The 57,671-nt window shown below is 70.7% G+C and carries 50 protein-coding genes (1 of these 50 running past the window's edge); 28 read left to right on the top strand and 22 right to left on the bottom strand.

Annotation, left to right across the window (positions count from 1 at the left end; translation table 11 throughout):
- The 3 genes from H489_RS34400 to H489_RS38395 form a co-directional block, all read left to right on the top strand.
- Positions 1-1,134: the 3' portion of a glycoside hydrolase family 13 protein gene (locus tag H489_RS34400; protein WP_031260399.1), read on the top strand. The gene continues 525 nt to the left of window position 1, outside the view; only the last 1,134 of its 1,659 coding nucleotides appear in the window; the start codon falls outside the window, past its left edge; its stop codon occupies positions 1,132-1,134.
- 125 nt (positions 1,135-1,259) lie between these two features.
- The gene (locus tag H489_RS34395; RefSeq protein ID WP_017888417.1) at positions 1,260-2,195 is read left to right on the top strand and encodes an ABC transporter ATP-binding protein; all 936 of its coding nucleotides are present in this window, start codon (positions 1,260-1,262) and stop codon (positions 2,193-2,195) included.
- On the top strand, positions 2,192-3,412 hold the full coding sequence (locus tag H489_RS38395) for an ABC transporter permease (RefSeq protein ID WP_017888416.1): 1,221 nt from the start codon (positions 2,192-2,194) through the stop codon (positions 3,410-3,412). Before H489_RS34395 ends, H489_RS38395 begins: the two co-directional genes overlap by 4 nt.
- 69 nt (positions 3,413-3,481) lie before the next feature.
- Here the strand turns inward: H489_RS38395 and H489_RS34385 are convergent, their stop codons facing one another.
- The 4 genes from H489_RS34385 to pnuC all read right to left on the bottom strand — a co-directional run bounded on the left by H489_RS34385 (position 3,482) and on the right by pnuC (position 5,689).
- On the bottom strand, positions 3,482-3,790 hold the full coding sequence (locus H489_RS34385) for a winged helix-turn-helix domain-containing protein (protein ID WP_017888415.1): 309 nt from the start codon (positions 3,788-3,790) through the stop codon (positions 3,482-3,484).
- On the bottom strand, positions 3,787-4,221 hold the full coding sequence (locus tag H489_RS34380; protein WP_017888414.1) for a hypothetical protein: 435 nt from the start codon (positions 4,219-4,221) through the stop codon (positions 3,787-3,789). The genes H489_RS34385 and H489_RS34380 overlap by 4 nt, the downstream gene beginning before the upstream one ends.
- A 103-nt stretch (positions 4,222-4,324) precedes the next feature.
- Positions 4,325-4,957, bottom strand: coding sequence for a TetR/AcrR family transcriptional regulator (locus H489_RS34375; protein ID WP_017888413.1), 633 nt, complete (start codon positions 4,955-4,957; stop codon positions 4,325-4,327).
- A gap of 66 nt (positions 4,958-5,023) precedes the next feature.
- On the bottom strand, positions 5,024-5,689 hold the full coding sequence (pnuC, locus tag H489_RS34370) for a nicotinamide riboside transporter PnuC (RefSeq protein ID WP_017888412.1): 666 nt from the start codon (positions 5,687-5,689) through the stop codon (positions 5,024-5,026).
- Between the two features lie 395 nt (positions 5,690-6,084).
- Between pnuC and H489_RS34365 the strand changes: the two genes are divergently transcribed.
- The 6 genes from H489_RS34365 to H489_RS34335 all read left to right on the top strand — a co-directional run bounded on the left by H489_RS34365 (position 6,085) and on the right by H489_RS34335 (position 11,666).
- Positions 6,085-6,639 (top strand): alternate-type signal peptide domain-containing protein, encoded by a 555-nt coding sequence (locus H489_RS34365; RefSeq protein WP_017888411.1) that lies wholly within the window; start codon positions 6,085-6,087, stop codon positions 6,637-6,639.
- Positions 6,640-6,688: 49 nt separating this feature from the next.
- Positions 6,689-7,267 carry a TasA family protein gene (locus tag H489_RS34360; protein ID WP_031260397.1) on the top strand — a complete coding sequence of 193 codons (579 nt, stop codon included), beginning with the start codon at positions 6,689-6,691 and terminating at the stop codon, positions 7,265-7,267.
- Positions 7,264-8,160, top strand: a complete 897-nt coding sequence (locus H489_RS34355; protein ID WP_020381115.1) for a hypothetical protein — start codon at positions 7,264-7,266, stop codon at positions 8,158-8,160. Before H489_RS34360 ends, H489_RS34355 begins: the two co-directional genes overlap by 4 nt.
- Entirely contained in the window at positions 8,157-8,930 is a 774-nt protein-coding gene (locus H489_RS37095) for a signal peptidase I (protein ID WP_167578326.1), read from the top strand. Before H489_RS34355 ends, H489_RS37095 begins: the two co-directional genes overlap by 4 nt.
- Positions 8,931-9,882: 952 nt before the next feature.
- Positions 9,883-11,202 (top strand): GNAT family N-acetyltransferase, encoded by a 1,320-nt coding sequence (locus H489_RS34340; protein WP_017888407.1) that lies wholly within the window; start codon positions 9,883-9,885, stop codon positions 11,200-11,202.
- A complete protein-coding gene (locus H489_RS34335; RefSeq protein ID WP_017888406.1) occupies positions 11,202-11,666 on the top strand; it encodes a DUF2087 domain-containing protein in 465 nt (154 codons plus the stop codon). The genes H489_RS34340 and H489_RS34335 overlap by 1 nt, the downstream gene beginning before the upstream one ends.
- Before the next feature lie 210 nt (positions 11,667-11,876).
- Here the strand turns inward: H489_RS34335 and H489_RS34330 are convergent, their stop codons facing one another.
- The 10 genes from H489_RS34330 to H489_RS34285 all read right to left on the bottom strand — a co-directional run bounded on the left by H489_RS34330 (position 11,877) and on the right by H489_RS34285 (position 25,654).
- Positions 11,877-12,881 carry an ABC transporter permease gene (locus H489_RS34330; RefSeq protein ID WP_017888405.1) on the bottom strand — a complete coding sequence of 335 codons (1,005 nt, stop codon included), beginning with the start codon at positions 12,879-12,881 and terminating at the stop codon, positions 11,877-11,879.
- Positions 12,878-13,813: an ABC transporter permease gene (locus H489_RS34325; RefSeq protein ID WP_017888404.1), complete on the bottom strand. Its 936-nt coding sequence runs from the start codon at positions 13,811-13,813 to the stop codon at positions 12,878-12,880. The genes H489_RS34330 and H489_RS34325 overlap by 4 nt, the downstream gene beginning before the upstream one ends.
- Positions 13,810-15,612 (bottom strand): dipeptide ABC transporter ATP-binding protein, encoded by a 1,803-nt coding sequence (locus H489_RS34320; protein ID WP_017888403.1) that lies wholly within the window; start codon positions 15,610-15,612, stop codon positions 13,810-13,812. Before H489_RS34320 ends, H489_RS34325 begins: the two co-directional genes overlap by 4 nt.
- A complete protein-coding gene (locus H489_RS34315; protein WP_031260394.1) occupies positions 15,609-17,276 on the bottom strand; it encodes an ABC transporter substrate-binding protein in 1,668 nt (555 codons plus the stop codon). The genes H489_RS34320 and H489_RS34315 overlap by 4 nt, the downstream gene beginning before the upstream one ends.
- A gap of 203 nt (positions 17,277-17,479) precedes the next feature.
- Positions 17,480-18,424, bottom strand: a complete 945-nt coding sequence (locus H489_RS38535) for a hypothetical protein (protein WP_017888401.1) — start codon at positions 18,422-18,424, stop codon at positions 17,480-17,482.
- 511 nt (positions 18,425-18,935) lie between these two features.
- Entirely contained in the window at positions 18,936-20,210 is a 1,275-nt protein-coding gene (locus H489_RS34305; RefSeq protein WP_017888399.1) for a D-arabinono-1,4-lactone oxidase, read from the bottom strand.
- 17 nt (positions 20,211-20,227) lie between these two features.
- A complete protein-coding gene (araA, locus tag H489_RS34300; RefSeq protein ID WP_017888398.1) occupies positions 20,228-21,763 on the bottom strand; it encodes an L-arabinose isomerase in 1,536 nt (511 codons plus the stop codon).
- Positions 21,760-22,470: an L-ribulose-5-phosphate 4-epimerase gene (locus H489_RS34295; RefSeq protein WP_017888397.1), complete on the bottom strand. Its 711-nt coding sequence runs from the start codon at positions 22,468-22,470 to the stop codon at positions 21,760-21,762. Before H489_RS34295 ends, araA begins: the two co-directional genes overlap by 4 nt.
- Positions 22,467-24,170, bottom strand: coding sequence for a xylulokinase (locus H489_RS34290; protein WP_017888396.1), 1,704 nt, complete (start codon positions 24,168-24,170; stop codon positions 22,467-22,469). The genes H489_RS34295 and H489_RS34290 overlap by 4 nt, the downstream gene beginning before the upstream one ends.
- Before the next feature lie 485 nt (positions 24,171-24,655).
- Positions 24,656-25,654 (bottom strand): LacI family DNA-binding transcriptional regulator, encoded by a 999-nt coding sequence (locus H489_RS34285; RefSeq protein ID WP_017888395.1) that lies wholly within the window; start codon positions 25,652-25,654, stop codon positions 24,656-24,658.
- Positions 25,655-25,816: 162 nt separating this feature from the next.
- Between H489_RS34285 and H489_RS34280 the strand changes: the two genes are divergently transcribed.
- From H489_RS34280 to H489_RS34265, 4 genes are all read left to right on the top strand, one after another.
- Positions 25,817-27,826, top strand: coding sequence for a glycoside hydrolase family 127 protein (locus H489_RS34280; RefSeq protein WP_017888394.1), 2,010 nt, complete (start codon positions 25,817-25,819; stop codon positions 27,824-27,826).
- Complete coding sequence (locus tag H489_RS34275; protein WP_235045697.1) at positions 27,823-29,139, top strand: ABC transporter substrate-binding protein; 1,317 nt, start codon at positions 27,823-27,825, stop codon at positions 29,137-29,139. The genes H489_RS34280 and H489_RS34275 overlap by 4 nt, the downstream gene beginning before the upstream one ends.
- A gap of 77 nt (positions 29,140-29,216) precedes the next feature.
- Positions 29,217-30,185 (top strand): carbohydrate ABC transporter permease, encoded by a 969-nt coding sequence (locus H489_RS34270; protein WP_017888392.1) that lies wholly within the window; start codon positions 29,217-29,219, stop codon positions 30,183-30,185.
- A gap of 4 nt (positions 30,186-30,189) precedes the next feature.
- Entirely contained in the window at positions 30,190-31,143 is a 954-nt protein-coding gene (locus tag H489_RS34265; RefSeq protein ID WP_017888391.1) for a carbohydrate ABC transporter permease, read from the top strand.
- 253 nt (positions 31,144-31,396) lie between these two features.
- Here the strand turns inward: H489_RS34265 and H489_RS0119830 are convergent, their stop codons facing one another.
- Positions 31,397-32,446 carry a substrate-binding domain-containing protein gene (locus H489_RS0119830; protein ID WP_017888390.1) on the bottom strand — a complete coding sequence of 350 codons (1,050 nt, stop codon included), beginning with the start codon at positions 32,444-32,446 and terminating at the stop codon, positions 31,397-31,399.
- A gap of 180 nt (positions 32,447-32,626) precedes the next feature.
- Here H489_RS0119830 and chvE point away from each other — a divergent pair, with 180 nt between their 5' ends.
- From chvE to mmsB, 3 genes are all read left to right on the top strand, one after another.
- Positions 32,627-33,754: a multiple monosaccharide ABC transporter substrate-binding protein gene (gene chvE / locus H489_RS34260; protein WP_017888389.1), complete on the top strand. Its 1,128-nt coding sequence runs from the start codon at positions 32,627-32,629 to the stop codon at positions 33,752-33,754.
- A gap of 106 nt (positions 33,755-33,860) precedes the next feature.
- Entirely contained in the window at positions 33,861-35,414 is a 1,554-nt protein-coding gene (gene mmsA / locus H489_RS0119825; protein WP_017888388.1) for a multiple monosaccharide ABC transporter ATP-binding protein, read from the top strand.
- A complete protein-coding gene (gene mmsB, locus H489_RS34255; RefSeq protein WP_017888387.1) occupies positions 35,401-36,582 on the top strand; it encodes a multiple monosaccharide ABC transporter permease in 1,182 nt (393 codons plus the stop codon). The genes mmsA and mmsB overlap by 14 nt, the downstream gene beginning before the upstream one ends.
- Before the next feature lie 60 nt (positions 36,583-36,642).
- On the opposite strand, the gene H489_RS34250 is transcribed toward mmsB, so the two are convergent.
- Positions 36,643-37,983 (bottom strand): alpha-amylase family glycosyl hydrolase, encoded by a 1,341-nt coding sequence (locus H489_RS34250; protein WP_017888386.1) that lies wholly within the window; start codon positions 37,981-37,983, stop codon positions 36,643-36,645.
- A 168-nt stretch (positions 37,984-38,151) separates the two neighbouring features.
- On the opposite strand from H489_RS34250, the gene H489_RS0119820 reads away from it, so the two are divergent.
- The 4 genes from H489_RS0119820 to H489_RS34240 all read left to right on the top strand — a co-directional run bounded on the left by H489_RS0119820 (position 38,152) and on the right by H489_RS34240 (position 40,375).
- A complete protein-coding gene (locus H489_RS0119820) occupies positions 38,152-38,463 on the top strand; it encodes a DUF3253 domain-containing protein (RefSeq protein WP_197068669.1) in 312 nt (103 codons plus the stop codon).
- A 37-nt stretch (positions 38,464-38,500) separates the two neighbouring features.
- Positions 38,501-39,601, top strand: coding sequence for an SDR family oxidoreductase (locus H489_RS34245; RefSeq protein WP_017888384.1), 1,101 nt, complete (start codon positions 38,501-38,503; stop codon positions 39,599-39,601).
- A gap of 107 nt (positions 39,602-39,708) precedes the next feature.
- Positions 39,709-39,885, top strand: a complete 177-nt coding sequence (locus tag H489_RS37435; protein WP_017888383.1) for a CsbD family protein — start codon at positions 39,709-39,711, stop codon at positions 39,883-39,885.
- A gap of 184 nt (positions 39,886-40,069) precedes the next feature.
- Positions 40,070-40,375, top strand: a complete 306-nt coding sequence (locus H489_RS34240) for a hypothetical protein (RefSeq protein WP_017888382.1) — start codon at positions 40,070-40,072, stop codon at positions 40,373-40,375.
- Positions 40,376-40,492: 117 nt separating this feature from the next.
- Here the strand turns inward: H489_RS34240 and H489_RS34235 are convergent, their stop codons facing one another.
- From H489_RS34235 to H489_RS34220, 4 genes are all read right to left on the bottom strand, one after another.
- On the bottom strand, positions 40,493-42,322 hold the full coding sequence (locus tag H489_RS34235; RefSeq protein WP_017888381.1) for a glycoside hydrolase family 35 protein: 1,830 nt from the start codon (positions 42,320-42,322) through the stop codon (positions 40,493-40,495).
- A gap of 87 nt (positions 42,323-42,409) precedes the next feature.
- A complete protein-coding gene (locus tag H489_RS34230) occupies positions 42,410-43,744 on the bottom strand; it encodes an ABC transporter substrate-binding protein (RefSeq protein WP_017888380.1) in 1,335 nt (444 codons plus the stop codon).
- Positions 43,745-43,841: 97 nt separating this feature from the next.
- Positions 43,842-44,813 (bottom strand): carbohydrate ABC transporter permease, encoded by a 972-nt coding sequence (locus H489_RS34225; protein ID WP_017888379.1) that lies wholly within the window; start codon positions 44,811-44,813, stop codon positions 43,842-43,844.
- Complete coding sequence (locus H489_RS34220; protein WP_017888378.1) at positions 44,810-45,754, bottom strand: carbohydrate ABC transporter permease; 945 nt, start codon at positions 45,752-45,754, stop codon at positions 44,810-44,812. Before H489_RS34220 ends, H489_RS34225 begins: the two co-directional genes overlap by 4 nt.
- Positions 45,755-45,950: 196 nt before the next feature.
- On the opposite strand from H489_RS34220, the gene H489_RS34215 reads away from it, so the two are divergent.
- On the top strand, positions 45,951-46,976 hold the full coding sequence (locus H489_RS34215) for a LacI family DNA-binding transcriptional regulator (RefSeq protein WP_031260382.1): 1,026 nt from the start codon (positions 45,951-45,953) through the stop codon (positions 46,974-46,976).
- A gap of 357 nt (positions 46,977-47,333) precedes the next feature.
- Here the strand turns inward: H489_RS34215 and H489_RS34210 are convergent, their stop codons facing one another.
- Positions 47,334-48,839 (bottom strand): alpha-N-arabinofuranosidase, encoded by a 1,506-nt coding sequence (locus H489_RS34210; RefSeq protein ID WP_017888376.1) that lies wholly within the window; start codon positions 48,837-48,839, stop codon positions 47,334-47,336.
- A gap of 294 nt (positions 48,840-49,133) precedes the next feature.
- On the opposite strand from H489_RS34210, the gene H489_RS34205 reads away from it, so the two are divergent.
- The 3 genes from H489_RS34205 to H489_RS34195 are packed head-to-tail and all read left to right on the top strand — an operon-like array spanning position 49,134 to position 52,419.
- Positions 49,134-50,486 (top strand): extracellular solute-binding protein, encoded by a 1,353-nt coding sequence (locus H489_RS34205; protein ID WP_017888375.1) that lies wholly within the window; start codon positions 49,134-49,136, stop codon positions 50,484-50,486.
- Between the two features lie 54 nt (positions 50,487-50,540).
- Complete coding sequence (locus H489_RS34200) at positions 50,541-51,506, top strand: carbohydrate ABC transporter permease (protein ID WP_017888374.1); 966 nt, start codon at positions 50,541-50,543, stop codon at positions 51,504-51,506.
- A gap of 1 nt (position 51,507) precedes the next feature.
- Positions 51,508-52,419, top strand: coding sequence for a carbohydrate ABC transporter permease (locus H489_RS34195; protein ID WP_017888373.1), 912 nt, complete (start codon positions 51,508-51,510; stop codon positions 52,417-52,419).
- 144 nt (positions 52,420-52,563) lie between these two features.
- Here H489_RS34195 and H489_RS34190 read toward each other — a convergent pair whose 3' ends face one another.
- On the bottom strand, positions 52,564-53,394 hold the full coding sequence (locus tag H489_RS34190) for a siderophore-interacting protein (RefSeq protein WP_017888372.1): 831 nt from the start codon (positions 53,392-53,394) through the stop codon (positions 52,564-52,566).
- 28 nt (positions 53,395-53,422) lie between these two features.
- Between H489_RS34190 and H489_RS34185 the strand changes: the two genes are divergently transcribed.
- The 4 genes from H489_RS34185 to H489_RS34170 are packed head-to-tail and all read left to right on the top strand — an operon-like array spanning position 53,423 to position 57,640.
- Complete coding sequence (locus H489_RS34185; protein WP_231564117.1) at positions 53,423-54,526, top strand: FecCD family ABC transporter permease; 1,104 nt, start codon at positions 53,423-53,425, stop codon at positions 54,524-54,526.
- An 11-nt stretch (positions 54,527-54,537) separates the two neighbouring features.
- On the top strand, positions 54,538-55,674 hold the full coding sequence (locus H489_RS34180) for a FecCD family ABC transporter permease (RefSeq protein ID WP_017888370.1): 1,137 nt from the start codon (positions 54,538-54,540) through the stop codon (positions 55,672-55,674).
- Entirely contained in the window at positions 55,671-56,609 is a 939-nt protein-coding gene (locus H489_RS34175; protein ID WP_017888369.1) for an ABC transporter ATP-binding protein, read from the top strand. The genes H489_RS34180 and H489_RS34175 overlap by 4 nt, the downstream gene beginning before the upstream one ends.
- 59 nt (positions 56,610-56,668) lie before the next feature.
- Positions 56,669-57,640, top strand: a complete 972-nt coding sequence (locus H489_RS34170; protein WP_152427339.1) for an ABC transporter substrate-binding protein — start codon at positions 56,669-56,671, stop codon at positions 57,638-57,640.
- Positions 57,641-57,671 lie beyond the last annotated feature (31 nt).

Here is a 57,671-nt window from a genome sequence, read left to right as displayed (position 1 = left end):
CACAGCTTCGCGAAGGAGCAGCCCGATCTGAACTGGGCGAACCGCGAGGTCCGCGACGACTTCCTGCACACCCTGCGTTTCTGGTCCGACCGCGGCGTCGACGGGTTCCGCATCGACGTGGCTCACGGCCTGGCGAAGGACCTGGGCGAGACCCTGCCCACCTGGGCCGAGCTCGCCGAGATGCCGAAGGACGGCACGCACCCGCTCTGGGACCGCGACGACGTGCACGAGATCTACGCCGAGTGGCGGACGGTCTTCAACGAGTACACGCCGGCCCGCACCGCGGTCGCCGAGGCCTGGGTCCCCGCCCACCGCCGTGCCCGCTACGCCAGCGCCGAGGGGCTCGGTCAGGCGTTCAACTTCGACCTGCTCGAGGCCGACTTCGACGCCGGGCAGTTCCGCACGATCATCGAGTTCAACCTCGGCCTCGCCGAGCAGTCCGGCTCGTCGACCACGTGGGTGTTCTCCAACCACGACGTCGTCCGGCACGCCACCCGCTACGCCCTGCCGCCGCGCGCCGGCGGCACCGACAAGCAGGGCAGCGCCTGGCTGCTCGCCGGCGGCTCGCAGGACGCGCTCGACCGGTCGCTCGGCCTGCGCCGCGCACAGGCCGCCACACTGCTCGAACTCGCCCTGCCCGGCTCCGCCTACCTGTACCAGGGCGAGGAGCTCGGCCTGCACGAGGTCGGCGACATCCCGGACGCCGACCGCCAGGACCCGGCGTTCTTCCGCAACCCGGGCGTCGACGTCGGCCGTGACGGCTGCCGCGTGCCGATCCCGTGGACGCGCACCGGCTCGTCGTTCGGCTTCGGTCCGGACGGCTCGCACCTGCCACAGCCGGCGTGGTTCGCCGACTCCAGCGTCGAGGCCGAGGACGCCGACCCCGACTCCACCCTGCACCTGTACCGGAAGGCGCTCGGCCTGCGCGGCCAGCTGCAGTCCGAGGAACAGCTCGAGTGGATCGAGACCCGCCGCGACGACGTGCTCGCGTTCCGTCGGCCGAACGGATGGACGAGCGTGACGGTCTTCGGCGACGAGCCCTTCGCGCTGCCGGCCGGGGAACTGCTGCTCGCCTCGGCCCCGGTGGTCGACGGCGACCTGTCGGGCGTGGGGACGGCCTGGTTGCGTTCCTGACGGAACCAGGTGGCGGACGGGAGGCGCGGTGCAGGCAGGCACCGTGCCTCCCGTCCGCCGTGGGGTCACCATCTCGGGCCGCGACCGGCATCCGAGACGTCAGCCGCTGCCGGTAGGGTCGCCGCATGAGCGGGGCGAGCATCGGCGTGCAGGACTTCGTGATGCGGTTCGGGGATCGCACCGTGGTCGACGGGCTGTCGTTCGACGTCGCCCCCGGTGAGACGTTCGGGTTGCTCGGCAGCAACGGCTCCGGCAAGACCACGACGATCCGTGCGCTGCTCGGCATCACCACGCCGACGGCGGGGACGCTGACGATCGACGGTCGCCCCTACCGGCCGGCCACGGGCGGAATCGGCTACCTGCCCGAAGAGCGCGGGCTGTACCGCAAGGAATCCGTCATCGACGTGATGACCTACTTCGGGCGTCTGCGCGGGCTGCGCGGCGCCGAAGCGACCGCGTGGAGCATGGACTACCTGGCGCGCGTCGGGCTGGCCGACCGTGCGAAGCTGCGCGTCGACAAGCTGTCCGGCGGGCAGCAGCAGAAGGTGCAGCTCGGCATCACGATCATGGACCAGCCGCGGCTGCTCATCCTCGACGAACCGACCAAGGGGCTCGACCCGGTGAACCGGCGGCTCCTGCTCGACCTGGTCGACGAACGGAAGGCCGACGGCGCGACCGTAGTCCTCGTGACCCACCACATGGACGAGGTCGAGCGGCTCTGCGACCGCATCCTGCTGCTCAAGGACGGCCGGGCCGCCGCCTACGGATCCGTGCCCGACGTGCAGGACGCCTTCGGCGGCGCGGTCGCCCGCGTCGGGCTCGACGGCCCGGTGCCGAAGTCGCCGCTGTACCGGCTCGCCCGGCACGAAGGGCACGTCGCCTACCTCGTCCCCACGCAGGCCGCCGCCCCGGACGGTGCGGACGTCCTGGCGGAACTCGTCGCGGCCGGGGTGCACGTCACCGCGTTCGAGATGCGCCGGATCCCGCTCGACGAGATCTTCGTGCAGGTGTACGGGCACGACGCCCTGGCCTTGACGTCGACCGACGGGGCAGCGGCATGAGCAACCTCGGTACGGTCGTCCGGTTCGAGTTCGTCCGTGCGGTCAAGAAGCCCGCGTTCTGGATCGGCACGCTCGCGCTGCCGGTCGTCATCGTGGTGGTCTCGCTGCTCGTCGGCATCGGACAGGCCGCCGGCACGGACTCGGTGGTTTCCGGGTCGTCGGCCACGAAGACACCGTTCCACTACGTCGACGATTCCGGCCTGGTGTCCGAGTCCGTCGCCGCGAAGTGGGGCGGGACACCGTCCACCAGCGCCGCCGCAGACCGCGCCGCCGTGCGGTCCGGCGACCTCGACGCCTTCATCGTGTTCCCGTCGTCACCGTCCACCACCGCGATCCGGGTCGACGCGGCCGACCGCGGGCTCTTCGCCAACGGCGTGTACTCGTCGCTCGCCCAGCGGGTGCTCGAGCAGAGCGTCGCCGCGTCGGTCGACGACCCCGAGACCGTGCAGCTGCTCCGCAACCCGCCCGCCACCGACGTCACCACCTACGCCGACGGCCGGGTCGCGCCGGGCTGGTTGTCCGTCGTGCCGCCGTTCCTGTTCGTCGCCGCGTTCTTCGGGCTCGTCATCCTGCTCGCCGCCCGGATGGTCACCGTCGTGGTCGAGGAGAAGGAGAACCGGATCTCCGAGATGATCCTGACCACGGTGACCGCGGGCGACCTGATCCGCGGCAAGGTCATCGCGATGCTGCTCGTCGGCTTCGTGCAGGTCAGCGTGTTCGTCGTGCCCGGACTGGTCGGACTGCTCGTCGCCCTGCCGCTGCTGTCGTCGCAGCTCGGCGGGCTGACCATCGACCCGTGGCGGATGGTGACCGGGGCGCTGCTGCTCGTCGGCGGAGTGCTGCTCGCATCGGGGCTGTTCGTCGCCGTCGGGGCCGCGGTGCCGTCGATCAAGGACGCCTCGGCCCTGCAGTCGGCAGCGATCTTCGCGCTGATCATCCCCCTGTACGCGGCGTTCTTCGTGATGACGACGCCGACGTCGCCGGTGGCGCAGTTCTTCACGTACTTCCCGACCTTCACGCCGATCACCGCGATGGTGCGGAACGCCGTCGGGGCCCTGACCGTGACGGAGTCGGTGGTCTGCATCGTCGAGGTGTTCGTCGTCGCCGGGCTGCTGCTGTGGTTCGCCGAGTACCTGTTCCGGCACTCGGTCGCGCAGTACGGGTCGAAGGTGACGGTGCGGCAGGTGCTGTCGTGGCGGCGGGGGCGGCGGGGCTGAGCGGGGCGGTGCTCGGCCCCGTCGGCCCGCGGTGCTCGCGTCGCCGGCCCGCGGAGCTCGCGTCGCTGGTCAGCCGGCGGCGATGCGGCGGAGCGCGTCCAGGTGGGCGGCCCAGACGGCCCGGCCCGAGGCGGTCAGGGTGATCGAAGTCCGGGGCGTCTTGCCCACGAAGCCCTTCCCCACCGACACGTAGCCGGCCGCCTCGAGCGCGGACACCTGCTTGCTCAGCACCGAGTCACTGACCTCGACCGCGTCCCGCACCTCGCGGAACCCCAGCGTGCCGGCGCGGGTCAGGGCGGCGATCACCGAGAAGCGCACCGGGTGCTGCAGCAGGTCGTCGAGCTCGTGCCGCGGGTGCGTCCGTTCCGTGGTGCTCACGAGCGGGCCTCACGAGCCGCACAGACGAGCGCGACCAGCAGGACGAGCCCCGAGGTGATGCCCGACCAGAGCACCGAGCCGTGCACCCACCCGACCACGGCGATCGCCGCCAGGTAGGTGACCGCCCAGCTGGCGATGTAGACGGTCCAGCGGCGGCTCCGGGCGAAGGCCGAGCGGCCGCGGATGCTCACCATGAAGAACACCACCAGGGCGAACAGCGCGACGAGGGTGCCGACGTAGACCGCGGCGAACGCGTCCCCCGTCGTGAGTCCCATGCCGAGCGTGCCGAGCGACGTCGCGACGCCGAGCGCGGTGATGAACGTGACGTACGGCCAGCGGACGGCGTCGTGCGCGCGTCGGCCGATCCGGTCCGCCTGGTCGAGCAGTCGGGCCGCCTCGGCGGGTCCGGGTCGTGCGGTGGTGTGGTCCATGGTGTCCCCTCTTGTTGACACCAGTATGGCAACTACTTTCCAACTTGGCAAGCACTTTCCTGATACACGAGTCGCGTTCGCGGTGCGCTCGCGCTCGCGGCCCTCAGACGCGGACAGGCGTCTCGTTGAGGTCCCACGAGGGAACGGCATGCCGCTTCCACCCCTGACGCAGGGTGTCGGCCGCACGATCGAACTCGACCAGGACGTCGATGTGCGGGCGGACGAGCATCTGGATCTGCAGCCCCTCGTACATCGCGAGCAGCTGCGTCGCCGCCTGGTACGCGGGGATCCCGGCCTCTTCGGCGCCCTTGTCGAAGTCGCGCTGCAGCCCGACGGTCAGCTGCTCGGCGTACTCCTCGAACCGCTTGCGGAACAGTTCGGCGAACCCGGACTCCGAGCTGGCCACGGTGATCAGTCCGGCGAGGACCCGGACGAGGCCCGGATCGGCGACGTCCTCGGCGAGGGTCTGGCGGACGTGCTCGATCATGCACGTCGGCGGGGGCTTCCGTCGGGTCCCGCGCAGCCGCACCCACCGGTCGTAGGTGACCAGCAGCAGGGCGTGCCAGGTCGGGAACAGCCGCTCGACCGTCTCGAGCGGAACGCCGGCGACGTCGGCGATGACCGCGGCGTCGACGTCGTCGAACGGGTGCAACCGGTACGCGCGGATGGCTGCGCGCACGGTGCGCTCTGCGAGGGACTCGTCGTCCTCGACGCGTTCGCCGTGCAGGGGTTCCATCCGACCATTGCAGCGCATCGCGGGCCGTTTGTCTCGTCCCAGAGCGGGGGCCGTGCCCCCGGGCCGTCAGCCGACGGTGATCGGCGCCGCCGGCGGGCGGACCCGCTGGCGCATCCACACGAAGAACCCGGTCAGGGTGAAGACGCCGTAGAAGACGTACATCAGCCCCGATGCGTAGTACCCGGCGGAGAACAGCAGCGGCACGCCGACCAGGTCGACCGCCACCCAGATGAGCCAGAACTCGACCCACCCCTTGGCCATGCCGTAGGTGGCGAGCAGCGAGCCGACGAAGATCCAGGCGTCGCTCCACACCGGTTCGTAGGATCCGAGCGCGCGGAAGACGGGGGTCAGCAGGGCGGTGCCGCCGACCAGGCCGACGACGAGCAGCAGGCGGGACCGCCAGGAGGCCCAGTGCGGGTCGATCACGGTCGTCGCGTCCTCGGGGCGGTGCGTCCACCGGTACCAGCCGTAGACGCTCACGATGATGAACATGACCTGACGGCCCGCCTGGCCGAGCAGGTTGACGGGGTTGGGGGTGTCGAACAGCGCACCCATGAAGACGGTGAAGAGCAGGGCGTTGCCGACCAGTCCGACCGGCCAGGCCCAGACCTTGCGACGCATGCCACCGAGGGCGCTGAGCAGCCCGAAGACGTTGCCGATCACCTCACGCCACAGCACCGTCTGGTCGCCGATGACGATCTGCGCGTCGAACAACCAACGCACGATGTCCATGGGCCCTCCTCGTTTCCGCCGGACGGTGCAACGACGCCACCCGTACCGGCATTCCTTCCGGGTTTCCCCTGTCCGCACGGAGTACACACCCAGAAACCGGGGTACAAAGCATGTCCTCCAACACGAGGACTCAAATGCCCCCCGTTCTGGGGTCCCGGTGAACGCTCGTTCTCGCTTGTCCGCACTTTGGGGGACAGCTAACGTCGTCCCCAGAGCGAGTCCAGCCCGCCCGAGCAGCAGTCCCTGCGCTCAGAGGCCCGGCGACCGTTCTCGGCACCGGTCAGCCGCGACCCCTTCCAACCACTGGGTCGATGACAACCTCCCCACCGGGCAGGACACCCGAACGTCCCCGGTGGGCTTCAGCGCGCCCAGGCACGCAGGAACGGAACCACTCCATGCACAAGATCGTCACCGGTGCCATCGCCGGCGCAGCAGGCGTCGCACTCCTCCTCGGCGGTGCCGGCACGTTCGCCCTCTGGAACGCCAGCGCCTCGAGCGCCGCGTCCGCGGTGAGCGCCGGCACCCTGACGCTCAGCGCCAACAACGACGGCGCCTGGACCGACATCACGAACGGTCGTTCCGCCGCGATCGACCCGACGAAGGCGCTGATGGTGCCGGGCAACACGTTCCAGTTCACGCAGACGCTGAACATCGGCGCGACCGGCCAGGACCTCAAGGCCAACCTGACCTACGCCAACCAGAGCATCACCGGTGACAGCGCGCTGATCGCCGCCACGACGAAGACGCTGGCCGTCACGTCGACGAGCGCCTCGGTCGTGCAGTCCTCGTCGAACGCGAACACCTTCGTCGTCTCGCCGTCGTCGTCCACCTCGACGGTCAAGGTCGTCTTCACCGTGACGCTGCCCGCCGCCGCGACCACCGGTCAGGGCGGATCGCTCAACCTCAGCGCGCTCGCCTTCACGCTGACCCAGACCGCGATCGGTTCCTGACCCACCGATCGCCCCCACCCCACCGACCACGACGACCAGGAGCAGGGACATGACCGCCACACCGCGGACGACGGGACGCCACCGCGCCTCCCGACGCCACCGCTGGGTGTGGCCGGTCGCGCTCGGCCTGGTCGTCGCGGTCGGCACGGCGCTCCTCGGCGTCGGCGGCACCTACGCACTCTGGAACGGCACGGCCAGCACGGCCGCCACCACCGTGCGCTCCGCGACGGCGACCATCACCGTCGGCGGCACGACGGCGATGAACACCGCGGTCCTCGGGCCGGGCACCAGCACCACCGGCACGTTCACCATGCGGAACACCGGGTCGATCCCGCTCTCCGTGCGCGTCACGACGACGTCCTCGAAGTCCTCCGTCGCGGCGGCGTCCGGTGAGCTGACGCTCCACCTCGCGATGGTGTCGTCGACCGCGAAGTGCGTGCCCGGGCTCACCGGCACGAGCGCGCGGCTCGCCACCTTCGACACGGGCTCCGGTGTCGTCACCCTGCCGGCCGGCAGCAGCGGGATCGCGTGCCTCGAGATGGCCCTCGACGCCGACGCCCCGCAGACCGTCGCCGGCGCCACCACCGACTTCACCCTCACCGTCACCGGAACGCAGGTCGCCGCGTGAACCGCCGCCTCCGACTCCTCGTCGCCGTGCTCCTCACCGCCGTGTTCGTCGGTGGCACCTCGAGTGCCGCGTGGGCCTTGTGGAGCGCCTCGGGCACCACCGCGGCGAGCACGACGGTCGGCACCGTCACGGCGTCGATCGGCGGCACGAGCGCACTCACCACCGCCTTCTCGGCGAGTGTCACCTCGACGACGAAGCCGATCACCCTGACCGACTCGGGCACCCTCGGCGGCACCGCCACCACCACGGTCTCGGTCGCCTCCGGCAGCTCGACTGCACTCGCCAAGGCCGTCACCGTCGTCGCCTGGCCGGTCGCCTCGACCACGGCCTGCACCACGAGCACGGCCGTCGGAACCGGATCCGTCAGCGGAACCTGGGCGTCGCTGCCGAGCATGAGCGCGAAGCTCGCCGCCGGGGCCTCCGCGATCTGGTGCACGCGCAGCACCCTGCAGTCGTCTGCCCCGGCCGGCGCGACCACCACGGTGAACGTCGGCCTCACCGTCACGAGCGGCACCTGGAGCTCGGGCGTCGTCACCGGCAGCTTCACGCTGACCACCCCGGCGGCGACCGTCGACACCACCCCGTCGCTGGTCTGCACCGACCACGGCGGCTGGTACGTCGAGGTGCGCTGGGACGCCGCGAACCGCCCGCAGGACACCTGGTACGGGGCCTTCGTCGGCTCGACCCCGGTCGGGAAGAAGGCGCAGGACTACTCCGCGTTCATCACGATCGCACCGCCGGACGTCCCCGCGAGCGCCGGCACCTCGGGCACGCTCACCGTCACCGTCAAGGTGCTCGACAGCGCCGGCAACCCCACCTCGACCGTCGCGGGCACCGGCAAGGTCACGCTCTTCACCCAGGACAACGGGGCGGCGATCCGATGCGGCGCATGAGCACCCCCGCCCCACGCACCGGGTGGCGAGCGGTCGTCCGCGCCGTCGCGTTCGGGCTCAGCACCGGGCTCCTGCTCATCGTGGCTGCGCTGGCCGTCGTGCTGATCGTCGTCCCGAAGGCCACGGGGTCGATGCCGCTCACCGTCCTGACGCAGTCGATGGAGCCGACACTCCCCCCGGGCACCCTGCTCGTGGTCCGGCCGACCCCGGTCGAGGACATCCAGGTCGGCGACGTCGTCACCTACCAGATCGTCTCCGGCCAGCCCGCGGTCATCAGCCACCGCGTGGTGTCGGTGTCCTCGTCGTCGGACGGCGGACGGACCTTCGTCCTCAAGGGCGACAACAACGCCGAGGCCGACCCCGCCCCCGTCACCGCCGTGCAGATCCGCGGAGTCCTCTGGTACAGCGTCCCGGACATCGGCCTGGTCAACCAGCTCGTCAACGGGTCGCGCAGCTGGCTCATCCCGCTGGTCGCCGGCGTGCTCCTGACGTACGGCGCGGTCATGATGACCGCCGGCTTCGTCAGCACCGCCCGTCGTCGTCGGGCGGGCACCGGCCGCGGGCGTCGCAGCGCAGCACACCACGTCGAACGGAGCACCACCGAGACCACGACCCCCACCCGGTCTAGGCTCGGTGGACGTGACGGACGGAGTGCAGCGGGCGCGGGAGCTCCTCGACGCAGCGGCCCGACGGCTCCGCGCCGCGGACGTCCCCGACGAAGCGCTCGGCGAGTACGTCCAGCCAAAGGCCGTCCTCGGGATCCGTCGTGACCCCACCATGCGGCCGCTCGGGCGGGTGTGGCGGGTCGGAGCGCTCCTGATCGGGTCGTCCCCCGAGACCGCCGGCGGTGTCTGGGCCACCGGGTCGATCACCCGGGTCACCGAACCCGGTCGTTCGCAGTACCAGTCGGTCTCCGCCGAGGTCCGTCGCGCCTACCGTGCCGCCGCCGCGAAGGGACACTTCGCCGCCGGTGAGACGGTCAACCACGGCGCCGTCCCGATCCCCGTCGACGAGACCCTGGTCGCCGCCGACGGTGTGCTCTTCGTCGCCGACGACGTGCCCTCCGTCCGGTGGTCCCCGACGGCCGGCGCCGCCGTCCCCCTCGCCGACTACCTGGCCGACCGCGTCGGCCTGCTCGTCGATCCCCCGCGGGGCGCGACCGACTGACGCGGCACCGCCCGTCGCACGGTGCGGGGTTCGTCGTGCGGTGCAGGTTTGTCGCGCCAGCGCACCGTGCAGTGCCGGAGACTCCGTGCGCGTTCCCGCTCCCGGTGCGAGCTCCTGCCGCAGAGCAGCAGAGCCGCACCGTGTCGGATCGCCCGACCCGTGCGAACTTGCCCGCCCCGTGCCCCGCCACAACCCCGCACCGAGCCGCCTCCACCGCCCCGGCCCACGAACCCCGCACCGTGCGGCTTCGGTCGAGCCCCCAGGACGCGACCACGGAACCGCACCGCGCCGGGTTCGTCGTGCGGTGCAGGGTTCGTCGTGCGGTGCAGGGTTCGTCGCGCGGTGCCGGTTCGTCGCGCCTGCGCACCGTGCCGGATCGCCCGACCCGTGCGAACTTGCCCGCCCCGTGCCCCGCCACAACCCCGCACCGAGCCACCTCCACCGCCCTGACCCACGAACCCCGCACCGTGCACCCCGACACCCAACTCCCGGCACGTGACCCCACGCAGACCACCCGGCTGTCGCGACGTCACCCGGTCCCGATAGTGTCGGAACGTGAGCAACGATGCATTCGACGACCGCTACGAGCTGCGCGAGTTCGCGCCCGGGACGGACGACAAGGGGGCACCGAACGCCGAGACGGCACCGTGGATGCAGGCCGTCGGGATGGGCTTCCACGAAGCCGACCCCGACGCCGAGGGCGCAGCCCGCATGGCGTCGCACTTCATCGCCGACGAAGAGACCTTCCTCGGCGTCTACGTGCGGAAGCCGTTCCCGGGGTCCGTCGACGAGACCTGGCCGGCCGGCACCTTCACCTGGTTCCGCAAGGCGCTGAGCTGGGGAGACGGGTCCTCCGTCGACACCCAGGCGATCTCCGCGGTCACCGTCCGTCCGACCGAACGCCGCCGCGGCATCCTGCGCCGGATGATGACGCACGCGCTCGAGCGGGGCGTCGCCGAGGGCTACGCCGTGGCGTCGCTGACCGCGTCCGAGGGCACCATCTACCGCCGCTTCGGCTTCGGCAGCGCCATCCGCGAGCGCGCGATCCACGTCCGCCGCGAACGCGCGCTCCCCCTGCTGGCGCCGACCTCCGGCACGGTGTCGGTCGTGACGCCGCAGTGGCTCGCCGACGGCCCGGGCAAGGCCGTCTTCGACCGCTTCCACGCCCGCACCCCCGGCTCCATGGTCCGCAACACCGGCACCTGGGACGTCGTCTTCGGCCTGCGTGGCCCCGACGGCCAGAAGGCGAAGGACGTCCGCGCTGCCGTGCACCGGCCCGACGGTTCGGACGACATCGACGGCTACGTCACCTGGCGCGTCAAGGAGACCAGCGGTTCCGACACCGCGCTCGAGATCGTCGACCTGGTCTACGCGGACGACCGGGCCTACACCGCCCTGTGGGAGTTCCTGCTGTCGGTCGACCTCAACGACGTCGTGAAGTACAACCGGTCCCGCCTCGACGACCCGATCGTCGCGGCGCTCGGCGACAACCGTGCGTACGACGTCGACCACGAGGAGGACCACGTCTGGCTGCGCGTGCTCGACGTGGCGGCGGTGCTCGAGTCGAGGCCGTTCGCCACCGACGGCTCGCTGACACTCGCGGTCACCGATGCGCTCGGCCACACGACCGGCACGTACCGGCTGGACGTCCAGGAGGCCCGTGGCACCGTCACGCGCGTCGCCGACGACGTCGACGTGGCCGGGTCTGACGTCCAGCTCGACGTCGCGGAGCTCGGTGCGGTGCTGATCGGCTCGGTCTCCCCCGTCACCCTGGCGGCCGCCGGCCTGGTCCGCGCTGCGGACCCGGCGTCGGTGGAGCTGCTCCGCGCGATGCTGTTGCCGCCGCGGACGCCGCACGGCATCACGTACTTCTGATGGACGTCGCCCGGGTGGTCGGCCGGGCGCGTCAGGTCGTCTCCGTCCTGGCGTCCCCGGCCCTCCGTGCGGCGGTGTTCGGCGGAGCCCCCGCCGACGACCGCACCCAGGCGGCGGTCGGCTCGTTCGACTGGGTCACCGACGACGGCCCCGACGCCGCGGTGCTCGGTCGGACGGCACGGGAACTCCAGCGGTTGCAGTCGCCGGCAGCGGTGCTCGAGTTCGACCGGATCGAGCGGATGCCGGTGAAGGACGTCGAACGACATGCGCTGTCCGTCCGGATCGTGGAGCTCGTGTTCGAGCGCCTCGGGTGTGACCGCGCCGTGCCGGAGGCCGTGCTGAACGCCGCGATCGGCATGCTGGCGGCCGACGTGTCCATCGTGCGCCGGGATGCGGTGGACCTCGGCGTGCTGACGCGCACCGACGACGGCTCGGTCTACCGGTTCGTGGGGCGCCCGGCCTGAGGCAGCCGGGCAGGCGGAGAGCCGGGGCAGGGCGGGGCGGGCAGCCGGCGCAGGGCGGGGCGAGCCGGGCCGGGCCGGGCGCAGACGCACGGTGCAGGGTTCGTCGGACCGTGACGGGCTACCCGCTCGGTGCGGCGCCGTAGTGCAGAACGGAGCGGGCAACCTCGCACGAACCAGCGCGCCCCGCACGGTGCGAGGCTCGACCGCGCCCTACGCCCGGCGCCGCACCCGCGGGTCGACGAACGCGTAGACGATGTCGACGATCACGTTCGCGGTCACGATCAGCAGCGCCGAGAACAGCGTGAAGCCGACGACCACCTGCAGGTCGAGCGTGTGCACCGCGTCGATCAGCAGCGCGCCGAGACCCTGCATCGAGAACACCTTCTCGGTGATGACTGCACCGCCGAGCAGCGACCCGAGGTCGAGCCCGAACAGCGTCACCACGGGCAGGATCGCCGTCCGGAGTCCGTGCCGCACGACGACCTGGCGTTCCCGCAGTCCCTTGGCCCGAGCGGTCCGGACGAAGTCCTGCGACATCGACTCGAGCATCTCGCCGCGGGTCAGCCGGGCGTAGATCGCAGCGCTGATGAAGGCCAGCACGCACCACGGCAGGATCAGGTGGGTGAACCAGCCGACCGGGTCGTCGCCGAAGGCCACGTAGCCGCTCGTCGGCAGGATCCCGAGCACGAACCCGAACAGCAGGATGCCGAGCAGTCCGACCAGGTACGCCGGCGACGAGACACCCGCGACCGCGACCGTCATCACGGCCCGGTCGACGAAGGTGCCGCGACGCAGCGCCGAGACGGTGCCCCCGAACACCCCGGCCACGAGCCACAGCACAGCGGCTCCGACGGCGATCGAGGCGGTGACGGGCAGGCGCGCGAGGATGAGCTCGGTGACGCTCTCGTGCAGCTGGAACGAGTACCCGAAGCACGGCGCCGCGCACTCGATGACGCTGTTGCCGCTGCCGAAGGTCCGGCCGGTGAAGATGCCGGCCAGGTAGGCGCCGAACTGTGCGAGCCAGGGCTTGTCGGTGCCCAGGAACGCCTGCACCTCGCGCAGTCGGTCCGGGGTGCAGGGCTTGTCGCAGATCGCCCGCGCCGGGTTGGTCGGCAGCAGCATGAAGAGCGCGTACGTGATGGCCGCGACGACGAGCAGCACGACCGCCGCACCGAGCAGGCGGATCGCGAGGAAGCGCAGGGTCGCGGCGTTCACGCGGTGCCCCCTCGCGGGTCGAGGGCGTCGCGCAGGGCGTCGCCGAGCACGTTGAAGGCGAGGGTGATGAGGAACAGTGCGGCTCCGGGGAACACGAGGTACATGGGGTCGGTCTGCACCCAGCCGATGGCGTCACCGATGCTGCGACCCCACGACGGCGTCGGCGGGTTGACCCCGACGGCGAGGAACGAGAGCGCGGCCTCGGCACCGATCATCGACGGGATCGAGATCGTCGCGTAGACGGTGATGGTCGCGGCGAGGTTCGGCAGCAGCTGCGTGCGGATGACGTGCCACCGGCCGGCACCCATCGCGGTGGAGGCCACGACGTAGTTCCGGCTGACGAGCGACAGCGTCTGTCCTCGCACGACACGGGCCACGGCCGGCCAGCCGAAGAACCCGATGACGAGCACGACGAGCACGGGCTTCGGGAACGACGACGGCACGATCGCGGTGAGGGCGATCATGAACACGAGCGACGGGAACCCGAAGATCACGTCGACGACCCGCGAGAGCACCCGGTCGTACCAGCCGCCGAAGAACCCGGTCGTGACGCCGACGAGCACGCCGATGACGATCGACACCAGGGTGGCGGCGAGTCCGATGCCGAGCGAGGTCCGCGCGCCGTACGTGACGATCGAGAACAGGTCGCGCCCGGTCAGGGGCTCGACGCCGAACCAGTGCTCGCCGCTGATGCCGCCGCCCGGACCGCGCGGAGCACCGAACGAGTTGAGCGCGTCGATGTCGTACGAGTACGGGTCCTGCCCGGACGCCTTCGCGATGAGCGGGGCCGCCACGGCGACCACCAGGAACACCGCGATGACGACGGCCGAGGCCACCGCCCAGCGGTCCTGCCGCACCCGCCGCACGACGGCCCGGAAGCCGGTCGTACGGCCGGACGGTGCGACCGGTCGGTCGACCACGTTGGCCGTCACGAGGCCACTCCTTCCCACGCGCGCCACGCCTCGCGGCGGGCGGCCTGTCGCACGGGATCGGCGACGGGCGCTGCGGCGAGGAGCATGCGCGTGTAGTCCTGTTGCGGGTCGTCGAGCACCGCGTCGGTACTCCCCCGTTCGACGATCCGGCCGTCGCGCAGCACGATCACCTTGTCGGCGAGCTGGCGGACGACGGCGAGGTCGTGGCTGATGAGCAGCATGCCGAAGCCGAACTCCTGCTGCAGGCCGGCGAGCAGGTCGAGCACGGCGGCCTGCACCGTCACGTCGAGTGCCGAGGTCGGTTCGTCGGCGATCACGAGTGCCGGCCGCAGCGCGAGCGCACGCGCGACGGCGACTCGCTGCCGCTGGCCGCCGGACAGCTGGTGCGGGAACCGCTCGGCCCACGTCGGGTCGAGCTGCACGGCGATCAGCAGTTCGCGGACACGCTCGGCGCGTTCGGCTGCGGAGTCGGTGCCGTGCACGAGCAGCGGTTCCGCGATGCTCCAGCCGATGGTCTGCCGCGGGTTGAGCGACGACGCCGGGTCCTGGAACACGATGCCGACCCGGCTGCGCAGTTCGCGCAGCCGGCGTCCGCGAGCGGTGCGCAGGTCGCTGCCGTCCACCTCGACCGAGCCGGCGACGACGGGCACCAGGCCCGCGAGCGCGCGCCCGATCGTCGACTTGCCGGAACCGGACTCGCCCACCAGGCCGACGGTCTCGCCAGCGTGCAGGTCGAGGTCGATACCGGACACGGTGGGTGCGCCTCGGCGCGAGTACCGCACGGCGACGTCGCGCAGGCGCGCCACGAGCGGACTGGGCCCACGCCGCCGGTTCTGGTCCGACGCGCCAGCGGCGGGCCGGCCGTGCCGGTGGGGAGAGGCGCGACTCGCGTCGTCGACGTCGGCCGGGGCCGAGGCGGTGCTCGCGTCTGCGGACAGATTGCGGCTTGCCGGAGCCGCGTCCGGTCCGGCAGGCCGAGTCTCGGTCGACGCGAGCGGCTCGGCGGAGCTTCCACGCGCCTCCAGGCTGGGGACGGCCGCGAGGAGCTCGCGCGTGTAGTCGGCGGTCGGGTGGTCGAAGACCTCGGCGACGGTCCCGTGCTCGACCGGGTCGCCGCGACGCAGCACCAGCAGGTCGTCCGCGACGTCCGCCACCACGCCCATGTCGTGGGTGATGAGCAACACGGCCAGGGAACGCTCGCGGCCGAGCCGCCGCAGCAGGTCGAGGATGCCGGCCTGCACGGTGACGTCGAGCGCGGTCGTGGGTTCGTCGGCGAAGAGCGCCACCGGATCGCCGGCCAGGGCCATCGCGATCATCGCACGCTGGAGCTGGCCGCCGGACAGTTCGTGCGGGTAGGCCTTCCGGATGCGCTCGGGGTCGGCGAGCCCGGCGTCGCGGAGCAACTCGTCGACGCGGGCCGTGACACCGGCACGGTCGAGTCCCGACGGGTGTACCCGGACGGCCTCGGCGATCTGGGTGCCGATCGACAGGACCGGTGTGAACGAGTTCATCGGCTCCTGGAACACCACGCCGATGCCCGTACCACGGACGGCGCGGACGGTCTCGGTGGCGGCACCGATGAGCTCTTCGCCGCGGAACCGGGCGCTGCCCGACACCGAGGCCTGCGGCGGCAGGAGCCCGAGCACGCTCATGGCGCTGACGGACTTGCCCGAGCCTGACTCCCCCACCAGGGCGAGGACCCGGCCGGGCGTCAGGTCGAAGGAGACGTCACGGACGACGGGCTCCGCGTCGCCGAACGCGACGCGGAGCCCCTCGACCTGCAGGATCGGATCGGTCACTGCTTGAGCGAGACCTTGAGGTAGTTCGGGTACGCGGGGAAGTCCGCGATCTGGAAGTTCTGCACGTTCGACCCGGCGAGGAACGACTGCTTCGCGTAGATCAGCGGCACGACCGGGGCGTCGGCCATGATCTTCTGGTCGGCCTGGGCCCAGAGCTTCTGCGCGGCGTCCTGGTCGACCGTCGAGCTCGCCTTCGCGATGAGGGCGTCGACCTCGGGGTTGCTGTACTTCGAGACGTTGTAGCCGCCGCCACCGATCTGCGACGAGGCGTAGAGCGGCTGGAGGTTGGCGTTCGCGCTCGGGAAGTCCGGCTGCCAGCTCGACAGCGACAGGTCGAAGTCGGTGCCGTTGGTGGTCGCCTGCGTGAAGGAGTCGTAGTCCAGGGGCTTGAGTGTCACCGTGATGCCGGCACGCTTCAGTCCGGACTGCAGCGCCTGCGCCTGGGCGAGGTACGTCGGGTCGTTCTGCGTGACGAGGGTCAGCTTCAGGCCCGAGACACCGGCCTCCTTGAGCAGCTGCTTCGCCTTGTCGACGTCGCCGGTGGCCTTCGTCTTGTACAGGTCGTAGTCCTGGCGCCCCGCGATGCCCGGGGTGATCAGGGTCGAGGCGTACGACCCGGCGATCGCGCCGCCTGCGGCGATCCGGAACGACTTGCGGTCGACGGCGTACTGCAGGGCCTGTCGGACCTTGAGGTCCTTGAGCGCACCGCGCTGCGTGTTGATCGCCATGTAGCTGATCGGGCCGGCCTTCGAGGTGGCGAGGCGGTCCTGGGCGGCCGGGTTGCTGCGCACCTGGTTCAGCTCCGCGGCACCGAGGTAGATCGCCCCGAAGGAGTTCTTGGCGTCGCCGTTGTCCGCGATCAGGGTCTGCGTGGCCGTGGACTGGTCCTGGCTCTCCTTGAACACGATCTTCGACGGGCCGGCCGTGCGGACCTCGTCGGTCTTCGCGCTCCAGTTCTTGTTGCGGACCAGCGTGACCTGCGAGCCCTGCGTGTTCGACTGCACCTGGTACGGGCCGGACGCGACCGGCTTCAGGTCGTAGGCGCCGGTGTCCTTGCCGTCGCCCTCGGGCACCGGGGTGAACGCCGGCATCGACGCGAGCCACGGCCAGTCGCCGTACGCGGCGTTGAGCTTGAAGACGATGGTCTTGTCGTTCGGGGTCTCGATGCTGTCGAGCGACTTGCCGTCGAACGGGCCCTTGTAGGAGTCACCACCGACCAGGAGCGACTTGTGGTAGCTCAGGCCACCGCTCAGCGTCGGCGCGAACGAGCGCTCGATGCCCCACTTGATGTCCTTCGTGGTGATCGGCGTGCCGTCCTGGAACTCGACGCCGTCCTTCAGCGTGTAGGTCCAGGTCTTGCCGTCGTCGCTCGAGACGCCGGTGTTGGTCGCCAGGTCGGGCACGACCTTCGCCGTCTTGCCCGGCTCGACGTCCCAGGTGGTGAGTCGACGCGCGACGAGCCCCATCGACGTGATGCCGAGACTCTGGCTGGTCGCCGGGTCGAGGTGGAACGAGGTCTGCGGCGTCAGGATGTTGAGCGTGCCGCCCTTGGCCGTGCCGTCGGCACCGTCGTCGGACGAGCCCCCACCCGAGCAGCCGGTCAGGACCAGGGCTGCTGCTGCGGCGACGGCCGCGGTGATCGTCAGGCGGTTGGGGCGTCTCATGACGGGGCTGCTCCTCGGGGAAGGGGGCGCGATCGCGGTGGCGGTCGCTGCGACGGCGGAACGGTCCACCCGCCGGGCGGCATCCATCCTGACACCGCGACGGTGGCCCGTCCGAATCTCGCGTGCGTCGGACGACGCACGACGAAACATTGCAAGCGCCGGACGCCGTCCCGCTATTCCCGATGCGTTCGCACCGTCGTGTGTCAGCGGTCGAAGAGCCCACCGAGGAAGTCGTTGCCGAGGTTCGACGCCTGCTCGCCGAGACCGGACGCCTGCTCACCGAAGCCCGCGGCCTGCTCACCGAAGCCACCGAGGAGCTGCTCACCCTGACCGGCGAGTCCATCGACGCCACCGCTGAGGTCACCGAGTCCGAGGTCACCCATGCCCGAGGCGATGCCCTCGAAGTCCACGCCGAGGTCGGCAGCCCCTGCCAGCACCGGACCGGCGGCGGCGCTCAGCACCGCTCCCCCGGCCACCGCGGCGGCGAGGCCACCGAACGCCATCGCGCCAGCGCCGACCGCTGCACCGCCGGCGAAGGCCCCGGCGCGGCCGCGACCGTTGCCGTTGGCGTTGCCCGAGCGGCCGGAACCCCCGAGGACCCGTCGGACCAGACCCGGACGCGACATCTCCCCGCGGGTCATCGCACGGGCCATGCCGCCCGCCGAGTCGTCGCGCAGGTGCTCGTGGGGCGGGAGCTCGGAGTTCAGGCGGTCGCGGACCTGCTGGCGCTGCCCGGAGGTGAGCCGCGCGAAGGCGTCGTGGTGGACCTGTTCGAGCTGCTCCGGCGACGAGGTGCGGAGCAGGTAGTCGTACTTCGCCAGGGCGACCTTGTCGGCGTCGGCCCCGTGCTGCGGCGTGCCTGCGTGCTGCTGCTGCTGGCCGTACTGCTGCGGCTGGCCGTACTGCTGCGGCTGGCCGTACTGCTGCGGCTGGCCGTACTGCTGCGGCTGGCCGTACTGCTGCGGCGGCTGCTGCTGTCCCCGGTCGTCACCGGTCAGCTTGTCCGCGGCGCTCCGCACGATGCCACGCCAGTCGGTTCCGCCCTGCTGCGATCCGGCGCCGGGCGCGGTTCCCCCCTGCCCACGCTTCTGGAGCTGCTTGTCGATGACCTTCGAGGCCATGCCGATGATGCGGTTGAGGTTCGCCATGCCCCGACCTTTGCGTCCTCACATGTGGACGACCGGTACCGAAGCGGGGGTTCGCCGGGGCATCCGATGGGGATCCCCTGTGAGAGTCGATCTGCATATCAGCGGACACATGCACGTCGGCTGGCTCCGGTCGTGTCACCGCCGGAGCGCGACCTGGGCGAAAGCGTGAGGCCCGGGACTGCGACAACAGTTCCGGGCCTCGATTCGCCTTCCGAGTGGAAAGCCAAGGGATGCATCAACCATCCCGATTCCAACGCTCGGAACCGATGGTAGCCGAGCCCGCTCGGCGACGCATCCCTCGGCCGAAGCTCCTCGTGTCAGCCGGCGACGACACCAGGAGGTGAGCGATGTCGAACGACGCCGATGATCGGTCCAGGCGTCGGGTGCCCTGGCTGGGGATCGCGAGCTTGCTCGTGACCGTGGTCAGGCTCCTGATCGACCTGTCCCGCAAGGACTGAGGACCCGGGTGTCCCGCACCACAGCCGGTGGTGCGGGACACCTGTCAATCGCGTCAGGACAGGATGCGCGCGAGGAACGCGTTGCGGAACCGCCCCGTGGGGTCGAGGTCACGGGCGAGTGCGGCGAAGTCGGACAGCCGCGGGTACGCCTCGTGCAGCCGCTCGGCGCCGGCAGCCGAGACCTTGCCCCAGTGCGGCCGCGGGTCGAAGGGCTCGAGGACGTCCTCGATCCGGGTGACCGCCGCCGCAACGGCGGCGGCGTCCCGGCGGAACGTGAAGTGCAGACCGACCGACTGTCGGCCGGATGACGGCGCGAGCCAGGCGGTGTCGGCCGCGATGGTGCGGACCTCGGCGGCGATGAGGATCGGCGCGAACAGCGACGCCAGCGGTCGGAGCGCCTCGAGTGCCGCCACGGCCGAGGCCGCGGGGATCAGGTACTCGGCCTGGATCTCGGCCCCGGTCGAGGGGGTGAACGAGGACCGGAAGTGCGGCAGCCGCTCGGCCCACGGCCCTGGCACGCCGCCCTGCTCGGTGACCCCGGCAGGGTCGTTCTCACCCGGGTGCACCGGACCCGAGGCTGCACGGGCTCCGAGGGCCACGAGGTCGACCGTCGGTGCGGCCTCGTCGACGCGGTGCTTGACCCAGACCTGCCGGGCGCCCCGGTCGTCGAACGACGTGAACATCGACACCGAGTACGCGTCGGACATCACCGGGTCGAACTGCGCGGCCACGGCCTCCCACGGCAGGTCGAGGTGCACCGCCGTGGCGACCTGGAACGTCGACTCGATCGCGAGCTCCACCGCGGTGACGACGCCGAGCGCGCCGATCCCCACGCGGTGGGCGTCGAGCAGCCCGTCCGGCGACGCAGCGTCGACGTGGTCGAGCGCGCCGGAGGCGCGCACCACGTCGAGGCCGACCACCGCCTGCGCGAGCGACGGGTTCCGCACACCGGAGCCGTGCGTCCCCGTGGCGACGGCACCGGCCGTGGAGATGTGCGGCAGGGACGCGAGGTTCCCGAGGGCCCAGCCACGGGCCTCCAGTCCGGCCGCGACCTGACTGTGCGTCATGCCCGCGGCCACACGGACCACCCGCCGGGCCGTGTCGATGTCGAGCACGGGCGGCAGGTCCGACAGCGAGACCTGGACGGCATCGGTGTCGGCGATGGTGTTGAACGAGTGTCGCGAGCCGAGCGCCGTCAGGCGCGGCGTCGAGGCGACGAGCTGCTGGAGCTCGTCCACCGACGTCGGGCGGGCCAGCGCCGAGGCGCGGTAGGTGACGTTGCCCGCCCAGTTCGTGCGCGTGCGCTCGGCCGCGATCACGTCGTCCATCGTGGGTCCTGACTCCCCTAGAAGCCGCGGTCGAGACGGTGCCACGTCTGCTGGAGACGCAGCTCGTCGCGGAACCCGCGTGCGGTGGTGTGCTCGTCGATCACCAGGAACTCCGTGCCGACCATCGTCGCGAAGTCCTCGACGACCTGCAGGCCGACCGCCGTCGTCATGACGGTGTGGTGCGCGGCGCCGGCGGTGAGCCAGGCCTCGGCGGCGACGGGGAACGACGGCCGGGGCTCCCAGACCGCACGGCCGACGGGAAGCTTCGGCAGGGCCTCGGTCGGGGGCACGACGTCGACGACGTTCGCGGTGAGGCGGAACCCGTCGCGGGTGTCGGAGAGCGCGACGACGACGGCCTCGCCGGAGTCGGCGGTGAAGACCAGGCGGACCGGGTCGTCCTTGCCGCCGATGCCGAGCGGGTGGATCTCGAGCGTCGGCTTCGTGGTGGTGAGCGTCGGCGAGACCTCGAGCATGTGCGCCCCGAGGATCTTCTCGGCGCCCGGGGTGAGGTCGTAGGTGTAGTCCTCCATCAGGCTCGCACCACCGGGCAGGCCGGCGCCGGCGACGTTCATCGCGCGGACCAGGACCGAGGTCTTCCAGTCGCCCTCGGCGCCGAAGCCGTAGCCGTCGGCCATCAGGCGCTGCACGGCCAGGCCCGGCAGCTGCTTGAGCGAGCCGAGGTCCTCGAAGTTCGTGGTGAAGGCGGCGCTGCCGTTCTGCGCGAGCAGCGTGCGGAGGCCGATCTCGATGGCGGCGCCGTCGCGGAGCGCGGCGTGACGCTCGCCACCGTCGCTGCGGAGTGACGGGTCCACGTCGTAGTCGCGCTCGTACGTCGCCACGAGCGCGTCGACCGCTGCCGTGTCCGCTGCTGCGGCGTCCACCGCTGCTGCGAGCTCGTTGACCGCCCACGTGTTGACCTGCACGCCGAGCTCGATCTCGGCCTCGGTCTTGTCGCCCTCGGTGACGGCGACGTAGCGCATGTTGTCGCCGAAGCGGGTGAGCTTCAGCTCGCGGACGGCCGCGGCACCTGCGGCGGCACGGGTCCAGTTCGCGACGCGCTGCTGGACGCGCGGGTCCGAGACGTGGCCGACGGCCGTGGCGTGTCGGACGCCCAGGCGGGCCAGGGCGTAGCCGAACTCACGGTCGCCGTGCGCGGCCTGGTTGAGGTTCATGAAGTCGAAGTCGATGTCCGCCCAGGGCAGCGTGACGTTCGCCTGCGTGTGCAGGTGCAGCAGCGGCTTGGTCAGGGCCTGCAGGCCGCCGATCCACATCTTGGCCGGGCTGAACGTGTGCATCCACGTGGTGACACCGATGACCTTGTCGTCGGCGCTCGCCTCGATGAGCGCCCGGCGGATGCCGTCGGCGTCCTTGAGGACGGGCTTCCAGACGAGCTGCACCGGCAGGTGCCCGGCGAGCTCCGCGTGGACGGCCTTGCTCTGCTCCTCGACCTGGCGCAGGGTCTCCTCGCCGTAGAGCCCCTGGGAGCCGGTGAGGAACCAGACCTCGTAGCTGTCGAGCGTGGCCTGGGGGTCGACGGTGGTGTCCTGCGTCATCGCATGGCTCCTTCGGGGTTCTGTCCGTAGACGTTCTGGTAGCGATCGAAGAGTCGATCGATGTCTGCTTCGGGGATCGGGACGACCTCGCCGCCCTGCTTCGCGATGTGGACGGTCCGTGCCACGTCCTCGCACATCACGGCCGCCTTGACGGCGTCCTTCGCGTCCTTGCCGATCGTGAAGACGCCGTGGTTCTGCATCAGGACCGCACGACTGCGGTGACCGCTCAGGGTGTCGACGATGCCGTGGCCGATCGAGTCGTCGCCGATGATCGCGAAGGGGCCGACCGGGATCGGTCCGCCGAACTCGTCCGCCATCGCCGTGATCACGCACGGGATCGCCTCGGCGCGGGCGGCCCAGGCGGTCGCGTACGTCGAGTGGGTGTGCACGACACCGCCGACCTCGGGCATGTTCCGGTACACGTAGGCGTGCGCGGCGGTGTCGCTCGAGGGACCGTGCGCGTTGCCCCAGCCCTCGGCCGGCACGCCGTCGAGCGTGCAGACGACCTGGTTCTCCGGCGTCAGGTCGTCGCTCGACACCCCGCTCGGCTTGATGACGAACAGGTCCGTACCGGGCACGCGCTCGGAGACGTTGCCGCCGGTCCAGATCACGAGGCCGTAGCGGACGAGTTCGCCGTGCAGGCGCGCGACGCGCTCCCGCGTCGTCGCCACCGCCTGGCGTGTGGTCTCGTCGATCGCGTCCGTCATCGGGTCACTTCCTCTGTCTGGAGGCGCGGGTCGGCGCCGTCGGTCGCTTCGGTCGGTCCTGTGGTCGCGCTGGGGCGGGTCGCCGCCGCGGCGACGTCCTGCACGGGCAGTGCCGCCCGGTAGCGGTCCAGGTACGTCTGGAACCCGGCGACGTCCGCCGGCTCGGGTTCGGCCACGTGCACGGCGTCCCCGCCGAACACGGTGTCCGACAGGTAGTCGGCGAGCTGCTGGTCGGTGTGCTCGAGGTAGGCGGCCAGCACCGCGATCCCCCACGCGCCGCCCTCGCCCGCGGTCTCCTCGAGCGCGATCGGCACGCGCAACGCCGCCGCGAGCAGCCGCTGCGGGCTGCCGGGCGTCCGGAAGAGCCCGCCGTGCGCAGTCATCCGGTCCACCTGCACCTGTTCGCCGTGCAGGACGTCCATGCCGATGGCCAGGGTCGCGAAGGCGCCGTGCACCTCGGAGCGCACCAGGTTGCCGAGCGTGAAGCGTGCGCCGGGGGTGCGGAGCAGCAGGGGCCGGCCGTCCTCGACGTGGGTGACCGGTTCGCCCGCCAGGTAGTTGAAGGAGAGCAGGCCGCCGGCGTCCGGGTCGGTGTCGTCGGCGACGGCCTCGGCGAGCAGCGTGGCGTAGACGTCGTCGATGCCGATCGGCGTCGCGCCGGTCCGCTCGCTCGAGGCCTCGTCGAAGCGCCCGAACACCCGGGCCCAGCTCGCGATCTCGCTCGCGCCGTTGTTGCAGTGCACCATCGCCACGGCGTCGCCGGCCGGCGTGGTGACGACGTCGAGTTCCTCGTGCGCCGTGGTCAGCGGCTGCTCGAGCACGACCATCGCGAAGATGCTCGTGCCGACGCTGACGTTGCCGGTGCGCGGGGCGACGGCGTTCGTGGCGACCATGCCGGTGCCGGCGTCCCCCTCGGGCGGGCAGAGCGGTGCACCGGGTTCGAGCGTGCCGGTCGGGTCGAGCCAGGCCGCACCCTCGGGGGTCAACTCGCCCGCTTCGGCGCCGGCGACCAGGACCTCGGGCAGCAGGGACCGCAGGTCCGGCAGGCCGATCAGGTCCTGCGCGGTGGCGAGCATGGCGCGGTCGAAGTCCTTGGCACCGGGGTCACCGGGGCCGCTGTCGACGGGGCCGCCCTCGATGGGGAACATGCCGCTGGCGTCACCGACACCCAGCGCGTTCCGACCGGTCAGACGACGGTGGACGTAGCCGGCCAGGGTCGTCACACCGGCGATCTCGGCCACGTGCGGCTCGTCGTCGAGGACCGCCTGGTACAGGTGCGCGATCGACCAGCGCAGCGGGATGTTGAACCCGAGGGCCTCGCTGAGCCGTTCGGCTGCGGGACCCGTGGAGGTGTTGCGCCAGGTGCGGAACGGCACGAGCAGCTCGCCCGCGGCGTCGAACGCCAGGTAGCCGTGCATCATCGCGCTCACGCCCACCGCGCGGAAGGTCGTCGGGGTCACGCCGTACTGCGACTCGACGTCGGCGACCAGGGCGGCGTACGCGGCCTGGAGTCCGGTCTCGACGGCCTGCAGCGAGTAGGTCCAGCGCCCGTCGACGTACTCGTTCTCCCACTCGTGGGAGCCGGCTGCGATGGGGACGAGGTCCTCGTCCACCAGGCAGGCCTTGATGCGGGTGGAGCCGAGCTCGATCCCGAGCGTGGTGCGGCCGTCCACGATCCGCTGTCGGCGGTCGTCGCCCATGCGTTCCTCCAGAACCTCGTCGTCCTCAGTGAGCGCTCACATCCTGGCACGTGAGCGCTCACACACGCAACGCGGCGGCGCGCCGCCCGTCCTGCCCGTCCCACTCGTCCGCCCGCTTCCCCCGCCGGTCGAAACTCCCCGCTCAGTTCCGCCGACCGGTCACGAACCGTCGTCCGGCGCACCTGCAGCCGACCATTCCTGACCGATCGACGTCCCACGCACGACGGGTCGTGACCGCGCGACGCACGAGGGCGACGACGATGTGCGACCACACGCCGCCCCACACCCGCGCGAGTCCCGACCCCTCGCCGCCCACACCCGGGAGCGCCGACCCGCCGGACCCGCGACACCCCGAACGGCGGCGCCCGGCACGGTCACGACGCCCCGTTGCCTCCCCGCCGCGCGGTCACGAACGGTCGGCTGGCGGCGCGCAGAGCGACGGTTCGTGACCACTCGACCACGGCGGACGGGGTGTCGTGACCGACCTACGCCCCGACCGTGCTCTCGCGGATGACAAGCGACGGCGTCACGGCCGCCGACGCCGCGGTCCCGCCGTCGATCAGGGCGAGGAGCGCCTGCCCCGCGACGCGCCCGAGCTCCTCGAGCCGCAGGTCGACCGTGGTCAGCGGCGGCCTCGAGGCGAGCGCCATCACGTCCCAGTCATCGAAGCCCGTGACCGCGACGTCTCCCGGCACCGAGCGCCCGAGCTCCCGCAGCCGGTCGCACACGCCCCGGGCGATCTGGTCGCTGCCACAGACGATCGCGTCGACGTCGGGCGACTGCCGGGCCAGCACGTCCACGGCCTGCCGCCCCCAGCGCTCCGACCACTCGCCGTACAGCGGCTCGGTGACCAGGTGCGACCCGAGCACCGACGTGGCACCGGCGACGCGACGCGCTGCCGACCGGTGCCGCGCCGGCCCCGTCACGATCGCGACCCGCTGCCTCCCGAGCGAGTGCACGTGCGAGGCGACGAGTGCCGAACCGGCGGCGTCGTCGAGCGTGACCGACACGTCGCTGTCGTCGGTCGAGGGCGAGAAGGCGTAGACGACGGGGATGGACGCGTCGATCGGGGGCCGGGCGTCGGCGGAGCGGCCGGTCACGATGATGCCGTCGACACCGCGGGCCGCCAGGGAGCGCAGGTAGTGGGCCTCGCGCACGTGGTCGTCGCGGGTGTCGCACAGCAGGACGGCCATACGCCCAGCGGACAGGGCGTCCTCGGCACCGAGCAGCACCGGGATCGAGAACCGGCCGAACGAGTCGGTGGTGATCATGCCGACGGTGTAGGTCCGCCCCGAGGACAGCGCACGGGCACGGGCGTCGCCGACGAACCCGAGCTTCTCGGCTGCTTCCTTCACCCGCAGCCGGGTGGCGTCCCGCAGCTGTCCGGTGCCGTTCAGCGCCTTCGACGCGGTGCCGATCGACACTCCGGCGAGCGCCGCCACGTCGGTGATCCGGATCGGCTGTCCGGTGCGTTCGAGCGTCACGGCAACCACCTTTCCGATGACCAGGACGTGCCGATGACCTTACACAAAAGCACCGGAATGCTCTTGCGCGACGTGCGCCCCGTGTCGTAGCGTCCACCGCAGAAACCGTTTTCCGGATCGATGACGACCCGGACGGCCCGAGTCACATCGCAAGGAGGCGACATGACCACCACGCTCGCGACCGATCGCGGCGCGCACACCGCGACCCCGGTCCTCCCGACCGCCGACGCGCACCTCACGCTCCGGCCGCTGCCGACCGGCGACGCCCGGATCACGGGCGGCTTCTGGGCGCTCCGACAGGAGCGCAACGGCCGTGACGCCGTGCGGAGCGGCTACCAGCAGCTCGAGACGGCCGGCAACTTCCGGAACCTGCGCATCGCCGCGGGGCTCGAGGAGGGCGAGGCCGTCGGCCCGATCTTCATGGACTCCGACGTGACGAAGTGGCTCGAGGCCGTGGCGTGGGAGTACGGCCGCGCCCCCGCCGAGGACCTGCTCGACCTGCAGCGCGAGGTCACCGCGCTGTACGCCCGAGCCCAGGCCGAGGACGGCTACCTGGACTCCGTGCAGCAGGTCCGCGGCAAGGGCGAGCGGTACACGGACCTCAAGTGGAGCCACGAGATGTACTGCGCCGGGCACCTGTACCAGGCGGCCGTGGCCCAGCACCGTGCGACGGGCGACACCGGGCTCCTCGAGGTCGCGATCAAGAACGCCGACCACCTGGTCCGCACGTTCGGCGACGGTACCGCCCCGGACGGCACGCCGAAGACCCGCGACGTCGACGGCCACCCCGTCGTCGAGATGGGCCTGGTCGAGCTGTACCGCGAGACCGGCGACCGCGCCTACCTCGACCTGGCGCACTGGTTCGTCGATGCCCGGGGCCACGGGATCATCGAGCGCGCCGGCGGCGAGCCGACGTACTTCTCCGACCGGGTGCCGAGCCGCGAAGCCACGACGGTGGAAGGGCACGCCGTCCGCGCCGTGTACCTGGCCGCGGGTGCCGTGGACGTCGCGATCGAGACCGGGGACACCGAGCTCCTCACCGCGAGCGAGACGCAGTTCGCGGACATGATGGCGACGAAGGCGTTCATCACCGGCGGCCTCGGGGCTCGCTGGGACTGGGAGGCGTTCGGCGACCCGTACGAGCTGCCGACCGACCGCGGCTACGCCGAGACCTGCGCGGCGATCGGCGGGGTGCAGTGGGCCTGGCGCCTGCTGCTCGCGACCGGCAAGCCCGTGTACGCGGACGCGATCGAGCGCCTGCTCTACAACGCGTTCCTCGCCGGGGTGAGCCTGGCCGGCACCGAGTACTTCTACGTGAACCCGCTGCAGCAGCGCGACCACGCCCACCAGGACGAGAACCGCTCCCCCGCCCACGGGCGTCGCGGCTGGTTCGACTGCGCCTGCTGCCCGCCGAACATCATGCGGACCTTCGCGAGCCTCGACGGCTACCTGGCGACCGCGACGGACGGCGGGTTGCAGATCCACCAGTACGCCACCGCGGACCTCGGTCCGGTGCGCGTCGACACCGACTCCCCGCACGACGGCCGCGTCCGCGTCACGGTCACCGAGGACGGCCCGCTCGCCCTGGGCCTGCGGATCCCGGCCTGGTCGGACACCACGACCGTCACGGGTCCGGACGGGTCCGCGAACCCCACGGCGGGCACGCTGCACGTCGTCGACCGCGAGTGGTCGGCGGGCGACACCGTCGAGCTCGTCTTCGACACGACACCGCACCGGTACGTCGCCGACGCCCGCATCGACGCCGCCCGCGGGCAGGTCGCGATCGAGCGCGGCCCGCTCGTGTACGCGGTCGAGCAGGCGGACCAGCGGGGCTTCACGGTCGACGACCTGACGGTCGACGCCGACGCGCCGATCACCGAGGAACACCGCGACGACCTGCTCGACGGCGTCGTCACGCTGCGGATCCCGGGGCACGCCCCGGCCGAGCACGTGCAGCCGGCCTGGCCGTACCAGCGTCTGGACGGGCCGGGAGGCGCGACCACGGCCCGCGACGCGACCAACGTCGACGACGTGGCCGGTCCGCAGGGCGCCACCACGGGCCTCCAGGCCGGTCGCAACGTCCACGACGTCACCGCGACCGCGGTCCCGTACTACGCGTGGGCGAACCGGGGAGCCGCGCCGATGCGCGTCTGGCTCCCGCTGGCGCGGTGACCGGCGTGGACCGCCGTGCGTTCCTCGTCGGCGGCGTCGCCGGCGGGGCAGCCCTCGCCCTGGCCGGGTGCTCCGGCACCCTGCCGAAGGTCGTCGCGAAGCCCGCGAGCTTCGGGAAGAACGCGACCGGCACGGTGCAGGTGTGGTGCCGGTCGGCGACCCAGGCCGGCCTGACGTCGGCCGTCGCCGGGTTCAACAAGGCGAACCCGGAGCTGCAGGTCCAGCTGACCCCGGTGCCGGACGCGCAGTACGTGACCAAGCTGGCGACCGCGATCCGCGGCGGTGAGCCGCCGGACGTCGTGGACATCGACGACATCAACTCGCAGCTGTTCATCTTCCGCGAGGCGTTCGCCGACCTGACCGACGTCGTCAAGAGCCTGGACTACTTCGATGCGATCTCGCCGGGGCACCTGCGCCTGCTCGAGTACCGCGACCGGTACTACGGGCTGCCGTACCTGGCGGACAACTCGCAGCTGTTCGTCAACACCGAGCTGTTCGAGCGTGCGGGCCTCGACGTCGAGGAATCGACGAAGGACCTGTCCACGCTGCTCGACGCGGCGAAGGCCATCCGGAAGCTCGACGACGACGTGTACGGCTGGTCGATCTCCGGCAACGCCGCCGGCATCATCGGCTTCGTCACGCAGCCGCACGTCTGGGCGACCGGCGTCGACATGATGACCGGCGAGGTCGGCTCCCAGCGGCCGAACATCACCGGCAACGAGGCCCTCGAACGCATGCTCGAGTTCTACCGGCAACTGTGGAAGGACGGCGTGCTGTCGAAGGCGACGTACTCCGACGCCGGTACCACGTGGGGTGCCGACTTCCGGGCCGGCAAGGTGGGGATCTTCCCGACCTCGTACGGGGCGACCGTGCCCGCGGCCACCAAGGCGATGCGGGCGAAGATGCAGACGGTGCTCATCCCGTCGTGGGACGGCCAGCGGTCGTTCTTCGACGGCGGCGACAACATGTGCATCCCGAACGGGGCGGCGAACCCGTCCGGTGGGTGGGCGTTCATGCAGTACGCGAACGCGCTCCAACAGCAGCAGGCACTGCCGGACGGCGGGTACTTCCCGACGCGGTCCGACGCCGCCACCCCGGAGTACCGCAAGCGGTTCCCGCTGGCGTACGGCCCGCTCGACGCCATCGAGAAGGGCTACGCGCCGCAGACGCTGGCGTACAACCTGCTCAACAACCAGCCGTCGTCGCCGTACTTCGCGATGTTCCGCGAGGCCGTGTTCGGGTCGGGGAGCGCTGCCGCCATGCGGACGGCGCAGTCCGACTACCAGCGGATCCTCGACCAGGTGCAGGCCTGAGCCTGCCTGCTCGCTCGTCTCGCTCGTCTCGGGCTCTGGCTCGTCTCGCTCTTGTTGATGCACAGAGAGGTGCACGCATGTCGACCATCTCCACCCGGCGTCCCGCCGGCCGGACCGGCCCGGGCCGTCCCACCGTGGGCCGCGGCCCGGGGCGCGGCGGCTCCGCCCGGACCCGCAACTCGCTCACCCACCCGCCGCGCACCGGCGCCGTCCTCGTCGCCCCGGCGATCCTGTTCGTCGCCGTCTTCGTGCTCGTCCCGCTCGTGTTCGCGCTCTACATCTCGTTCACGAACTGGCCCCTGATCGGCCCGTACCGGTTCATCGGGCTGCAGAACTACCTGACGCTGTTCCAGGACCCGACGTTCGTGCACGCGATCGGCTACACGCTGCTGTACACGGCGATCGTGACCCTGCCGATCCTGGCGCTCGGGTACTTCTTGGCCGTGCTCGTCCGGGCCCGCCGCCGCGGCAGCACGATCCTGCGGACGGTGTTCTTCCTGCCGTACGTGGTCGGGCTGACGACGCTCTCGTTCATGCTCGTGCTCGAGGCGCAACCGAACTCCGGCGCCGTCAACATGGTGCTCCGCTGGCTCGGGATCACCGACGGCAGCACCGCGTGGCTCGTGAACGGCCCGCTGGCGACGGTGCTCATCTGCGTGCTCGTGGTCTGGGCGGTGTCGGGCTTGACGATGGTGCTGCTCATGTCGGCGATGCAGGGCGTCCCCGACGAGGTCTACGAGTCCGCGCAGCTCGAAGGGGCGTCCTGGTGGCAGACCGAACGCCTCATCACGTTCCCGATGATCCGCTCGACCGTCGCGCTGAGCGTCATCATCTCGGTGATCGGGTCGCTGCTGGCCTTCAACCAGTTCTACATCCTGACCCAGGGCGGGCCGGGCACCGAGACCACCACCATCGTGAACGCGATCTACAACCGCGGGTTCGTGAACCTGCAGCTCGGGGCCGCGACCGCCCAGTCGATCGCCCTCGTCGTGGTGATCGCCGCCGTGACGGTGTTCCAGTTCTGGGCACTGCGAGAGAAGGACTGACGCCATGAGCACCACGACCTCCCGTGCGGCCCTCTCGGCGCCGGACCTGTCCACCAGGACCCTGACCACCACGGGCGACGGCCGACGTCGGCGCCACCAGCAGGGCAGCGTCCAGCACCCGCGCGACACCACCGTGAAGCGCACCCTCTACGCGATCGCCGGCATCGGTTCCGCGCTTGTGTTCGGTGTCCCGCTCATCTGGTCGATCCTGCGGGCGTTCCAGTCCGAGGCCGTCATCACGCAGGCCCCGGACCCGGCGACGTTCTTCCAGCTCGGGTGGCAGAACTTCGCCGCCGTGTTCGCCTCGTCGTCGCACCTGCTCACCGGCGTCGTGAACTCGCTCATCGTGTCGATCGCCACGGCGGTGCTGACCGCGGTCATCGCGACGATGGCCGGCTACGGCTTCGCCCGCTTCCGGTTCCGGGGATCCGGCGTCGTGTTCGGCCTGGTGCTGCTGACGATGATGGTGCCGTTCCAGGCCATCCTCACGCCGCTGTACCTCGAGATGAACGCCATGGGGCTGACGAACTCGCTGCTCGGACTCGTGCTGTTCTACACGACGGTGAACCTGCCGTTCGGGGTGTTCGTGATGCGGAACGCGTTCGAGTCGATCCCCACCGAGCTCGAGGACTCGGCCTTCGTCGACGGGGCCTCGCGCTTCCGGGTCGTCGTGTCGGTGCTCCGCCCGCTGCTCCTGCCCGGGGCGGCGACCGCGGCGCTCTACGCCTTCCTGGCGTCGTGGACGGAGTTCCTCGGAGCGCTGACGTTCCTGACGAAGGACTCGCTGTACACGCTGCCGGTCGCGCTGCTCAACCTGCAGACCGGGGCGTACGGGCAGGTGTCGTACGGCAACCTCGTCGCCGGGTCGGTGGTGGCGATGATCCCGTGCATCGCGCTGTACGTCGGGTTGCAACGGTTCTACGTCGCCGGGCTGTCGTCCGGGGCGTTGAAGGGCTGACGGTCGGGTCAGCTCGGGGTCATGCGCGGCCTCGCACCGTGCGCGGCCCCTCGGTCGGTGCGGGGTCGTGCGCGGCCTCGCACTGTGCGCGGCCCTTCGGTCCGTGCGGGGTTGATCGCTCGGTGCGGGACTGTAGCGCCGCACCGAGCGATCAACCTCGCACCGGCCGCACAACGCTGCACCGTGCGCCGCGGGCCCGCGCACGGGAGAACCCCGCACCGGCCGCACGATGCTGCACCGTGCGAGCCGTTCGCTACGTGCTGCGCCGCACCACCAGCTCGGGCGCGAGCAGCGTCTCGTCACGGGGCTCCCCCTCGACCAGGGCCCGCACGGTGTCGAGCACCCGCTCCCCCATCGCCCGGAAGTCCTGCCGCACGGTGGTCAGCGGCGGCGTGAAGTGCGCGGCCTCGGGGACGTCGTCGAAGCCCACGACCGCGATGTCGTCGGGCACCCGCAGCCCCTCGTCGGCGAAGGCGTGCAGCACCCCGAGCGCCATCTGGTCGTTGCCCGCGAAGACCGCGTCGACCGTCCCAACGTCGATGTGCCGGGCAGCTGCGAAGCCGCTCGCCGGGGTCCAGTCGCCCTCGAGCACGACGGGTTCGAGCCCGGCGTCCTGCATGATCCGCACGTAGGTGGCACGGCGGACCTCGGACTCCTGCGACACGTGCGGTCCGGCGATGTGCACGATCCGGCGGTGTCCGCGGTCGAACAGGTGCTGCATCACGAGCGAGGTGCCGGCGGCCTGGTCGATCGCGACCGCGGCGACGCTCGGCGCGACCGGGTTCCGGACGGCGTCGCGCTGCACCGCGTTCGACACCACGACGGGCACCGTGACCGGCACGGTGAGCGAGGCGAGGGCGTCGAGCACCCGGTTGTCGGCGGCGACGAGCACGATCGCGGCGACGTCCTGCGCGAGCAGCGTGGTGAGCGCGCCGGACAGGTCGGACGGCGTCGGTTCCTCGGGCAGGGTGGACAGCAGCACGTGGTACCCGGCGGACCGCGCGGCCCGTTCGAAGCCGATCGAGGTGCTCGACGGTCCGTACAGCGCGTCGCCGGCGGTGATGATGCCGAGCGCCTTGCTCCGCCCGCCGGCGAGTGCCCGGGCGGCGGCGCGGGGCCGGTACCCGAGCGCGGTGACGGCGTCGGTGACCTGCGTCCGGTACTGCTCGCGGACGGTCGGGTCACCGTTGATGACACGCGAGACGGTCTGGTGGGACACGCCCGCGCGTTCGGCGACGTCGAAGATCGTCGGGGCCTTCCGGCGCTTGCCGCCCGTGCCCTCGGGGGCGGTCCTGGTGCTCACGTGGCCAACCGTACCGCTCGGTCCGGCCACCGCGGCAAGATCACGAAACGGCGACGCTGAGTTGACACCCCGTCACGGAACCCACAAGATGTGAGCGCTCACACGAGCGCATCCCGCGGGGCACAGCAGCCCCGGCACCCGACCGCGTCGAGGACGACGCGAAGGAACAGAGGTACTTCGATGATGAAGCGCAGGATCATCGCGGGCGTCGCAGCCGTCGGCATCGCGATCTCGCTGGCCGCTTGCTCGGCCGGCGGCCGTGCATCCACCGATGGTGGCGGCAGCGGCGACAACAAGGGCGCCCTCGTCGGCGTCGCCATGCCCACCAAGGTCTCCGAGCGGTGGATCAAGGACGGCAACGCCGTCAAGAGCGACCTCGAGAAGGCCGGCTACAAGGTCGACCTCGAGTACGGCGACAACAAGGTCCAGCAGCAGGCCCAGCAGGTCAGCAACATGATCACCAAGGGCGCGAAGGTCCTGATCATCGCGTCGATCGACGGTGGCGCGCTCTCCGACCAGCTCGACGCCGCCGCCAAGGCCGGCATCAAGGTGATCTCGTACGACCGCCTGCTCACGGGCAACAAGAACGTCGACTACTACGTGTCCTTCGACAACGAGAAGGTCGGCGTCGACCAGGCGAACAGCCTGCTCACCGGCCTGGGTGTCCTCGACGCGGACGGCAAGAAGACCGGCGAGAAGGGCCCCTTCAACATCGAGGTCTTCGCCGGCTCGCTCGACGACAACAACGCCGGGTTCTTCTTCAACGGCGCCATGAAGACGCTCAAGCCGTACCTCGAGGACGGCACGCTGAAGATCCAGTCCGGCCAGGACAAGCTGTCCCAGGCCGCGACGCAGCAGTGGGACCCGGCCACGGCCAAGGCCCGCATGCAGAACCTGGTCGCCAAGTCCTACTCGGGCGGCACCACGCTCGACGGCGTGCTCTCGCCGTACGACGGCATCTCGATCGGCATCATCTCGGCACTGCAGGGTGCCGGGTACGGCACGAGCGACCGTCCGCTCCCGACCGTCACGGGCCAGGACGCCGAGGCCGCCTCGGTCAAGTCGATCATCGCCGGGCAGCAGTACTCGACCATCTACAAGGACACGCGCAAGCTCGCCAAGCAGTCGGTCACCATGGCCGAGGACCTGCTCACCGGCAAGAAGCCCGAGGTCAACGACACCAAGAGCTACGACAACAAGGTCAAGGTCGTCCCGACCTTCCTGTTCCAGCCGACGGTCGTCACGAAGGACAACTACAAGGAAGTCCTCGTCGACTCGGGCTACTACACCGAAGCCGACCTGAAGTAGTCAGGGCCCATCTCTCGGACCGGAGGCGCGGTGCCAGCTGCGCACCGCGCCTCCAGTCCGTCTCCACCAGCGCGCGCACGCGCGCGCACGACGGAAAGGCGTCCACATGGCGGACACCATCCTCGAGATGCGGGACATCACCAAGACGTTCCCCGGCGTCAAGGCCCTGCAGGGGGTCACGATCGAGGTCGAGCGCGGCCAGGTCCACGCGATCTGCGGCGAGAACGGCGCAGGCAAGTCGACGCTGATGAAGGTGCTGTCGGGGGTCTACCCGGCCGGCTCCTTCGACGGCGAGATCCTGCTCGACGGCGAACCCGTGCGGTTCGCCAACATCAACGACTCCGAGGCCGCCGGCGTCGTCATCATCCACCAGGAGCTGGCCCTCAGCCCCTTCCTGTCGATCGCTGAGAACATCTTCCTCGGCAACGAGCAGTCCAAGGGCGGCTTCATCGACTGGAACAAGACGAACCTGACGGCAGCCGAGCTGCTGGGGCGCGTCGGGCTGAAGGACAACCCCGTCACCAAGGTCGTCGACCTCGGTGTCGGCAAGCAGCAGCTCGTCGAGATCGCGAAGGCGCTCTCGAAGGAGGTGAAGCTCCTCATCCTCGACGAGCCCACCGCCGCGCTGAACGACGACGACTCCGCGCACCTGCTCGAGCTCATCCGCTCGCTGCAGGCCGAGGGCATGACGGCGATCATCATCAGCCACAAGCTCAACGAGATCAAGGCGATCGCGGACAAGGTCACGATCATCCGCGACGGCAAGACCATCGAGACGCTCGACATGCGGGCCGACGACGTGTCCGAGGACCGGATCATCCGCGGGATGGTCGGCCGTGACCTGTCGAACCGGTACCCCGAGCGCGAGAACCCCGTCATCGGCGAGGAACTGCTGCGGATCGAGGACTGGACCGTCCACCACCAGCTCGACTCGTCGCGCGAGATCATCCACCGGGCCAACCTGAACGTCCGGGCCGGCGAGGTCGTCGGCATCGCCGGGCTGATGGGTGCCGGCCGCACCGAACTCGCGATGAGCGTCTTCGGCCAGTCGTACGGCACCGGCATCAGCGGCACCGTCTACAAGCGCGGCACGCCGATCAAGACGCACACCGTCTCGCAGGCGATCGACAACGGCATCGCCTACGTCACCGAGGACCGCAAGCGCTACGGCCTGAACCTGATCGACGACATCAAGCGGAACATCTCCGGGTCGGCGCTCGGGAAGCTCGCGAACTGGGGGTTCGTGAACTCCTCGGAGGAGACCACGGTCGCGAGCCAGTTCCTCAAGAGCCTCAACATCAAGGCGCCGAACGTCGACGTCGTGACGGGGAAGCTCTCCGGCGGGAACCAGCAGAAGGTCGTCCTGTCGAAGTGGATGTACGCCGACCCCGACGTGCTCATCCTCGACGAGCCCACCCGCGGCATCGACGTCGGCGCGAAGTACGAGATCTACACGATCATCAACCAGCTCGCCGACCAGGGGAAGGCGGTCATCGTGATCTCCTCCGAGCTCCCCGAACTGCTCGGCATCTGCGACCGCATCTACACGCTCTCCGAGGGCACCATCACGGCCGACGTCCCGCGCTCCGAGGCGACGCCCGAGGTCCTCATGCAGTACATGACCCAGGAACGGGAGACCCCTGTCAATGAACGCGCTTAAGTCCGCCGTCGGCTACCTCACCGGGCAGCTCCGACAGATCGGCCTGTTCATCGCGCTGATCGTCATCGTCATCTTCTTCCAGGTGACCACGAACGGCATCACGCTGGCCCCGATCAACGTCTCGAACCTGATCGTCCAGAACAGCTACATCCTCATCCTGGCCATCGGCATGGTGATGGTCATCATCGCCGGGCACATCGACCTGTCGGTCGGTTCGGTGGTCGCCTTCACCGGTGCCATGGCCGGCGTGATGATCACGCAGTGGAACATCCCGTGGCCCATCGCGGTCGTGCTCTGCCTGGTCGTCGGTGCCCTCGTCGGTGCCTGGCAGGGCTTCTGGATCGCCTACTTCGGGATCCCGGCGTTCATCGTGACGCTGGCGGGCATGCTCGCCTTCCGCGGCGCGGCCCAGATCGTCCTGCAGAACCAGCAGATCTCGCCGTTCCCGACCGGCTTCCGCTCGCTCGGCTCCGGTTTCCTGCCGTCCTTCGGCACCACCGGGTACGAGCCGCTCACGATGATCCTCGGCTTCGCCGCCGCGGCCGTCATGGTGATCGCAGCGTTCCGCGGTCGCATCACGCGTCGCAAGTACCAGCTCGAGAGCGAGCCGTTCGCCTGGTTCATCGTGAAGACGGCCTTCGGCGCCGTGCTCGTGATCTACGTGGCGCTCCTGCTCGCCAGCTACAACGGCACCCCGATCGTGCTCGTCGTGCTCGGTGCGCTCGTGGTGATCTACTCGGTCGTCATGCGGAGCGCCGTGTTCGGCCGCCACATCTACGCGATCGGTGGCAACGCGCTGGCCGCGCAGCTGTCGGGTGTGAAGACGAAGCGGGTCACGTTCCTGCTCTTCGTCAACATGGGTGTCATCTCGGCCCTGGCGGGCGTGGTCTTCACCGGCCAGCTCAACCTGGCGGCTCCGGGCGCCGGCAACGGCTTCGAGCTCGACGCCATCGCCGCCGTGTTCATCGGTGGCGCTGCGGTCACCGGCGGCATCGGCACCGTGCCGGGCGCCATCGTCGGTGGTCTCATCATCGGCCTGCTGAACAACGGCATGTCGATCCTCGGTGTCGGCACCGAGTTCCAGTCCCTGATCAAGGGTCTGGTGCTGCTCGCCGCCGTCGCGTTCGACGTGTTCAACAAGCGCCGGGCGGCGTCCGCCCGCAAGTAGCGTTGTTCGCTTGGTGCGCAGAAACGGTCGGGTCCTCGATGGGGACCCGACCGTTTCTGCTCACGAACGCGACAGGACGGCCCACCCCCCGGCCGGGAGGCGCAGGGTCCCGTCCCCGACATCGGCCCCGCCCGCCTCGACCTGCGTCGCGTCGGCCACGGGCACCTCGACGGGGTCGTCCGACAGGTTCAGGGCGGTCACCACGGCGGCGTCCGCCGTCGCGGTGCGCAGCACCACGGCGGTGTTGGTCAGGTGCACGACGTCGGTGTGTGCCCGGTGCAGCCACGGGTTCCGGCGGCGCAGGGCGATGAGCGCCTCGTACGCGTGCGTCAGGTCCGTCGGCGCGGGCACCTCGGCCGGGAACTCCGGGCGGACTGCATCGTCGCCGCCCTCGCGTTCCTCCTTCACACCGGTCCAGCCGTACTCGTCACCGGCGTAGACCACCGGCGTCCCCGCGACCGTGAACAGCACCGCGGCGGCGTGCCCGGCGAACCGCTCCCCCACCGCGCTCGCGATCCGGGTCACGTCGTGGTTGCCGACGAACGTGGTCGGGGCGAAGGTGGCGAGCAGGGCGTCGTGCCGCTCGATCGCGTGCGCGAGCTCGTGGCCGTTGCGGTCCGCGATGCCGTGCCAGATCCCCTGCCACAGCTCGTACTGGGTGAGCGAGTCCATCGTCGAGTCGCGTGCGATCGCCGCCGCGTCGCCGTGGATGACCTCACCGCTGAACCAGGCATCCGGGAACCGTTCCCGCACCCGTGGCAGCACCCGCGCCCAGAACGCCGGCGGCACCGCGTACGCCGCGTCGAGCCGCCAGCCGTCGATCCCCCGCTCCAACCAGTGCGTCATGACCTGCACCACGAGGTCCTCGGTGGCGCGGCTGTCGTGGTCGAGCGCGACGAGGATGTCGTGCCCCTCGAACAGCCCGACGGGCACGGGCTGTCCCGGCTGCCAGCCGGACCAGTCGATGGCGAACAGGTCGGCGGTCGGTGCCTCGGGGCCCTGTTCCGACAACGCGGTGAAGGCCGGGTGCTCGCGGCCGACGTGGTTGAACACCCCGTCCAGCAGGACCCGCACGCCCCGCTCGTGCGCCGCGGTGACCAGACGGTCGAAGTCGGCGTCGTCGCCCAGGCGCGGGTCGATCCGGAAGTGGTCGACCGTGTCGTACCCGTGGGTCGAGCTCGCGAACACCGGGCCGAGCAACAGGCCGTTCAGACCGAGGTCGACGACGTGGTCGAGCCACCCGGTCAGGCCGTCGAGGCGGTGTTCGAGCGGATGCTCCCCCACCGGTGACGCAGGGCGGACCTCGGCGCCGACGAAGCCGAGCGGGTAGACGTGCCACCACATCACGTGCTGGACCCAGGCGGGCTCGGACGGACGGGTGGGGGCGGTGTCGGGGTTCACCGCTCCGATGCTGCCAGGCGCACCTGGGCCGGGTGCGTGGTCGCTGTGTACCCCCGCGGACGGCAGGACGAGGATGGGGTGATGGGACGGGCGATCAGGACGGAAGCCGATGCGTCGGCGTCGGAGTCGGCACACGCCGAGCGGACCTGTGCCTCGTGCGGTCGACGGATGCCGTCGTCCGCGGCACCGGAGGCGAAGTGGTGCTCGGGCGCCTGTCGCCGGCACGGTCTCGACGACACCGACCGGGCCCTCGAGCAGCGCATCGACGAACTGCTCGCAGCCCGGGCACGGACCTCGAGCATCTGCCCGTCCGAGGTCGCACGCTCGCTGGACCCGGACGACTGGCGACCGCTGATGGAGCCGGCACGGCGAGCCGCCCGGCGCATGGTCGCGCGCGGCGAGGTCGAGATCACCCAGGGCGGGTCCGTCGTCGACCCGTCGACCGCCAAGGGTCCGATCCGCATCCGCCGTCCGCGGTGAGGGAACACGTGTCGTCCAACGTGGGTTGCATCGAAGGATGACTGCAACCGGATCGACCGAACAGCCCCCCGCCCGCCGCGAAGCCCTGGTCGTCGGAGCCAGTGGCATCACCGGTTCTGCCCTGGTGCGCCACCTGCTCGAGCTCGACTGGGACGTGACCGCACTCTCGCGCCGGCCCCTCGCCGAGCAGGGCGTCCGGACGGTCGCCGCGGACCTGCGCGACCCCGAGAGCCTGACGGCTGCACTCGCCGACGAAGGCCCGACCCACGTCTTCTTCACCGCCTGGCAGCGGCAGGACACCGAGGCGGAGAACATCCGCGTGAACGGCGGAATGGTCCGCGACCTGCTCGCGGCACTGTCGCACGCTCCGCTCGAGCACGTCGCCCTCGTCACCGGCCTGAAGCACTACCTCGGCCCGTTCGAGGCGTACGCCGCCGGCGAGATGCCCGACACCCCCTTCCACGAGGAGGAGCCGCGCCTCGACACCCCGAACTTCTACTACGCGCAAGAGGACGAACTCTTCGCAGCCGCGGAGCGCCAGGGGTTCACCTGGTCGGTGCACCGCTCCCACACCGTGATCGGGCACGCCGTCGGCAACGCCATGAACATGGGCCTCACACTCGCCGTGCAGGCCACGCTGGCGAAGGAACTCGACCTGGACTTCGTGTTCCCCGGCAGTGAGGCGCAGTGGAACGGCCTGACCGACATGACCGACGCCGGCATCCTCGCCGAGCACATGGTGTGGGCTGCGACGTCACCCGAGGGTGCGGACGAGCCGTTCAACATCGTCAACGGTGACGTCTTCCGCTGGCGTTGGATGTGGCCGCGCCTGGCCGCGCACCTCGGTGTCGACCCCGCGCGCGTGGTGGGCTACCAGGACGCTCCGCGACCGCTCGAGGAGCAGATGGCCCCGTACGAGTCCGAGTGGGCCGGCATCGCCGAGCGCCACGGTCTCGCCGAGGCCGACATCAACCGACTCGCTTCGTGGTGGCACACCGACGCCGACCTGGGCCGCGCGATGGAGGTCGTGACCGACATGGGCAAGAGCCGAGACGCCGGGTTCACGGCGTTCCGTCGGACCGAACAGGCCTTCGCGGACCTGTTCGCTCGCTACCGGGCCGACCGCCTCATCCCCTGATCAGCGGCGCACATGTCCTGCCGCAGTGAACGGGGTACACCTCCGTCCGTACTGTCGGTGACACACCGCCGGGTCCACCGGTGATGCCCCCACCGGAAGGAATCACCGTGTCGCTCGGAGACAAGGCCAAGGACGCCACCCAGAAGATCGTGGGCAAGGTCGAGGAGAAGGTCGGTGAGCACACCGACGACCAGGAGCTCCACGCCCAGGGCAAGAAGGACCAGCACATGGGCGAGGCGCGCATGCAGACGGAGAAGGCGAAGGACGCCGTCGACGACAAGTGAGCACCTGCTCGTGAACACACGAACGGCCCGATGTCTGCTGACGTCGGGCCGTTCGTGTGTCGGCCCGTGCCACGCACTCCGCTCTGGTCGATGCCCGCGAAGCAGGTCGACCGGGTCGGCGGGCGGACGCGTTCGCGGCTCATCGACCCCTGTCCACCCACCACCGACGGAGCAGACTCGGACCATGACCGCCGAACCCGACGACCACTTCTTCGTCGTGGACGGCCGACGCTGGCGGCGCACCGACCCCGCCGTGCCCGAGCAGCTCGCCGCCGCACTCCGCTCGCACCTGGGGCGCGGCCGCAACGCCGTGAAGACCGCGAAGCGCGCAGGCGACGACGAGGCCCTGGCGGCGGCGCGGCACCGGAACGGCCTGGCCAAGCACGGCCTGGGCGAGCGCGGCCCCGAGTGGTGGAGTCGCCCCGAGGCCGACCGGATCGCCGACGCCGAGCGGGCGCTGGCAGACCTGGACGCCCTCGACAGCGACTGATCCTTCCCATGACGCCCGCGCTGGAAAGCGGAATCGGGCGTACCTGGTCGGAACTTCCGACCAGGTACGCCCGATTCGACCAGGTAGGCCCGATCTGACCAGGCCGCGGGCGGGCGGCTACGCCTCGGTGTGGCCCAGGTCGGGCTCGACGAGCAGGCACGCGGTGCGCGACGCGGCGGCGTGCAGCTCGAGCACGACGAGCTCGTTGCGACCGTGGCGGAGCACCGGCCCCGGGATCGCAAGGGTCCGCTGCGGGCCCCGCGACCAGTACCGACCGAGGCAGAACCCGTTGACCCAGGCGACACCCTTCCGGAACCCGTCGAGCGACAGGTACCGGTCGTCCACGGTGTCGAGGTCGAACGAGCCAGCTGCGAACGTCGGTCCGGCGAGCACGTCACCACCGGAGGCAGCGGCTTCGGCCAGTGCGGTGACGGCTGCCGGCGCGATCGGGTCGAGTGCGAGCGGGGACGCCGTCCAGCGGGCCACCGGGACGCCGTCGATCGAGACGCCCCCGATCAAGCCCTTCGGCTCACCGATGCGGACGCCGTAGTCGACCCGGCCCTGGTCCTCGACGAGGAGTTCGAGCGTGCCGGTCACCGGCGGCAGGGTGATGGCCCGGTCGTGGTGCTCGCGCTCCAGGACCCCGACGACGACACCGTCGGCCGACACGATCGCACGGTCACGCACCTCGGTGCCGACGGTCAGCACCCCTCCGGCGGGCAGGTCGACCTCGGCGCGGTAGACGACGAAGCCGCTCGCGGCTCCGAGGGCGTCGAAGGTCGGCGGCTCGTCGTGCGCGGACCACGTCGTGAGCGTGGGCAGCAGGGAACGGAGCGAGGCGACGCGGTCCAGCCGGACGGCGAGGTCCGTGGCGGGGGCGATCCGGGCCTCCAGGCCGTCGCCGGACGCGGCCACGGGACCGAGGCGACCCGGCCCACCCGGCTCCATCGCTGCGGGCAGCGGCGGCACGGGCGCGTAGCGCTCGATGACCGAGCGGAACGCGTGGAACTTCGACGTCGGCCGGCCGGCCTCATCGAGCGGGGCGTCGTAGTCGTACGACGTCGCGATCGGACGGTAGACGCCCTTGTCGTTCGCGCCGTTCGTGAAGCCGAAGTTCGTGCCGCCGTGGAACATGTAGATGTTCACCGAGCCGCCGGCGGCGAGCAGGACGTCCAGGTCCTCGGCACTGGCGGACGCCGGCGTGGTGTGGTGGTGCTCGCCCCAGCTGTCGAACCAGCCGTCCCAGAACTCCGAGCACATCAGGGGGCCGGTGGGCTGGGCCTGCCGCAGGCGCTCGAGCCGGGCGGCGGAGCGGGAGCCGAACGAACCGGTCTTGTGCAGTGAGGGCAGCGAGCCGTCCTCGAGCATGGTGCCCATCGGCTGGTCGACGCTCGTGAAGGGGACGGTCAGCCCGATGTCGCGGTGCATCTGCTCCAGCGCGCGCAGGTACTCGGGGTCGGAGCCGTAGGCGCCGTACTCGTTCTCGACCTGCACCAGGACGATGGGCCCGCCCTGGTCGATCTGCCGCGGGACCAGCACGGGGGCCAGGTGCTGCAGGTACGTCTCGACCGCTGCGAGGAACCCGGGCTCGTTTCGGCGGACCCCCACGGAGCCGTCGGCGAAGAGCCAGTACGGCAGCCCGCCGTTGGTCCACTCGGCGCAGATGTAGGGGCCGGGGCGGACGATGGCGTGCATGCCCTCGGCCGCGACGAGGTCGAGGAAGCGGCCGAGGTCCAGGCCGCCGGACAGGTCGAACTCCCCCGGCGACGGCGCGTGCGCGTTCCACGCCACGTAGGTCTCGATGGTGTTGAGGCCCATCAGCTTGGCCTTGCGGATCCGGTCGGCCCACAGGTCGGGGTGCACGCGGAAGTAGTGGATCGCGCCGGACAGGACCCGGTGCGGCTCGCCGTCGAGCAGGAAGTCGGTGTCGCCGATGGCGAAGCGCATGGTGTGACCTTCTCATGGCCGGCCGGAGCCGGGCGTGGAGCGGGGCCGTGCGGACGTGTCCGCACGGCCCCGCGGGGATACCGGGAACTACTTGGTCGAGACCGTGAAGCCCTGGTCCTTGCCGTACTTGGCGAGGGCCTTCTGCCAGGCCTGCAGGCCGGCGTCGAGCGAGGTGCCGTTCTCGTACGCCTGGCCGACGGTGTCGGCGTAGACGCTGTTCGCGTACACCTGGTACGGCAGGTACGTGAAGTCGTTGTCCGAGGACTTCGACGCGTCGACGAGCACCTTGTTGATCTGCTGCCCACCGAAGTAGGACGGCTTCTCGTCGAGGAAGGCCGACGAGTCCAGGTCAGCGGTGGTCGACGGGAAGCCGCCGGACTCCATGAAGACCTTCGTGGACTCCTTCGAGGAGTTCAGCCACTTGAGGAAGCCCGCGGCGAGTGCCGGGTTCTTCGACTGCTTCATGACGACCTCGGCGCTGCCGCCGTTGTTCGCGGTCTGGGCGGTGCCGCCGTCGTAGGTCGGCATGGGGGCGACACGCCAGTCACCCGAGGCCTGGGCGACGCCGGACTCCAGGTTGCCGGGCATCCAGGCGCCGGTGATCAGCGTGGCGATCTCGCCGTTGCCGAGCTGCTTGTACCAGTCGTCGGTCCAACCGACCGTCTTCGACAGCAGGCCCTGCTCGACGAGCTCGTTCCAGGTGCTCGTCCACTTCTTCGAGCCCGCGTCCTGCAGGTTGATGGTCACCTTGTCACCGTCGGTGGTGAAGGGGGTGCCGCCGGCCTGGGCGATCATGCTCGTGGTGAAGCCGGCGTCGCCGGAGTCCGCGGCGATGTACGCCTTCGGGTCGGCCTGGTGCAGCTTCTTGGCTGCGGTGACGTACTCGTCCCACGTCTTCGGCACGGCGATGTCGTGCTTGTCGAAGACCTTCTTGTTGTAGAACAGCGCCATGGGGCCGGAGTCCTGCGGCAGGCCGTAGACCTTGCCGTCGATCGACACCGAGCTCCAGGTGCTCTTCGCGAAGTCCTTCTCGAGCGAGTCGAAGCCGTAGCTCGACAGGTCGAGGAGCGACTCGGACAGGGCGAACTGCGGCAGGGCGTAGTACTCGACCTGGGCGACGTCGGGGGCACCCGAGCCGGCCTTGATCGTGTTCTGCAGCTTGGTGTACTGGTCGGCGCCGGTGCCGGCGTTGACGAGCTTGACCTTCACCTTCGGGTACTGCTTCTCGAACGCGGCGACCTGGGCCTTCGCCGACGGGGTCCACGACCAGTAGGTCAGGGTGCCACCGTCCTTCAGGGCCTTGTCGATGTCGTCGGCCGAACCGCCGGAGCCGGAGCTGCCGGAGGCGCACGCGGCGAGGGCGATCGCGGCGGTGACGCCGATGGCGAGGGCGCTGAGCCCGCGCCGGAGACGCTTGTTCATGGGAGTGCCTTTCACTTCTTCGTGGAGGGGGTGGTGCTGCTGTGTGCCGGACCGGGCGGCGCGTGGCGGGGTCGCCGTGCGCCTGGTGTCCGAGGGGTCAGGCCTTGACCGACCCGGCTGCGAGGCCGGACTGCCAGAAGCGCTGGAGGAAGAGGAACGCGACCACGATCGGGATGATCGTGAGGAGCGATCCCGTGACGACGAGGTTGTAGATCGGCTGCGCGCCGGACCCGGTGGCCTGCGCGTTCCACTGGTTCAGGCCGACCGTCAGGGGGTACCACTTCGGGTCGCTCAGCATGATGAGCGGCAGGAAGTAGTTGTTCCAGGTGGCGACGACCGCGAACAGCAGGACCGTGACGACACCGGGAGCGAGCAGGCGGAGCGCGATGGTGAAGAAGATCCGGAACTCGCCGGCACCGTCCATGCGGGCGGCTTCGAGCAGTTCGGCGGGGATCGCGTCGACCGCGTAGGTCCAGATCAGGTACATGCCGAACGGGCTGATCAGTGAGGGCAGGATGATCGACCACGGGGTGTTCGTCAGGCCCACCTGCGAGAAGAGCAGGAAGGTCGGGACGGCCAGTGCCGTGCCGGGGACCGCGATGGCGCCGAGGACGACGGCGAAGACCGCACGGCGCCCTGGGAACTGGAACTTCGCCATGCCGTAGCCCGCGACCGTGGCGAGCAGGGTGGCTCCGCCGGCGCCGACGACCACGTAGAGCAGCGTGTTGCCGAACCACTGCAGGAAGATGCCGTCGTTGTACGTCACCGTGTCGACGATGTTCTGCCAGAGGTTGAAGTCCCCGCCGAACCACAGACCGAAGGTGGAGAGCAGCGACGACTGCGTCTTCGTACTGTTCACGAGCAGGTAGAACAGCGGCGCGAACGAGTACACGACGAAGACGACCATGACCGCGGTCAGCAGGCCGGAACGCTTCGGCTTGCGTCCGCCTTCCGCGGTGCGGAGCTGCCGGGAGGCGCGGATCGAGCGGGTGCGCGGCGCGCGTTGCGTCGTGGTCGCCTCGGTCACCGTGGCCGCTGCGGGCCCGGCGGGGTGCTGGATGGTGCTCATCGGTTCTCCTCGCGGGTGCCGCGGACCTGGACGACGTAGGCGATCACCGCGGTGATCACGCCCATCACGATCGCGACCGTGGCGGAGTAGTTGAACTGCTGGCCGCTGAAGGACAGCGAGTAGGCGTACATGTTCGGGGTGAAGGCGCTGCCGATGACGTTCGGGGCGAGCGTCTTGAGCAGGTTCGGCTCGTTGAAGAGCTGGAAGCTGCCGATGATCGAGAAGATCGTGGCGATGACCATCGGGCCGCGGAGCGCCGGGAGCTTGATCGAGAGGACCGTGCGCATCGGGCCGGCGCCGTCGAGCTCCGCCGCCTCGTACAGCTCACCGGGGACGGTGCGGAGTGCGGCGTAGAAGATCAGCATGTTGTAGCCGAGGAACTCCCACGTGACCACGTTGCCGATCGACGTCAGGACCCAGCTCGGGCTGAACGGCTGCAGCAGGTCGATGCCGAGCGCGTCGTTCGCGGCACCGGTCAGACCGAACTGGTTGCCGTAGATGAAGCCCCAGATCAGGGCTGCGACGACACCGGGGACCGCGTAGGGCAGGAACACCGCGATGCGGAAGAAGCTCGTCCCCCACAGTCGGGCGCTGTCGAGGGCCAGGGCGGCGACGAGCGCGAGGCCGAGCATGATCGGCACCTGGACGACCAGGAAGATCGCGACCCGACCGAGCCCGGACCAGAACTTGGCGTCCTGGAAGAGCTGCACGTAGTTGGCGAACCAGACGAACTGGTTGCCGCCGATGAGCTGGTCGCGGAACAGGCTGAGCCAGAGCGCGTACCCGATCGGCACGATGAGCATCAGGACCAGGACGACGACGAACGGGCCGACGAACAGCCATCCGGTGAACCGTCCCCGCGGCTTGGGGCGGCGGCCGGCGGGGCGCTCGGCGGTGGGGCGCGGTGCTGCCTCACCGGGGCGCGCTGCGAGCGTGCTCATGTGACTCCTTCGTCTGCTGCGTTCGGGTGGTCGATGTCGGCGGCTCGGCCCGGGCCGGATCAGGGGGTCCGGGCGGTCACCGATGTTGACGTCAACATCGAACGTTGCGACGATAGCATGGCAACGTCAACATGCGCTAGCGTCCGGGGAGGCCGACCGTTCGGCCCCTCGATCCGGAAGGAGCGCCAGCGTGACGATGGAGTCCCCCGCCGGCACCCGCCGCGCCCCCTCGATGGCCGCCGTCGCCGACGCCGCGGGGGTCTCGATGCAGACCGTCTCGCGGGTCGCCCGCGGCTTCGACAACGTCAGCCCGGAGACCCGCGACCGCGTCCAGCGCGCGATGGAGTCCCTCGGCTACCGGCCGAACCGTGCCGCCCGCGCCCTGCGCTCGGGCCGCTTCCGGACCATCGGCGTGATCATGTTCACGCTCGCGTCCTTCGGCAACATGCGCACGCTCGAGGCCATCGCCGACGCCGCCGGGGTCGCCGACTTCACGATCACCCTGCTGCCCATGGCCTCGCGCACCGAGGCGGGCGTCCGGTCCGCCTTCTCACGCCTGCACGAACAGGCCGTCGACGGCGTCGTGATCATCATCGAGTCGCACATCATCGACACCGCCGAGGTCGTGCTGCCCGACGGCGTCCCCATGGTGATCGTCGACTCCACGGGCAGCACGGACCACCCCGCGATCGACACCGACCAGGCAGACGGCGCCCGGCAGGCCACGCAGCACCTGCTCGACCTGGGCCACGAGACCGTCTGGCACGTCGCCGGTCCGGATTCGTCGTACTCGGCGGCCCGTCGCCTCGCCGCGTGGCAGGACACCCTGTCGCGCGCCGGTCGGCCCGTCCCCCCGGTGTTCCGCGGTGGCTGGACGACCGAGCACGGGTACGAGGCCGGGCTCGAGATCGCCGCACGGCCGGAGATCACCGCGGTGTTCGCCGCGAACGACCAGACCGCCCTCGGGGTCCTGCGCGCCGCACACGAGTCCGGCCGCCCGGTGCCGTCGTCGCTCAGCGTGGTGGGGTTCGACGACTCCCCCGAGTCCGACTCGTTCTGGCCGCCGCTGACCACCGTGCACCAGTCCTTCGACGAGGTCGGCCGCCGAGCGGTCGCCACCCTGCTCGCCCAGATCGACGGCGAGCGGGTCAGCGTCGCGTCGGACCTGGTGCCGGTGCGGCTCGTCGAGCGCGCGAGCACGGCGGCACCGCCGGCGCGCTGACGCGGCACGCTCGTGCCGAGACTCGGCCCCGCGGACAGGCTGCGCCATCCGCGTGCCGCGCCCTGTCCGCCCAGACGAGACTCGGTCGTGGTCTCGCCGCACGCCGGACGGGAGGCTCGGTGCCAGGCCGCCACGGGCCTCCCGGCCGCCGCGTCCACGTCCGCAGCCCGAGACTCGGCCATGCGGACAGGCTGCGCCATCCGCGTGCCGCGCCCTGTCCGCCCAGACGAGACTCGGCCGCGGCCCGCCGCGCGCCGCGCGCCGCGCCCCCGCAACGAGCAGAGGACGTCGGGCGCGAGCGCCCGACGTCCTCTGTGCTCACTCGACGCCCGCCGTGGCGTGCGCCGAGGCGTCTTGTCAGCCGATCGAGACGGCGGTCCAGGAGACCGGCGGGAGCTCGATCGTGACGGTGTCGCCCTCGCGGCGGACCGACTCGTTCGTGCGCAGCCCCACGCGCGAGGTGTTCTCCAGGTCGTTCACGGCGTGCAGGTCGTCGTCCCAGACACCCTCGGCGTGGACGTCGCCCGTCGCACCGATGCCGGCGAGGTCGATCGTCACCGTGGTCGGCTCGGACGGGTGGCGGTTCACCAGGAAGACCGCGGCCTTGCCGTCCTCGGTCACGGTGGCGGCGGAGTCCACGACCGGGACCTCGCCGTGCTTGCCACCGTCGACGGTGTCACCGGAGGCCTTGACCTGCAGCGACGTCCCCTGCGCCAGGCGCGAGGTGACCGAGAACGGGAAGAACGTCGTCTGGCGCCAGGCCGGGCCGCCGGGCTCGGTCATGATCGGGCCGATCACGTTGACGAGCTGGGCGAGCGAGGCCGAGGCCACGCGGTCGGCGTGGCGGAGCAGCGAGATGAGCAGGCCACCCACGACGACGGCGTCCGCGACGGTGTAGACGTCCTCGAGCAGACGCGGGGCGACGGGCCACTCGTCGAGCGTGAAGGTCTTGGCCTTGGCTTCCCACTTCTTGATCGACCAGACGTTCCACTCGTCGAACGAGATGTCGATGCGCTTGTCGGACTTCTTCTGCGCCTGGACGTGGTCGGCGGCCGTGGTGACCGTCTTGATGAAGTGGTCCATGTTGACGCCCGAGGCGAGGAACGACGGCAGGTCGTCGTCCTCCTCGTAGTAGGCGTGCGCGGAGATGTAGTCGACGTCGTCGTAGGTGTGCTCGAGGACGGTGCGCTCCCACTCGCCGAACGTCGGCATCGACGCCCCGGAGGAACCGCAGGCGACGAGCTCGAGGTCGGGCTGGATCTGTCGCATGGCCTTGGCGGTCATGGCGGCGAGCTTGCCGTAGTCGTCGGCGTTCTTGTGGCCGAGCTGCCACGGGCCGTCCATCTCGTTGCCGAGGCACCACATCGTGATGGCGAAGGGTTCCTGGCGACCGTTGGAACGACGGTAATCGGACAGTGCGGTGCCGGCGTCGATGTTGGCGTACTCGAGGAGCTCGATCGCCTCCTGCGTGCCGCGGGTACCGAGGTTCACGGCGAGCATGAGCTCGGAGCCGACCCGGTCGAGCCAGTGCTGGAACTCGTGCAGGCCGACCTCGTTCGTCTCGGTCGAGTGCCAGGCGAGGTCGAGACGGCGGGGGCGCTGCTCGACGGGGCCGACACCGTCCTCCCACTTGTAGCCGGAGACGAAGTTGCCACCGGGGTAGCGGATGGCGGAGACGCCGAGTTCCTTGACGAGTTCGACGACGTCCCCTCGGAAGCCGTGCTCGTCGGCGGTCTCGTGGGCGGGCTCGTGGATGCCGTCGTAGACGTGGCGGCCGAGGTGCTCGACGAACCCGCCGAACAGGCGACGTCGCACCGGCCCCACGGTGAACGCGGCGTCGAGGACGAGGTGTGTGCGGGGCATGGATCTCCTTCGATCGTGGCAGTGCGGTTCGTGCGGGGAGCGGTGGGGGCGCGTACGGGAACCGAAGCGGGCCGTCACGAAAGTGAGCGCTCACCTGACGGAAACGCTACCGGGTTCCACGCCGTCGCGAAAGGGGTGGCGGATGACAGGGGCGAGCGCTAATGTGAGCGCTCACGGAGCACCGGAAGGTCGTTCCGTGTCCGGAGCAGCAGTGCTCCGGGTCCGGAGCAGCGATGCTCCGGCGGGAGCACCGACCCTGTTCCCGAGCCCGGCCCATCCCGATGGAGTGATGCCATGCCGATCCCACCCGCAACACCTGCGTCGCGCCTCTCGCGGCGGGGCTTCCTCGCCGCCGGTGCAGCGGCCGCGACGGTCCTGCCGCTCGCCGCCTGCTCCAGTCCCCTCGCCGCCGGTCTCGCCGGCAGTGCCCTCAACCCCGAGACCCTCGTCTTCTGGAACCTGTTCGGCGGCGGTGACGGCGTCCGCATGCAGGACATGGAAGCCGGCTACGCCAAGCAGCACGGCGGATCGAGCGCGCTGCAGGCCACCACGTTCGCGTGGGGCAACCCGTACTACTCGAAGGTCACACTCGCCACCGTCGGGAACAAGCCGCCGGACGTCGCGATCTCCCACCTGACCCGGGCGAAGCCCCTGTGGGACGGTGACCTGCTCGATCCCATCACCTCCGAGGACCTCGCCGGCGTCGGTATGAGCGCCGCCGACTTCAACCAGAAGGCCTGGACGGCGCAGAAGACCGACGGCAAGAACATCTGCGTGCCGCTCGACACCCACCCCTTCGTGCTGTTCTACAACGTCGACGTGTGCCGGAAGGCCGGCCTGCTCGACAGCGACGACAACCTCAAGGACCTGACGGGGATCGACGCCTTCGAGAAGGCCCTGGCGGCAGTCTCGAAGGTCACCGGCGGCACGGCGCTCAACGTCGCGAACGTCAGTGAGGTCGCGACCCCGTGGCGCTTCTTCTGGACGATGTACAACCAGATCGAGGGGGCGACGCCGTTCATCAGCGACGGCGGCTCCAAGCTCACGGTCAACGAGGACGCCTACACGAAGGTCACCGACATGACCCAGAAGTGGGTCAAGCAGGGCTGGCTCAACAAGGGCCTCGACTACGCCACCGCGCAGACGCTCATGTTCACCGGCAAGGCCGGCTTCTTCATGCAGGGCGAGTGGGAGATCAGCACCGCCCAGTCGATCAAGGGGCTGAAGTTCGGGATGGCTCCGATCCCGCAGCTCTTCGACAAGCCGGCGACCCAGGCCGACTCGCACACGTTCATCCTGCCGAAGAAGGACCGTACGCCGGAGCAGAAGCAGGCGGCGATGCTGTTCATCAAGCAGATGCTCGAGCAGAGCCTGACCTGGGCAAAGGGTGGTCACGTGCCGGCGTACCTGCCGACGTACGACAGCTCGGCCTACAAGAAGCTGACACCGCAGTCGAACTACGCCTCCGCTGCCGAGACCGCGGTGTTCGACGACGCTGCCTGGTACGGCGGCTCCGGGTCCACGTTCGAGAACACCGTGGGCGCCCAGCTGGCCCTCGTGCAGCAGGGCAGCAGTTCCCCCGCCGCGGCCATGAGCGCCATCAAGTCCCAGTTGTCGACCTACCTCAACACGCCGAGCCCGCTGTGATCGGGCCTGCGACCACCACGAACGACGTGAACACCCTGCGAAAGGCACGATGACGTGACCACAGCACCTGTCCTCGACCGCCCGACGGACGCGGCGAGCGCGCCGCGACGACTCCGCCCGTACCGCTCCAGCCTGACCCGCGGCCAGGGCCGCAGCGGCTGGCTGTTCCTCGCCCCGTTCGGCCTGTTCTACATCGCCTTCCTGCTCGGCCCGACGGTCTGGATGATCGTCACGAGCTTCTTCAACACCTCGACGGTCCGCACCGGGCTCGGCAGCTTCGCCGGGTTCGCGAACTACGCGGAGATGCTCGGTCGCGACGACTTCTGGTCCTCGCTCTGGCACACACTGCAGTTCACGCTGTACACGACCCCGCCGCTCGTGATCCTGGCGTTCGTGTTCGCCGTGCTGACGAACCGGATGAACCGCGGCCAGTGGTTCTTCCGTCTGGCGTTCTTCCTGCCGTTCATCCTGCCGTCGGCGACGATCTCGCTCATCTGGGTGTTCATCTTCACGCCGAGCACCGGTCTCTTCGCGAGCGTCCAGTCGCTGCTCGGGATGACTCCGGGCGCCGGTGTCCTGGCCAGCCCGAACACGGCGATGATCGGTGTCGCCATCGCCACCGTGTGGTGGACCCTCGGCTTCAACTTCGTGCTCTACCTGGCCGGCCTGCAGGAGATCCCGCGCGAACTGTACGAGGCCGCCGCCGTCGACGGTGCCTCGAACTGGCAGCAGATCAAGTCGATCACGCTCCCCCTGCTCGGCCGCACGACGACCCTCGTCATCCTGCTGCAGATCATCGCGAGCCTGAAGATCTTCGACCAGGTCTACCTGATGACGAACGGCGGACCGGGCATCTCCACCCAGGTCTCGCTGCAGCTCATCACCGGCGTCGGATTCACCGACAACCGGCTCGGTGCCGCGTCGGCTGCGTCGGTCCTCCTGTTCATCGTGATCGTGGCGATCGCGGTCATCCGGCAGCTCGTCGAGCGCGCTGCCGCCAAGCGAGAGATCGGTGCCTGACATGACCGCCACCGAGAGCATCACCACCGGCCGGAAGCTCCGCACCGGGGTCTCGTCCGCCGCTCCCACGAGCGCCGCCAAGATCGGTGTCAGCGGGCGCGGCTTCACGATCGCGTCGGGCATCATCCTGACGATCTTCGCGATCATCTGGCTCATCCCGAGTGTGTTCGCGCTGAAGACGTCGCTGTCCGACAACGGTGTCGCCGCGCTCGGCGCGAACTCGATCCTGTCGACCTGGAACCCGACGCTGCACTCGTACGCGTCGCTGTTCCAGGCCGGCGACATCTGGAACTGGTACCTGGCCAGCGGCATCACGAGCGTCGTGACCGCGGTGCTCACCGTGCTGTTCGCCTCGATGGCGGCGTTCGCGCTGTCGCGGCTGGTGTTCCGCGGCCGGAACATCGCGTTCCTGCTCATCATCCTGGGCATCATGATCCCGACCCAGGTGCTGATCATCCCGATCTTCCAGGAGCTCAACGCGGTCGGCCTGCTCAACACGTACTGGTCGGTGATCTTCCCGCAGGTGCCCGCCGTGATCGCGGTGTTCATCTTCAAGCAGTTCTTCGACGGCATCCCGAAGGAGCTCGAAGAAGCTGCGCGCATCGACGGCGCCGGTATCTGGAAGGTCTACTGGTCGGTCATCCTGCCGCTGTCGCGTCCGGTGATCGCAGCGGTGACGATCCTGACCTTCGTCGGGGTGTGGAACAACCTGCTGCTGCCGCTGTTCGTGCTGTCCAACCCGGACCTCATGACGATCCCGGTCGGGCTCGCCACGGTCCAGGGCAGCTTCGGGCAGCGCTACGCCGACATCCAGGCGGGTGCGCTCCTGGCGGCGTTGCCGCTGATCATCCTCTACCTGATCTTCCAGCGGCAGATCGTGGAGGGCGTGACGGGCTCGGGCCTCAAGGGCTGACGCGGCCCCACCACGGACGGGAGGACCGGTGCCAGCTGGCACCGGGCCTCCCGTCCGTCCGTTGGTCGCGCCACGGGCGCGGCGTACCTGGCGAGGGCGGGCTTACCTGGCGGAACCGGGCACACCTGCCAGGCAGCGCGCGGGTCAGGCGGGGACGGAGACCTTCGTCTCGTGCTTCCAGAACCCGGAGAACGTGATGCGCGACTTCGGCAGTCCCGCACGGTGCAGGTGGCGGCGGCCCTCGGTGGCGAGCTTCGACTCCCCCACGACGAACGCGTAGCCCCTGTCGTCGGACGGCACGTGCCGCTGCAGCTCCGCGAGGGCGCCACTGCCGGGGACCGCGCCCGGCTGCCGGACGATCCACGTCACCTGCACGCCGGTGGGGGCGTCGAGGTCACGGATGTCGGCGGCGGTCGGGACCTCTTGGATGATGCGGCCGACGGTGTCGCGCGGCAACGACGCGGCGATGCCGACGATGCCCGGCAGGCCGGTCTCCTCCGCCGCGACGACGACCTCGCTGGTGCCGGCCGGGACGTCGAAGATGCAGCCCTGGTCGAGCATCGCGAGCTCTTCGCCGGGGCGGGCGGAGCAGGCCCAGATCGCGGCACGGCCCTCGAGCTGACCGCGGTGGTCCAGGTGCACGACGAAGTCGATGTCGAGCTCGGCGGTGCCGTCGGCGAGCAGCCGGTAGGCGGCGACGGTGTAGTTCGCGCAGTGCGGGCGGATGTCCTCGGGGATGCCGAGGAACGTCGGCCACCACTTCTTGCCGTCCAGGTCGGGCATCCGGAAGGCGTCCTGGTCGGGGCGCCGGACGAACAGGCGGAACCAGTGGTCGAAACCGAGGTAGCCGAACTCGTGCAGGTCGTCGCCGGTGACGGTGACACGCTGCATCGAGGGGGTCACCCGCTGGGTCCGGAGGACACGGGCGCGGAAGAGCCGGGGGTTCGTCGGCAGGAGCCGCGGGGTCTTCGCCATGAGGCAAGGCTAACCTAAGATGACTTCCGTGCCAGCCCCCAATCCCGTTCTGGCTTCCGGTCCGGAGGCCCCCGAACCCGTCGTGTCCAGCGCCCGGGACGGCGACGCGTCCCGCGCCCTCGGTGTGCACCGGACCGCGATGCGACGACGGACCGCGGTCATCATCGGCCTCGTCGTCGCCCTGGTCCTCGTCGCCGTGGCGAGCATGCTGCTCGGCAGCAACCGCATCGGCGTCGCCGAGGTGTGGGCGGGGCTCACGCGCACCGGATCGAGCACCGACGAGGCGATCGTGTGGGGCTCCCGCATCCCGCGCACGCTCATCGGCGCAGCGGTCGGCGCGGCCCTCGGCATCGCCGGACTGCTCATGCAGGGACACACCCGCAACCCACTCGCCGACCCCGGTCTGTTCGGTGTCTCGTCGGGCGCGGGGCTCGCGGTGGTGCTCGGCGTCTACGTGTTCGGGGTGACGAGCACGAGCGCGACCGTCTGGTTCGCACTGGTCGGGGCCCTGGTCGCCAGCGTCGTCGTCTTCTCGGTGACGATCGCCGGCAGCGGCACGGCCAGCCCGGTGCCGCTCGCCCTCGCCGGCGCCGCGGTCTCGGCGCTGCTCGCCGCCCTGACCTCGTTCGTCGTGCTGACCGACCAGGCGTCGCTCGACGCGTACCGGCTCTGGGTCGTCGGGTCGCTCGCCGCACGCCAGCTCGACATCCTCGGGGCGGTGTGGCCGTTCCTGGCCGCCGGACTCGTGCTCGCGGTGCTGAACGTCCGCGCCCTCGACGCCCTCGGGCTCGGGTCGGAGCTGGCGAAGGGCCTGGGCGAGAACGTGCTCGTCGCCCGGCTGGTCGGCCTGGGCGGGATCACGCTGCTCGCCGCCGGGGCGACCGCGGCGGCCGGCCCGATCGGCTTCGTCGGACTGACGGTCCCGCACGTCGCCCGCGCGCTCGTCGGCACCGGACACCGCTGGACGCTGCCGGTGTCCGGTCTGGTCGGCGCCGCCCTCGTGCTGGTCGCCGACGTCATCGGTCGCCTGATCGGCGGGTTCTCCGAGGTCGAGGTCGGCATCGTGCTCGCCGTCATCGGGGGCCCGGTGTTCGTCGCCGTGGCCCGCCGCCGATCGCTGGTGTCGCTGTGAGCGGGGCAGCGGTGCGCAGCAGCGGGAACGCGCCCGGCAGCACGCCCGGCAGTACACCCGGTGCGCCGGGCACGAACGGCCCCGCAGCCCGCACCCCCGGCCGTGCCGGTATCCGCATCGGCCCCGTCGGCCTCGCCTGGCGCCCCCGGGTGTTCTGGTACACCGTCGCGTCGCTCGCCACCGTCCTGGTGCTCATCGTCCTCGGCACCGCGGTCGGCTCGACGTGGATCGCGCCCGGGGTCGTCATCCGGTCCCTGCTCGGGCTGGAGTCCGGTCCCGACGCCTTCATCATCACCACCCTGCGCCTGCCCCGCGTGCTGACCGGCGCACTCGTCGGCCTGACCCTCGGGGTCGCCGGGGCACTGACCCAGACCTTCACGCGGAACCCCCTCGGCACCCCGGACATCATCGGCGTCACCGCGGGCGCGAGCGTCGGTGCGGTCGCCGCGATCGTCCTGGGCGGCGGGACGTACTCGGTGTCGTCCCTGGTGCTCGGTGGCGGGATCCCGGTGGCCGCCACGATCGGCGCCCTGGTCGCAGCGGTCCTGGTCTACGGCCTGGGTTGGCGCGGTGGCGTGCAGAGCTACCGGCTCGTGCTGGTCGGCATCGGCGTGAGCGCGACCCTCGACGCCGTGACCAGCTACCTGCTCGTCCGGGCGAAGATCACGGTCGCGACCGCGGCCTCGCAGTGGCTGGTCGGCAGCCTGTCGAGCACCTCGTGGGAGAGCGTCTGGCCGCTGCTCCTGGTGGCCGTGGTCGCGGTGCCGATCGCACTCGCGACGAGTGCGGCACTCGGCATCGGGCAGCTCGGCGACGAGGTCGCGACCGGCGTCGGACTCGGCGTCCAGCGGCACCGGCTGCTCGTCATCGCGCTCGCGGTCGTGCTGACCGCCGCCGCCGTGGCCGCCGCGGGACCGGTGGGCTTCGTCGCGTTCGTCGTGCCGCAGGTCGGGCTCCGGCTCGCCGGCACGAACCGGCCGCCGCTGCTGCTCGCCGGTGCTCTGGGAGCCGTGCTCGTGCTCGCCGCCGACCTGCTGTCCCGTTCCGCGTTCCCGTGGCAGGTGCCGGTCGGCATCATCACCACCGTGATCGGGGCGCCGTACCTGATCTGGCTCCTCGTCCGTCACCGCAAGGAGATGTCCCGATGACAACAGCGCACGACCCCGACCACCAGCACCTGCACCAGCACCAGCACCAGCACCAGCACCAGCACGACAGCGTGCTCGAAGCCCAGGGCCTGTCCGTCGGCTACGACCGCCAGCCGGTCCTGCGCGACCTGCACCTGCGCATCGAACGCGGCACCGTCACGACGTTCCTCGGCGCGAACGGCTGCGGCAAGTCGACCCTGCTCAAGGCGTTCGGCCGCGTGCTCAAGCCGCAGGCCGGCGAGGTCCTGCTCGACGGCGCCCCGATCCGCAAGGAGCCGAACCGCCAGGTCGCCCGCAAGCTCGCGATCCTGCCGCAGTCCCCCGTCGCCCCGGCCGGCACCAGCGTGCTCGACCTGGTGATGCGCGGCCGGAACCCGCACCAGTCGTGGGCGAAGCCATGGACCGCCGAGGACGCCGCCGTCGCCGAGGACGCGATCGCCGCCACCGGCCTGACCGAGGTAGCGCACCGTGACGTCACGAGCCTGTCCGGCGGACAGCGCCAGCGCGCCTGGATCGCCATGGTCGTCGCGCAGCAGGCCGAGACGCTCCTGCTCGACGAGCCGACGACCTACCTGGACCTCGCGCACCAGCTCGAGGTCCTGCGGCTCGTCCGACGGCTGAACCGCGAGCAGGGGTCGACGATCGTGATGGTGCTGCACGACCTGTCGCTGGCGGCGCGGTACTCGGACCGGCTCGTGGTGCTGCACGACGGCGGGGTCGTGGCCGACGGCACACCGCACGAGGTCCTCACCCCGGCACTGCTCGAGCACGCGTTCGGCCTGCACGCCCGGGTGTTCCCCGACCCCGTGACCGGTGCGCCGATGATCGTGCCCGAAGCGGACGAGCACGACCCGCTCCCGAGTGCCGGAACCGAGCACACCGTCACACGCACGAAAACCGAAGACGTGCTGGCGAGTGCCGCAAAGTTAGGTTAGCCTCTCCTAATGTGAAGACCTCCCGACGTGGCCACCTGCGCGCCGCCCTCCTGACCTCCGTGACCGTATCGGCACTCCTCCTGACCGGCTGCTCGAGCACCGGCAACTCGAACGACTCCGACTCAGACGGCGGCACCGCCGCGTCGAAGGCGTGGTCGTACCAGGACGCCACCGGCGCGACCGTCAAGGTCGACCACACGCCGAAGCGCGTCGTCGTGCTGAACGACATCGCCCTGTCGTTCATCGAGTACGGCCTGAAGCCCGTCGGCACCTTCGGGCAGCTGACGATGGCGAAGGACGCCCGGTTCAAGGGCCTCGACACCGACGGCATCACCCAGCTCGGCACCGCCTACGGCGACATCGACCTGGAGCAGCTCGCCGCGCTGAAGCCCGACCTCGTCGTGACCTCGGTCTACCCGACGGACGCGAAGGGCACGCTCGACACCACGCAGCCCGGCTACGGCTTCAAGGACAAGGCGCAGGAGAAGCAGATCAAGGCGATCGCGCCGGTCGCCGAGGTGAAGTGGGGTGGCAAGGGCGAGGACGTCATCGAGGAGATCGCGAAGCTCTCCGAGTCGCTCGGCGCGAAGGAGTCGACGGTCGACGCCGCCGAGAAGCGCTTCGACACCGCCGCCGACGAGCTCGAGAAGGTCTCGAAGGACACGGACCTGTCGGTCGTCTCGATGTACGCCGACGGTGATGGCGCGTACGTCACCCGCCCGACCGACGAGCCGTCGCTGCAGATGTACGCGTCGTACGGGGTCGACTTCGTCAACCCGAAGCCGAAGGGCTTCTACTGGGGCATCTACTCGTGGGAGAACGCCGGTCAGATCACCGGTGACGTGCTGCTGCTGTCGCAGCAGGGCTACCAGGTCGCCGACCTCGAGAAGCAGCCGACCTTCGCCGACAACGCCGCGCTCAAGGCCGGCCAGGTCCACAGCTGGACGTTCCCGGCCCTCGACTACACGTCGCAGGCCGACTACATGACCAAGCTCGCGGGCTGGCTCGAGGACAGCAAGAAGCTGTCGTAGGACGCAACCGAGAACCGGCCTGGAGGCGCGG

This window comes from Curtobacterium flaccumfaciens UCD-AKU (genome assembly GCF_000349565.1).
Taxonomy (GTDB): domain Bacteria; phylum Actinomycetota; class Actinomycetes; order Actinomycetales; family Microbacteriaceae; genus Curtobacterium; species Curtobacterium poinsettiae.
Note: the sequence above shows the minus strand (reverse complement) of the source record. Positions and strands in the feature narration are given on the sequence as shown.

What these genes read in the sequence shown, in the direction of transcription:
- H489_RS34395 (WP_017888417.1), top strand. Translation starts at nt 1,260, where the DNA reads ATGAGCGGGGCGAGCATCGGCGTGCAGGACTTCGTGATGCGGTTCGGG.
- H489_RS38395 (WP_017888416.1), top strand. Translation starts at nt 2,192, where the DNA reads ATGAGCAACCTCGGTACGGTCGTCCGGTTCGAGTTCGTCCGTGCGGTC.
- H489_RS34380 (WP_017888414.1), bottom strand. Translation starts at nt 4,221, where the DNA reads ATGGACCACACCACCGCACGACCCGGACCCGCCGAGGCGGCCCGACTG.
- H489_RS34375 (WP_017888413.1), bottom strand. Translation starts at nt 4,957, where the DNA reads ATGGAACCCCTGCACGGCGAACGCGTCGAGGACGACGAGTCCCTCGCA.
- pnuC (WP_017888412.1), bottom strand. Translation starts at nt 5,689, where the DNA reads ATGGACATCGTGCGTTGGTTGTTCGACGCGCAGATCGTCATCGGCGAC.
- H489_RS34365 (WP_017888411.1), top strand. Translation starts at nt 6,085, where the DNA reads ATGCACAAGATCGTCACCGGTGCCATCGCCGGCGCAGCAGGCGTCGCA.
- H489_RS34360 (WP_031260397.1), top strand. Translation starts at nt 6,689, where the DNA reads ATGACCGCCACACCGCGGACGACGGGACGCCACCGCGCCTCCCGACGC.
- H489_RS37095 (WP_167578326.1), top strand. Translation starts at nt 8,157, where the DNA reads ATGAGCACCCCCGCCCCACGCACCGGGTGGCGAGCGGTCGTCCGCGCC.
- H489_RS34335 (WP_017888406.1), top strand. Translation starts at nt 11,202, where the DNA reads ATGGACGTCGCCCGGGTGGTCGGCCGGGCGCGTCAGGTCGTCTCCGTC.
- H489_RS34315 (WP_031260394.1), bottom strand. Translation starts at nt 17,276, where the DNA reads ATGAGACGCCCCAACCGCCTGACGATCACCGCGGCCGTCGCCGCAGCA.
- H489_RS38535 (WP_017888401.1), bottom strand. Translation starts at nt 18,424, where the DNA reads ATGGCGAACCTCAACCGCATCATCGGCATGGCCTCGAAGGTCATCGAC.
- H489_RS34305 (WP_017888399.1), bottom strand. Translation starts at nt 20,210, where the DNA reads ATGGACGACGTGATCGCGGCCGAGCGCACGCGCACGAACTGGGCGGGC.
- araA (WP_017888398.1), bottom strand. Translation starts at nt 21,763, where the DNA reads ATGACGCAGGACACCACCGTCGACCCCCAGGCCACGCTCGACAGCTAC.
- H489_RS34295 (WP_017888397.1), bottom strand. Translation starts at nt 22,470, where the DNA reads ATGACGGACGCGATCGACGAGACCACACGCCAGGCGGTGGCGACGACG.
- H489_RS34290 (WP_017888396.1), bottom strand. Translation starts at nt 24,170, where the DNA reads ATGGGCGACGACCGCCGACAGCGGATCGTGGACGGCCGCACCACGCTC.
- H489_RS34280 (WP_017888394.1), top strand. Translation starts at nt 25,817, where the DNA reads ATGACCACCACGCTCGCGACCGATCGCGGCGCGCACACCGCGACCCCG.
- H489_RS34270 (WP_017888392.1), top strand. Translation starts at nt 29,217, where the DNA reads ATGTCGACCATCTCCACCCGGCGTCCCGCCGGCCGGACCGGCCCGGGC.
- H489_RS34265 (WP_017888391.1), top strand. Translation starts at nt 30,190, where the DNA reads ATGAGCACCACGACCTCCCGTGCGGCCCTCTCGGCGCCGGACCTGTCC.
- chvE (WP_017888389.1), top strand. Translation starts at nt 32,627, where the DNA reads ATGATGAAGCGCAGGATCATCGCGGGCGTCGCAGCCGTCGGCATCGCG.
- mmsA (WP_017888388.1), top strand. Translation starts at nt 33,861, where the DNA reads ATGGCGGACACCATCCTCGAGATGCGGGACATCACCAAGACGTTCCCC.
- mmsB (WP_017888387.1), top strand. Translation starts at nt 35,401, where the DNA reads ATGAACGCGCTTAAGTCCGCCGTCGGCTACCTCACCGGGCAGCTCCGA.
- H489_RS0119820 (WP_197068669.1), top strand. Translation starts at nt 38,152, where the DNA reads ATGCCGTCGTCCGCGGCACCGGAGGCGAAGTGGTGCTCGGGCGCCTGT.
- H489_RS34245 (WP_017888384.1), top strand. Translation starts at nt 38,501, where the DNA reads ATGACTGCAACCGGATCGACCGAACAGCCCCCCGCCCGCCGCGAAGCC.
- H489_RS34240 (WP_017888382.1), top strand. Translation starts at nt 40,070, where the DNA reads ATGACCGCCGAACCCGACGACCACTTCTTCGTCGTGGACGGCCGACGC.
- H489_RS34235 (WP_017888381.1), bottom strand. Translation starts at nt 42,322, where the DNA reads ATGCGCTTCGCCATCGGCGACACCGACTTCCTGCTCGACGGCGAGCCG.
- H489_RS34230 (WP_017888380.1), bottom strand. Translation starts at nt 43,744, where the DNA reads ATGAACAAGCGTCTCCGGCGCGGGCTCAGCGCCCTCGCCATCGGCGTC.
- H489_RS34225 (WP_017888379.1), bottom strand. Translation starts at nt 44,813, where the DNA reads ATGAGCACCATCCAGCACCCCGCCGGGCCCGCAGCGGCCACGGTGACC.
- H489_RS34220 (WP_017888378.1), bottom strand. Translation starts at nt 45,754, where the DNA reads ATGAGCACGCTCGCAGCGCGCCCCGGTGAGGCAGCACCGCGCCCCACC.
- H489_RS34215 (WP_031260382.1), top strand. Translation starts at nt 45,951, where the DNA reads ATGGAGTCCCCCGCCGGCACCCGCCGCGCCCCCTCGATGGCCGCCGTC.
- H489_RS34210 (WP_017888376.1), bottom strand. Translation starts at nt 48,839, where the DNA reads ATGCCCCGCACACACCTCGTCCTCGACGCCGCGTTCACCGTGGGGCCG.
- H489_RS34205 (WP_017888375.1), top strand. Translation starts at nt 49,134, where the DNA reads ATGCCGATCCCACCCGCAACACCTGCGTCGCGCCTCTCGCGGCGGGGC.
- H489_RS34195 (WP_017888373.1), top strand. Translation starts at nt 51,508, where the DNA reads ATGACCGCCACCGAGAGCATCACCACCGGCCGGAAGCTCCGCACCGGG.
- H489_RS34190 (WP_017888372.1), bottom strand. Translation starts at nt 53,394, where the DNA reads ATGGCGAAGACCCCGCGGCTCCTGCCGACGAACCCCCGGCTCTTCCGC.
- H489_RS34175 (WP_017888369.1), top strand. Translation starts at nt 55,671, where the DNA reads ATGACAACAGCGCACGACCCCGACCACCAGCACCTGCACCAGCACCAG.